Origin of the sequence: Streptomyces sp. NPDC002779 (assembly GCF_042888685.1) — a bacterium.
Lineage (GTDB): Bacteria > Actinomycetota > Actinomycetes > Streptomycetales > Streptomycetaceae > Streptomyces.
This window is the reverse complement of record NZ_JBIAQC010000002.1, coordinates 357,885-414,517: the sequence shown is the minus strand read 5'-3', so window position 1 is coordinate 414,517 and position 56,633 is coordinate 357,885. Positions and strand designations below refer to the sequence as shown.

The window sequence follows — 56,633 nt, the reverse complement described above, 5'->3', positions numbered from 1 at the left end:
CGGCGCGCGGGAGGTCGTACGGGTGATCCGGTCGGCTGTGACAGCCACAGAGGTCCTTTCGCTTCGGTGATCGCGGGGATCTACCGTCGCAGTGCCGGACCTGTCACGTCCATCGAATCTTTTCGAGCGTTCCTTTCACCAAAACTGAACGTTTGCACGGTACCGCCGCTGCTCCCTCCCGGCAGCAGCTGCCCGGCGACGGTCGCGCCCAGCGCCAGCGCCATGCCCGCCAGTTGCACCGGTGTCAGCGACTGCCCCAGCGCCGCCCAGCCGACGACCGCCGCCGTGAGCGGGGAGAGCGGGACCAGGAAGGTGACCTGGGTCGCGGTGAGGCGGCCGATGCCACGGAACCAGAGCCAGTACGCGACCGCCGTACCGGCCAGGGCGAGGTAGAGGTAGCCGCCGGCCGCGCGGGCGTCCAGGGCGGGCGGCGCGCCCTCGACCAGGAACGCGACCGGGGCGATCAGGACTCCTCCGACGGTCAGCTGCCAGCCGGCCAGGGCGGTCGGGCCCGCGCCCTCGGGGCGGCCCCACTTCTTCGCCAGCACGGTCCCGGTGGACATCGACGCGGTGGAGGCGAGGGCGGCGAGCACACCGAGGGCGTCCAGCGCACCGACCGCCTTCAGGACGACCAGTCCGACGCCGAACGCCGCGACCGCCCCCGTCACCAGCGCGCGTGCCGTCGGCCGCTGACTCAGCAGCAGCGTCGACAGGCCCACCACGAACAGCGGCCCGACCGAACCGACCACCGCCGCGAGGCCCCCGGGCAGGCGGTACGCCGCCAGGAACAGCAGCGGGAAGAAGGCGCCGATGTTGAGCGCGCCGAGCACCGCCGCCCGCCCCCACCAGGCGCCGCGCGGCAGCACCCGGGCCAGCGCCAGGAGCAGCAGACCGGCGGGCAGGGCCCGCATCAGGCCGGTGAACAGGGGGCGGTCCGGCGGAAGGAACTCGGTGGTGACGTAGTACGTGGTGCCCCAGGAGACCGGTGCCAGGGCGGTGACGGCGGTGATCGCGAGGCGGCTGGTGGCCATGGGACGCACCCTTCGGAGGATTAGGTCGGTAGAAAGTAGCTTACTCCTAAGCTACTTTCCGTCAAGCCACTTTCTTGCGGCCGACCCTGCGGGGCCGGGATACTCCCCGCATGAACGCACGCCCGGAGCAGCGCAAGGACGCCGTCGACGCGATCATCGACCAGTGGGCGGCCGTGCGGCCCGACCTCGACACCGCCGCGATGGAGGTCTTCGGGCGCATCTCGCGCCTCGCCCGCACGATGGGCGACCGCATGGAGAAGGCGTACGCCCGCTTCGGGATCTCCCGGGGCGAGTTCGACGTCCTGGCGACCCTGCGGCGCTCCGGCGAGCCGTACACCCTCTCGCCGCGCCAGCTCTCGGCGACGCTGATGCTGACCACCGGGGGCATGACCGGCCGGCTGGACAAGCTGGAACGGGCGGGACTGCTCCGGCGCTCCCCCGACCCGCACGACCGCCGGGGTCTCCAGGTGACGCTGACCGAGGAAGGGCTGAGCATGGTCGACCGGGCGGTCGGCGCGGGGCTCGCCCTGCAGACGGAGGCGCTCTCCACCCTGAACGCCGAACAGGCCGGCCAACTGGCCGACCTGTTGAGGGAGTTGCTGGAGGGGACGCGGGAGTCCGACCGCTAGGTCCGGTCCCTGGGTCCGGTCCCTGGGTCCGGTCTCCGGGTCCGGCCCTCAGCGCGCGAGGGCGATGCGCTCCCCCACGTGTTCCACCACCGCCGCCTCGATGTCCGCCGGGTCCGCGGCGTCCGCCGCCCAGGCCACGTATCCGTCGGGCCGCACCAGCACCGTCGTACGGCTCTCGCTGCCGCGGCCCGTGCGGCGCTCCACCGTGAGCCAGTCCTCCAGGCCCGTCTTGTCCTCGCACTTCTGCGGGGTGATCAGGACGAACCGGCCGCCGCGCAGGGCCTCGTAGAGCCGGCCGCTCTCCAGGGCGAGGTCCGGGACGCGGGCCCCGGTGAGGCGGTGGGCGCCGTCGGGGGCGTCGTACTTGACGCCGATGCCGGTGATCTGGAGGGCCAGCTTGCGGCGGGCCGGGGTGAGGGCGTTGAGGGTGGAGGCGACCACCGCGCGCAGGCCCAGCGTCCAGGCGTGCTTGGCCATCGCGAGGCGGACGATCGCGCCGCTGCTGCGCATGGCCTCGGTGCCGACGGGGTGGCGCTCGGCCTGGTAGGTGTCGAGCAGCGCCTCGTCCGCGCGGCCCTGGAGCACGGCCGCGAGCTTCCAGCTGAGGTTGGCCGCGTCCTGCATGCCGATGTTCATGCCCTGGCCGCCGGCCGGGGTGTGCACATGCGCGGCGTCGCCGGCGAGGAAGGCCCGGTCCACCCGGTAGGCGGGCGCCTGGCGTTCGTCGCTGTGGAAGCGGGACAGCCACCGGGCGTCGTGCATCCCGAAGTCACGGCCCGCGGCGAGCCGGACGGTCTCCCGGACCTCCTCCAGGTGCAGCGGCTCGCTCTCGGGGGTGTCCCGGCGGCGGTTCCAGGCGACGACCCGGTAGTACCCGTCACCGAAGGACGCGAAGAACACGAAGGCGTCCCCGTTGGAGTGCACGGAGAGCAGGTCCTTCGGCTCCTCGGCGAGCCGGACGTCGGCGAGCAGGACGGAGCGGATCACGGAGCGGCCCGGGAAGGGCAGGCCGATCGCGCTGCGCACGGTGCTGCGCATTCCGTCGGTGCCGACGACGTACGCCGCCCGCAGCTCCTCGCTCGTCCCGTCGGGGCCGCACGCCTCGACGGTGACCCCCTCCTCGTCCTGGCGGACCCCGGTCACCTCGGTCTCGAACCGGAACCGGACCCCGGCCTCGAACGCGCGCCGCTCCAGGATCCGCTCCATCTCGTACTGCGGGAGGAGAAGGATGTGGTTGAAGCGGGACGGGAGGGTGTCGAACTCGACGGTGAGCCGGGTGAAGAGGTTCATCCGGTCCAGGCGGCGGCCCAGGGACTCCACCTCGTCGGAGAGGTCGCGAGCGTCGAGGAGTTCGAGGGTGCGGGCGTGCACGACGATCGCGCGCGAGAGGTTGCTGATCTTGTGCGGGCGCTTCTCGACGAGGGTCACGGGGACACCGGCCGCGGCGAGGTCGCCGGCCATCAGGAGACCGGTGGGGCCGCAGCCGACGACGATCACGGAGTGGGGGGTGTCGTTCATGGTGGCCTCCTGTTGCCAACGCCTACCAGACTGCCAACGCTTGTTTGCCAACGCTCGTTGACGACGATACGACCGTCTTCGTCGAGAGTCAACACTTGTTGGCCCACGCGTGTTGGCCTACGCTTGTTGGCATGACCGGAAATGAACGCAGTACCGTGACCGATTCCGGGAACGGCACTCGCCGCCGCTCGGAAACCACCCGTATAGCGATCCTCGCCGCGGCACGCGAACGATTCGCAGCTGACGGCTATGAGCGAGCCACGATCCGCGCCATCGCCAAGGACGCGAACATCGATCCGTCGATGGTGATGCGCTACTACGGCAACAAGGAGGGGCTGTTCGCGGCGGCCGTTTCGGTCGACCTGAAACTGCCGGATCTGAGCAGGCTGCCGCGCTCGGAGGTCGGCGAGGCGATGGTGCTCCACTTCCTGCACCTGTGGGAGGAGAACGAAGTGCTCACGGCCCTGCTCCGGGTCGGCGTCACCAACCAGGCCGGGGCCGAGCGGATGCAGCACATCTTCGGCGAGCAGCTGCTGCCGCTGGCCCGGCAGGTGTGCCCGGACCCCGAACAGTCCCCGACCCGGGCCGCGCTCGCCGCGACACAGCTGCTCGGTCTCGCGCTCACCCGTTATGTGCTGCGGCTGCCACCGGCCGTGGCGCTGCGTCCCGAGGAGGTGGTGGCATGGCTGGCACCGACGGTACAGCGATACCTGACGGCCCCGAACCCATGAACGAGCGAGAGAAGGCGGAGACGCCTGCGGCGGACGTGGGCGGGGAGGAATTGGAGCCGGAAATGGAGCCCGAGCCGGAACCGGCAGCAGACTCTGAAGACGACCCGGGGACGCGGAAGGCGCCGCCCTCGGCGTACGGCGGGTTGCGCGTACACGCCGTGCGGGCGGCGCCCTTCAGGAGATCGGGGGAGGTCAGGCCTTCGCCGGGGCCTTCACCTTCGGCTTGGTCCTGACGCGGTGGGCCTCCGCCGAGCGGTCCAGGACCATGACGAGACCCGTGATCACCGCGAACAGGACGATCGGGGCCACGACGAACAGACCCAGCGTCTCCATGACGCTGAGGCCAGAGCCGGGGTCGTCGCCGTCGTCGCGGGTCAGCGCGAGCGCGGGGGACGACATGAGCAGCATCATCAGCGTCGTACCGGCAGCCAGGGCGCCGGCGCGCAGGGCGTTCTTCTTGTCCACGGTGCCAAAAGTACCGAACCGCGGATGGGGCCGCTCGCCCGGGGGGGGCATAAGAGGCCCCCCCGGCGCTGAGTCCCCCTGCCCTCGACCTCACCCCGACCTCATCACCTCCACCAGCGCGTGCAGCCTGGGTGACGCCGCCAGTTCCTCCAGGGTCACCGGCCTGCCCTCCGCGTCCGCGATCGGCAGGCGCCAGTTCGGGTACTGGTCCCACGTGCCGGGCAGGTTCTGGGGCCGGCGGTCGCCGACGGCGTCGGGGAGCCAGAGGCCGACCATGCGGGCCGGGGTGCGCAGCAGGAAGCGGTGGACGGCCTGGATCTCCGCCTCTTCCTGCGACGTACCGTGCCCCCCGCCCGTGCCGCGCAGCAGGCCGAGCCGGGCCAGCAGGCCCAGCCACTCGCCGGTGTCCGCCGCCGCCTCCGCGCGTTCCTCCTCCAGCGAGCGGGTCAGCAGGCCCAGCCGGTAGCGGAGTTCGACGTGGTCGCCGGTCAGGCGGGCGGCCGTGGAGGGCAGATCGTGGGTGGTGGCCGTGGCCAGGCAGTCGGAGCGCCACTGTTCGGGCGGCAGCGGACGGCCGTCGCCCGCCCAGTCCCGCTCGAACCAGAGCACCGACGTGCCGAGCACCCCGCGCGCCCGCAGCGCCTCGCGCACCCCGGGCTCCACCGTGCCCAGGTCCTCCCCGATCACCAGTGCCCCGGCGCGGGATGCCTCCAGCACCAGGACGGCGAGCATGGCCTCGGCGTCGTAGCGGACATAGGTGCCGTCCGTGGGCGGGTGCCCCTGCGGGACCCACCAGAGCCGGAACAGGCCCATGACGTGGTCGATGCGCAGGGCACCGGCGTACCGGAAGAGGGCCCGCAGCAGACGGCGGTACGGCGTGTAGCCGGACTCGGCGAGACGGTCGGGGCGCCAGGGCGGCAGGCCCCAGTCCTGGCCGCGGGCGTTGAAGGCGTCCGGGGGCGCGCCGACCGACATCCCGGCGGCGAAGTACTCCTGCTGCGCCCAGGAGTCGGCGCCGTCGGGATGCACGCCGACCGCGAGGTCGTGCACGATGCCGACCGGCATCCCGGCCTCCCGGGCGGTGCGCTGGGCGGCGGTGAGCTGGGCGTCGGTCAGCCAGGCGAGCAGCGAGTGGAAGTCGACGCGGTCCGCCAGCTCGCCGCGGGCACGGGCGGTTTCGGCGGACCGGGGATCGCGCAGTCCGGCCGGCCAGCGCCGCCAGTCCGAGCCGTGCACCTCGGCGAGCGCGCACCAGGTGGCGTGGTCCTCCAGCGCCTGCCCCTCCTCGGCGAGGAAGTCGGCGTAGGCGGCGCGCCGGCCGGGCCCGAGCGGCACCTCGCGGACCAGCTCCAGCGCCTCCCGCTTGAGCTCCCACACCGCGTCCCGGTCGATCAGGGCGCCCTTCTCCAGCACCGACTCGCGCAGCCGGTCCGCCCGTTCCAGCAGCGCCCGCACCCGCTCGCGGTCCTCGACCCGGCCGTACTCCGGGATGTCCTCGACGCGCAGGTGCACCGGGTCGGGGAAGCGGCGTGAGGAGGGGCGGTAGGGGGAGGGGTCGGTGGGCGCGCCGGGCACGGCCGCGTGCAGCGGGTTGACCTGGACGAAGCCGCTGCCGAGCGTGCGCCCGGCCCAGCCGGCGAGTTCGGCGAGGTCACCGAGGTCGCCCATGCCCCAGGAGCGCCGGGAGAGCAGGGAGTAGAGCTGGACGAGGAGTCCGTGGGTGCGTCCGGCACCGGCGGACAGCCGGGCGGGGGCGACGACCAGGTGGGCGGTGGCGGTGCGGCCGTCGGGGGCCGTGGCGGTCAGCCGGTGGACGCCGGGCGGGAGCCGGTCGGTGGCGGCGCGGGTCTCGCCCTGCTCGGTCTGCACGCGCAGCCGGGTGCCGGGCGGGAGTGCGGTGAGGGCGGCGGGCGGGTCGGCGTCGGCCCACCGCACGACCGTCGGGGGCAGCAGCCGTTCCCGCAGGGCGCGTTCGCGTGCGGTGAGGGCGTGCCGTACGGCCGTGGGGGTGCTCACGTCGATGTCGAGCGCGGTCAGCGCGAGCGTGAGGGCGGTGGCCGAGGCCCGGACCGTGCGGTCCGGGGAGGGCTGGTAGGAGGTGGCGACGCCGAGCAGTCCGGCGAGCCGGGAGAGGTCCTCCGAAGGGACGTCCTCCGCAGGGACTAACTCCGAAGGAACTCCCTCGGAGGGGGCGTCCTCGGCGGGGGTTTCGGCCGACCGCTGCTCTGCCATTCAGGGCCTCGTGGTGTCCGTGCCGACGGGGAACGCCTCACTCGTCAGCGGCGCAAAGTCGGCGAGGGGCGGCTCACTGGTCAGCGGCGGCGCCTCGTACAGCGGCGGCTCACTGGTCAGCGGCTCGGTGTCGGGCAGGGGAGGTTCGCTGGTCAGCGGGCGTTCGGCGCAGGCGCTCTCCGCGCTGAAGACGCACACGTGCGGTTCGGGCCCGGTGAGCGCCTCGGGTTTGGACAGGGCGGTGAGCAGAAGGTGTGCCGATGCGGCCACGGGGGCCTCCTTGTCGAGTACGGCGACCTACGGCCCGGCCGGCGGATCACGCCGGGCAGGCCCTTGCGGGTTACCGCAGCCCTACCCAGCGGGCGCGACGGCAGACGTGTCCGGGGAAACAACGTGCCGGTCGTCACATTCTGCCCACCGCGCCTCCCCAAGGCTGGCGGAAGTCCGCCGCCCGGGCCACTCCCCGTCGAGTCGCACGCCAGCACGGCTGGACACCGGTTCGACCGCCCGTGAACCGGATGAGCCCGGCTGGTCGGTAGACGGGGTGTGAGCCTGTTCCGCCCCATGGGGGCCACCGGGAGAAGGACGAGGCGGGCGCGGACGCGGCCCTGCTGCGGGCCGTCGCGGCCGGGGAGTCGGCGGCGATGGCCGCGCTGTACGACCGGCACGCGGGCTGGCTGCACGCCCGGCTGACCCGGCGCTGCCCCGACCCGGAGGTCGTCCGCGAAGTGCTCCAGGACACCGACGTCTGCGACCCGAAGGCGGTACCGGCCCTGTGACCACGACCGGCCTCTCCCTGTACGCCCGCTCCCGCGCCCTGCCCCATGCCCTCGCCTCCCTCGCCGCCACGACGCTGCTCGCGCCCGCCTGAGCTGGCTGCCGGCGTTCGCCTACGTGAGCGCGATGTACCTGGGAATCTCCGGCATCCCTGGCGGCACACTCCCGACCTGGGCATGGCTGCTGGAGCCGGGAGCAGACGGGGGCGCATGGACGACGGCAGCACTCGTGTTCGTATGGGGCAGCTCCCTGTACATCACACTAGGGGCAAGGCCGACTCCTTAAGGGGCGCGGGGAGCTGCGCGACAAGCCCCACCGGCCCGCAGCCGAAACACCACGCGCCCCCATAAGACGCACAAGGGCCCGGATCCTCAGGCAGAAATGCCGTCGATCCGGGCCAAAGCATCATCCGCGCCGTACGGCTGCAAGTACGGCAACCAGCGCGGATCCCGATGCCCGGTGCCGATGATGCGCCAGGCCAGACCACTGGGCGGAGCCGGTTTGTGCCGCAGCCGCCAGCCGATCTCGAACAGATGACGGTCGGCCTTCACGTGGTTGCAGCGGCGGCAGGACGCCACCACGTTGTCCCAGACGTGCTTGCCCCCGCGGCTGCGCGGGATGACGTGGTCGACGCTGGTTGCGACGCCACCGCAGTACATGCACCGGCCCCCGTCGCGGGCGAACAGCGCCCTGCGGGTCAGAGGAACGGGCCCCCGATAGGGAACCCGCACGAACCGCTTGAGCCGGACCACGCTTGGTGCGGGGACCGTGACGGTCGCGCTGTGCATGAAGGCGCCGGACTCCTCAAGGCAGACGGCCTTGTTTTCGAGCACGAGGACGAGCGCGCGGCGGAGCGGTACGACGCCGAGTGGCTCGTACGACGCGTTGAGGACCAGGACATGCGGCACGGATGCCTCCTTGGGCGTCGGCGGCGCGTGGCTCGCGCCGGGACGATCTGTAGTCAGTTTCCCCTCAGCCCTGGTGAATGCGCCACCATGTCCAGGTAACGGGCTGAGAGTGTTTTCGACCACACCTTTCTTCATCCCCAGGTGAGCACGGTCTCTCCCCAGGGCATCACGACGATCCACACACGATGCACCGTTAGTGTGGTGGGTCTGCCCCCTCGGTGACCTTTTCGTGACCTTGATGATCCGACGCCCTGTGACCGCCGTACGGGAGGCAGAAGCCGCACCTGGAGGTACCCGCAGTGTCCTTGTCCGCCGTCCTACTGGCCGCCGGTCCCACCCCGTCCCCCTCTCCTTCGGGGTCCACGCCGGCGGTTCCGTCGCTCCAGGACGCCCAGGAGAGTGCGACCAACGCCGCCGGCTGGGTCGAGGAGAACTGGTCCACCTGGCTCGCGATCGGCCTTCGGGTCCTGTTGATCCTGGTGATCGCGGCGGTGCTGAGAGTGGCGGTGCGACGGGCGATCACCAAGCTCATAGACCGGATGAACCGCACGGTCTCGGCGGTGGACGGCACGGCCCTCAGCGGCCTGCTGGTCAACACGGAGCGCCGCCGCCAGCGCTCGCAGGCGATCGGCTCGGTGCTCCGCTCGGTGGCCAGCTTCCTGATCATGGGCACGGCCGCGCTGATGGTCCTGGGCACCTTCGAGATCAACCTCGCCCCGCTGCTGGCGTCCGCCGGTGTCGCGGGTGTGGCCATCGGTTTCGGCGCCCGCAACCTCGTCACGGACTTCCTCTCCGGCGTCTTCATGATCCTGGAGGACCAGTACGGCGTCGGCGACTCCATCGACGCGGGCGTCGCCTCCGGCGAGGTGATCGAGGTCGGCCTGCGCGTGACGAAGCTGCGCGGCGACAACGGCGAGATCTGGTACGTCCGCAACGGCGAGGTCAAGCGGATCGGCAACCTCTCCCAGGGCTGGTCGACGGCCGGTGTCGACGTCACCGTCCGCCCCTCCGAGGACCTGGAACGGGTGAAGGCCGTGCTCGCCGACGTGGGTGAGCGGATGAGCAAGGAGGAGCCCTGGAACGAGCTCCTGTGGGGACCGATCGAGACCCTCGGCCTGGACAGCGTCCTGCTGGACTCCATGGTCGTCCGGGTCACCGCGAAGACCATGCCGGGCAAGGCGCTGACCGTGGAGCGCGAGCTGCGCTGGCGGATCAAGCGGGCCTTCGACGCGGCGGACATCCAGATCGTCGGCGGCCCGCCGCTGCCCACCGGGGAGACGGCCCCCGCCGACCCGACCGCGGGCATGGCCGCCCCCTCGGCCTACGCCAACACCGCCTCACCGCAGGCCCAGGCGGCCACCCCGCTGCCCCCGCCGAACGTGACGAAGTAGGCCCCCTCTCGCGCCCCCGTCGGCAACGACTCCGTTGCCGACGGGGGCTCTTGACGACTGTCGCGCCCCGTTGCCGCGGGGGCTCTTGACGACTGTCGCGCCCCGTTGCCGCGGGGGCTCTTGACGGCTGTCGCGCCGACATCTACCTTCCCCTCAGCCGATAGGAAACCTTCCTAACAGTCGCTGGGTGAGAAGCCGGTCGCCCGAGAGGCAGGTGCAGATCCCATGGCAGGAACCGCCGGTACGCCGGGCACCCCGAGCCTCCTGCGCGCCATGAACGACCGCGCCGCCCTGGATCTGCTGCTCGCGCACGGCCCCCTGTCCCGCACCCGGATCGGCAAGCTCACCGGCCTGTCCAAGCCGACCGCCTCCCAGCTGCTGACCCGGCTGGAGACCGCGGGCCTGGTCGTCGCCACCGGCACCACCGAGGGCCGCCCCGGCCCGAGCGCCCAGCTCTACGGGGTCAACCCCGCCGCTGGATACGCCGCGGGACTCGACGTCACCCCCGAACGCGTCCTCGCCGCCGTCGCCGACATCACCGGCCGCACCATCGGCCGCCACGAAGTCCCCACCCCGGGACGCCGGGCAGCACGCCCCGTCGTCGAGCAGGTCACCGCCGCCCTCGACGGCGCCGTGAAGGCGGCCGGGCTGACCCGCGACGACATCCGCCGGCTCGTCATCGGCACCCCCGGCGCCTTCGACCCGGGCACCGGCCGGCTGCGCTACGCCGCCCACCTCGCCGGCTGGCACTCGCCCGCCCTCCTCGACACCCTCGCCGCCGCCCTGCCGATGCCGGTGGAGTACGAGAACGACGTCAATCTCGTCGCCCTCGCCGAACAGCGCCTCGGCGCGGCCCGCGGCCACGACGACTTCGTGCTGCTGTGGAACGAGGCCGGACTCGGCGCCGCCCTGGTGCTCGGCGGCCGGCTGCACCGCGGCTTCACCGGCGGCGCGGGCGAGGTCGGCTTCCTCCCGGTGCCGGGCGCCCCCCTGGTCCGTCAGGTGACCCGGGCCAACAGCGGCGGCTACCAGGAGCTGGCCGGCGCCCAGGTCATCCCCCGGCTCGCCCGGGAACTGGGGATCGACGACATCCCCGACGGCCCCTGCACCGAGGTCGCCGCCGAACTGCTGGCCCGGGCCGCGGACAGCGGCGCGGATCCGCAGCGCCGGCTCCTCGCCACCTACGCGACCGGGGTGGCCACCGGTCTCGCCTCGCTCGTCTCCGTGCTCGACCCCGAACTCGTCGTCCTCAGTGGCAGCGCCCTCACCTCCGGCGGTGAGCGGCTGCTGGCCCTCGTCCAGGCCGAACTGGCGGACCTCGCCGCCTCCCGGCCGCGCCTGGTGCTGGGTGACGTGACCGAACAGCCCGTCCTGCGCGGCGCGTTGGAGAGCGCGCTCGCCACGACCCGCGACGAGGTCTTCGACACCTCGCGCTGACCCGAGTGAAGGGTTGACCCGCGCAATGAAACTGACCGTGGTCGGCGGAGGCTCGACCTACACCCCCGAACTCGTCGACGGCTTCGCCCGGTTGCGGGACACGCTGCCGGTGACGGAGCTGGTCCTGGTGGACCCGGCGGCCGAGCGGCTCGAACTGGTCGGCGGCCTGGCTCGCCGTATCCTCGCCCGCCAGGGCCACCCGGCCCGGGTGGTCACGACGGACGACCTGGACCGGGGCGTGGAGGGCGCCGACGCCGTGCTGCTGCAGCTCCGGGTGGGCGGCCAGGCGGCCCGTGAGGAGGACGAGACGTGGCCGCTGGAGTGCGGCTGCGTCGGCCAGGAGACGACCGGCGCGGGCGGGCTGGCGAAGGCGCTGCGGACGGTGCCGGTGGTGCTGGACATCGCCGAACGCGTCCGGCGGACCAACCCGCGCGCGTGGATCATCGACTTCACCAACCCGGTCGGGATCGTGACCCGCGCCCTGCTGAGGGAGGGCCACCGGGCGGTCGGCCTGTGCAATGTGGCGATCGGCTTCCAGCGCCGGTTCGCGGGCCTGCTGGGCGTCGCCCCGGCCGACCTCCACCTGGACCACGTGGGCCTGAACCACCTCACCTGGGAGACGGCGGTACGCCTCGGCGGCCCGGAGGGCGAGAACGTCCTGCCCAGGCTGCTGGCCGAGCACGGCGAGGACATCGCCGGCGCCCTGCACCTGCCCCGCGCGGTCCTGGACCGCCTCGGCGTGGTCCCCTCCTACTACCTGCGCTACTACTACGCCCACGACGAGGTCGTGCGCGAACTGCGCACCAAGCCCTCCCGCGCCGCCGAAGTCGCGGAGATGGAAAGGCAGTTGCTGAAGCTGTACGCGGACCCCGCGCTCGACGAGAAGCCGGAGCTGCTGGCCCGGCGGGGCGGTGCCTACTACTCGGAGGCCGCCGTGGACCTGGCGGCGGCGCTGCTCGGCGGTGCCGGAAGCCCTTACCAGGTGGTGAACACGTACAATCACGGCACACTGCCCTTCCTCCCGGACGACGCCGTGGTGGAGGTGCAGGCCGCGGTGAGCCCACAGGGGGCGGCGCCGCTGCCGGTCGCGGACGTGGATCCGCTGTACGCGGGACTGATGGCGAACGTGACGGCCTACGAGGACCTGGCCCTGGAGGCGGCGCTGCGGGGCGGCCGCGAGCGGGTGTTCCGGGCGCTGCTCGCCCACCCGCTGATCGGCCAGTTCGCGTACGCCGAGGCCCTCACCGACCGGCTGATCGCGCACAACCGGGACCACCTGGCGTGGGCGTGACGGGCACGGTACTGGCCGTCGACGCGGGCAACAGCAAGACCGACGTGGCGGTGGTCACGGCCGGCGGGGAGGTCATCGGGACGGCACGCGGAGGCGGGTTCCGGCCGCCGGCGGTCGGGGTGACGGCGGCGGTCGACAAGGTCGCGGACGCGGTACGGCGGGCGTTCGCCGAGGCGGGCGTCGACTCGGTGTCGCACGTCTCGGCGTGCCTGGCCAACGCGGACCTGCCGGTGGAGGAGGAACAGCTGGCGGCCGCGCTGCACGCGCGCGCGTGGGGCGCGACGGTCGACGTCCGCAACGACACGTTCGCGATCCTGCGGGCGGGCGTGGCCGAACCGCGCGGCGTGGCCGTGGTGTGCGGCGCCGGCATCAACTGCGTGGGCATGCGACCGGACGGCCGCACCGCCCGCTTCCCGGCGCTGGGCCGTATCTCCGGTGACTGGGGCGGCGGTTGGGGCCTGGCGGAGGAGGCGCTGTGGCACGCGGCGCGGGCGGAGGACGGACGCGGCGCCCCGACAACGCTGGCCGTGTCCCTCCCGGCCCACTTCGGCCTGCCGTCGATGCAGGCCCTGATCGAAGCGCTCCACCTGGACCACATCCCCCTGTCCCGCCGCCACGAACTGGCCCCGGTCCTCTTCACGACGGCGACGGCGGGCGACCCGGTGGCCCGCTCCCTGGTCGACCGCCTGGCGGAGGAGGTGGTGACGATGGCGACGGTGGCGCTGCGGCGGCTGGACCTCCTGACGGAGGAAACTCCGGTGGTCCTCGGCGGCAGCGTCCTGGCCGCCCGTCATCCCCTCCTGGACATGGGCATACGGGACTTGCTGGCCACGCACGCCCCCAAGGCGGTGCCGCGGGTGGTGACGGCCCCGCCGGTACTGGGGGCGGTGCTGCTGGGCTTGGACGGGGTGGGCGCGGGGCCGGAGGCGGAGGAGCGAGCACGGGCACATTACGAGCGGTGACGGGTGGGCGCGGGCGCATGCCGAGGGCGGACGGGCGAGGGCCGCGGAGCCGCAACCGGCCATCTCCCGCCCCGCCGCTCCCCGATCCGCCCCCCGCCGCGACCCAACCCACCCCGCTCGCACCCCGATCCGCCCCCCGCCGCGACCCAACCCACCCCGCTCGCACCCCGATCCGCCCCCCGCCGCTCCCCAACCCACCCTGCCGGAACCGAACCGACGGCCGAGGCGTATTCATGGGCAGGGGGTGATCCGGGATCCCGCCTGGCCGTCGGCAGGCTTCGGCAGTGATACTTGCGGGCGACGGATGACCATGGGGGAGGTCGAAGTGACACAACCGGCGACGAGCAGCACGGCACCACCACCGGGATCCGGCATGCCCGCCATGCCGCCGATCCCGCCGCAGCAGCACCGTCCCGCTCCCCCCGCCGAGCCGACCGCCCCCGCGCCGCCGGCGACCCGCCGCACCGCCTTCGCCGAGGGCGTGGACCGGCTCCGCGCCGGCGCCACCACGGAACCCGGCCGGCTGCGGATCATCGGCGCCGTACTCGCCCTGCTGGTCGTCACCTTCGGGGCCGTCACCGCCTGGCAGGTCACCGACCGCGCGGCCGCCGCCGACGACGTGCTGCACAGCAGCCAGCCGCTCAGCTCCGACGCCGCCGACATCTACCGCTCCCTCGCCGACGCCAACACCGCCGCCTCCAGCGGCTTCCTGGCCGGCCGCTCGGAGACCGGCGTCAACCGCGTCCGCTACGAGAAGGGCATCCGCACGGCCGCGGAGAAGCTCGTCAACGCCGCGGCCAACTCCGACCCCGAGTCCCCCTCCGCGGCGACCATCGCCAAGCTCAACCGGCTGCTGCCGGAGTACAAGGGCCTGGTCGAGCAGGCCCGGACGTACAACCGCCAGGGCTTCCCGGTCGGCGGCGCCTATCTGCGGTACGCCAACGAGAAGATGCAGCAGGAGATGCTCCCGGCCGCGGAGGATCTCTACACCAAGGAGAACCAGCGGCTGCGCGACGACTACGACGGCGCCACCCCGTACCCCTGGGCCGCGATCGCCCTCGGCGTCCTCGCGCTCGCCGCCCTCGCCTGGGCCCAGCACCGCAACTACCGCCGCACCCACCGCGTCCTGAACCACGGCCTGGTCGCCGCCACCGCCGCCGCCACCGTGGTGCTGCTGTGGCTGGTCATCGGCCACAGCGTGGCCCGCGCGAGCCTGAACGACTCCTACGACCACGGCGTCCGCTCGCTGAACGTCCTGCACGACGCCCGGATCGCCTCCCTGAAGGCCCGCGGCAACGAGAACCTGACGCTGGTCTCCCGGGGCGCCGAGACGAAGAAGGTCGGCGAGGAGACGTACGACGCGTACGACTACGACTTCACGCAGGACATGAACACCCTCGGCAAGGGCCTCGCCCTCGCCGCGGACCTCGCCGACGACCGGGCGGGCGAGCGGCCGGTCACCTCGGCGGTGGCGAACATGACGGAGTGGAAGAAGCGCCACGCCGACGCCCGCGCGGAGGACGAGAACGGCGAGTACCAGCAGGCGCTGGACAAGGTGATCGGCGCCAAGGGCACCACCGGCGAGTGCTTCGACAGCGTCGACACCAACCTCGCCACCGCGCTGAAGCACGAGACGGCCGAGTTCAGGTCGGCGGCCGGCGACGGCCTGGACGCGATGGCGGGGCTGTCCATCGGCGCGGCGGTCCTCGCCGTGCTGGGCGCGGCCGGCGCCGTCCTGGGCATCGGCCGCAGGCTGTCGGAGTACCGGTGAGAGGGGGCAGGACGATGCGCGCGAGGCGTCTGCGGGCCAGTCTGAAAGGCTGGGGCGGAGTAGGAGCGATGGCGGCCGTGTGCGCCCTGGCGGTGGTGCTCGCGCTGCTGCTGCCGCTCGCCCGGGCCGCCGGCGACGGCAGCACCGGCACCGGTGGCCCGGGGATCGCGCAGGGCGGCCACGCCCGCGCGGAGGAGGAGTGCACGGACCCGGAGAAGCAGACGCTCTCCCCGTCCGGCGCCGACGGCCCCACCATCGACGCGATCAAGAACCGGCAGGGCGAGAAGCGCAAGCTGATCGTCGGCGTCGACCAGAACAGCTACCGCTGGGGCTACCGCAACCCCAACAGCACCGGCGCCGCCGAGCTGGAGGGCTTCGACATCGACCTGGCGCGCCGTATCGCCGAGGACATCCTGGGCGACCCGGACGCGGTGCAGTTCAAGGCGATACCCACCAACCAGCGCATCCCGGCGATCCAGGAGGGCCGCGTCGACATGGTGGTGCGCACCATGACGATCAACTGCGACCGGCTCACCGACGTCGCCTTCTCCGCCCCGTACTTCAAGACCGGCCAGCAGGTCCTCGCCCCCAAGTCCTCGGACGTGACGGGCTACGACGACACCCTCGCCGACCGGAAGATCTGCACCGCCGAGAGCTCGACGGCGTACTCCACCCTGGAGCAGGGCCGCGAGGACGGCGAGCTGCCGGCCTCCGCCGACATCTCCCACACCGTCCCCAACCAGCTCGACTGCCTGGTCCGTCTCCAACTCGGCGAGGCGGACGCGGTGGTGACCGACGGCGCCCTCGCCGCGAGCCAGGCCGCGCAGGACCCGACGGTCGAGCTGAAGGGCGCCGCGTTCACCACCGAGTACTACGGCGTGGCGATGAAGAAGGACGCCGACGATCTGGTACGCCGGGTCAACAAGATCCTGGTGGACTACCGCAAGGACACCTCCGGCGGCTGGCAGGCGTCGTACGACACCTGGCTTTCGGCGACACTGGGGGCGAAGTCGGCGGATTCGGAACCGCCCGCACCGCAGTACCTCCGCAAGAGCTGAACCCGGCACGAGAACAACCCCCCAACCGCACAACACAGCAGCGAGAGGTGATCGATGGGCGTCACGGGACCCCCCGGGCCGGTGATGGACCGGGACGAGGTGGACCGTGCGCTGGCGCGGCTCGGCGCGGAGCACGAGGCGATCGAGACCTCGCTGCTCGCCCTCCAGGACCACGCGGGCCGCAGACTCCTCGAAGGCGCCGAGCTGACCGGCGTCACCCAAGAGCGCTGGACGGCCGCGGAGGCGTCCATCACGCTGCTGTGGACCTACTTCGACGCCTATACGGCGGCCCTGCGCGGCGCCCGCGAGATCCGTTCCCGGCGCCGCTGGTCCAGCCGTGAGGACCTGGCGGAGCTGACCGAGCTGCTGCGCGGCGAGTCCGTCACGGTCGCCGGTTCCGCCACCGCGACCGCCAACGCGCCGACCCTGCACGGCGGTTCGGGCAAGCTCAGCGAGCGGTTCACACTCGTGACGCTGGTCGACCGGATGAACGAGCTGTACGCGACCTCGCTGGACATGGTCGTCGCCGCCGACGCCGTGTGGTCGGCGCTGCCCGCCCGGATCGATTTACTGGCCGCCGAGCTCCAGCGCACCCGCAAGCTCGCGCACTCCGTCGGCGTGCGCCCGGGCGAACACCCGGCCGGCGACGACCTGGAGCGCATCACCCGCACCTTGACGGACCTGCGCGCCCAGGTGGTGTCCGACCCGCTGGCCTTCTGGCGTCCCGCGCAGGGCAGTTCGGCGCCCGGCGGCGGCAAACCGGACACCACGGTCTACGACCGTGAGGCGCGCGCCCTGGAGGACGTGCGCCGGGAGATCGACGCCGTGCTCACCGTCCGGCAGGACGCCGAGGCGCGCCTGGTGAAGCTGCGGGACGTGCTCTCCCGCGCGGACCGCACCCTCGCCGAGGCACGCACCGCGCGCGGCGAGGTCCTGGCGAAGATCGCCGCCACCGAGGTGCCGGTGGTCAGCGGCCCGCCGACCGCGCTGCAGGAGCAGTTGGCGACGGCCGCCGAGTACCGCAGGCACGGCCAGTGGCACCGGCTGTCCCCGCTGCTGGAGTCCCTGGAGCAGAAGGCGGAGGACGAACTGCTGCGCGCCCGCGAGTCGTTGACGGCGGTCACCCAGCCGTTGGCGGTCCGCGCCGAGCTGCGCGGCCGGCTGGACGCGTACCGGGCGAAGGTGGCCCGGCACGGCCTGGCCGAGGACCCGTTCCTCATCGAGCGGTACGACGCGGCCCGGCGCATGCTGTGGAGCGCGCCCTGCGACCTGCGCGTCGCGGAACAGGCCGTCCTGCGCTACCAGCGGGCGGCCGTCGAACTGCTGGGCACCCCACGGGTGCCGGAGCAGGACGGCCCGGAGGATCGTCGGGGGGAGACGAGGTCATGAGTCAGCCACAGCAGTCCTGCCAGCGGCCCGGCTGCGGCGGAGCGTACGAGGACGTGGGCGGCGGCGAGCTGTACTGCGACACCTGCGGTCTGGCCCCGGTCGTCTCCACGTCCGGCACGGTCGGCTCGGCGCCCACCGGCGTGACCGGCGGCGGCAAGGGCGGTTCCGGCAGCACCAGTTCCCGCTCCAGCAGCCGCGCCAGCTCCCGCACGTCCTCGCAGTCGTCGAAGTCGCGCCGCTCGGTGTCCGGGCGGCTCTCCCGCTCCCTGTCGGGCGGTTCCTCCGGCCGCTCGGTGTCGGTGCGCGGCTCCGGCTCCGCCGCCGGCGCCTCCGGGCGGAGCCGGCTCGGCGTCGGCCTGGTGGACGTGCCGGACGTGCCGCGGCCCGACCCGCGCGCGATGGTGCTGGACAATCCCGAGGTGCCCGAGCGCAAGCGGTTCTGCTCGCGCTCGGACTGCGGGGCGCCGGTGGGCCGGGCGCGCGGCGAGCGGCCGGGCCGTACGGAGGGCTTCTGCACCAAGTGCGGCCACCCGTACTCCTTCGTCCCGAAGCTGAAGTCCGGCGATGTGGTGCACGGGCAGTACGAGGTCGTGGGCTGCCTGGCGCACGGCGGGCTCGGCTGGGTCTACCTCGCCGTGGACCGCGCGGTCTCCGACCGGTGGGTGGTCCTCAAGGGCCTGCTGGACACCGGCGACCAGGACGCGATGGCCGCCGCGATCTCCGAGCGGCGCTTCCTCGCGGAGATCGAGCACGCCAACATCGTGCGGATCTACAACTTCGTCGAGCACCTGGACCAGCGCACGGGCTCCCTGGACGGCTACATCGTCATGGAGTACGTCGGCGGCAAGTCCCTGAAGGAGATCGCCAACGGCCGCCGCACCACGGCGGGCAAGCGCGATCCACTGCCGGTGGAGCAGGCCTGCGCCTACGGCATCGAGGCCCTGGAGGCCCTCGGCCATCTGCACAGCCGCAATCTGCTGTACTGCGACTTCAAGGTCGACAACGCCATCCAGACCGAGAGCCAGCTCAAGCTCATCGACATGGGCGCGGTGCGCCGGATGGACGACGAGGAGTCGGCCATCTACGGCACGGTCGGCTACCAGGCGCCGGAGGTCGCGGAGGTCGGCCCGTCGGTGGCGAGCGACCTCTACACCGTCGGCCGCACCCTGGCGGTGCTCACCTTCGACTTCCAGGGCTACACGAACGTCTTCGTGGACTCCCTGCCCGACCCGGACAACATCGAGGTCTTCCGCCAGTACGAGTCCTTCTACCGGCTGCTGGTCCGGGCGACGGACCCGGACCCGGCCCGCCGGTTCGCCTCCGCGCAGGAGATGGCGGAGCAGCTGACGGGCGTGCTGCGGGAGGTCGTGTCGCTGCAGACGGGACGCGCGCGGCCCGCGCTGTCGACGCTGTTCGGGCCCGAAGTGAAGGTCACCGACACGGAGTTGTTCCCGAAGCTGGACGGCGAGGTCTCCCGGCTGGGGGCCCGCGACCGGCCCGCCGCGGCCACCCCCGCTCCGGCCGCCGGCCTGGTCAAGCCCGTCCCCACCGCCGCGGCGGCCCTCGCCCTGCCCGTACCGCACGTGGACCCCTCCGACCCCAACGCCGGTTTCCTGGCGGGCCTGATGACCTCCGCGCCCGGCGAACTCGTCAGCGCGCTCGCCGCCGCCCCGGCGCCCTCCACCGAGACCCGGCTGCGGCAGGTGCGGGCCTGGCTGGAGAACGGCGACGCGGGCACCGCCCACGAGACCCTGCTGCGCCTGGAGGCGGAGCGGCCCGACGACTGGCGGGTGGTCTGGTACCGGGGCGTGGCCGCGCTGGTGACCGGCGATCACGAGGGCGCCGCGCTCGCCTTCGACGCGATCTACGACGCCTTCCCCGGCGAGCCCGCGCCGAAGCTGGCCCTCGGCCTGTGCGCGGAGGTGCTCGGCCAGCTCGACAACGCCGCCGAGTACTACCGCCTGGTCTGGACGACCGACCCGAGCTATGTGAGCGCCGCGTTCGGCCTGGCCCGTGTCCAGCTCGCCACCGGCGACCGGCGCGGCGCCGTGACGACGCTGGAGTCGGTGCCGGAGAGCTCCATCCACTACACGGCCGCGCGGGTCGCGGCGGTGCGGGCACGGCTGCGGCAGCGCACCGCGGTCGCCGGTGACGTACCGTTCCTGGACGACCTGACCGCCGCGGCGGGCCAGGTGGAGGCGCTTCAGGCGTACGGTCTGGACCCGGCGCGCCGCGAGCAGTTGGCGGCGGAGGTGCTCGGCTGTGCGCTGGACTGGATACTCTCCGGTGGCCAAGGTTCCGTCCCCCCCGCCGCCGGGGGGCGGTCGCTGCTCGGCAGCGGCCTGGACGAGCGGGGACTGCGGTTCGGCCTGGAGCGCTCGTACCGCACGCTGGCCCGGCTCGCGCAGGGCGGCGAGGAGAGGATCGACCTGGTGGAACGTGCCAATCGTTACCGCCCCCGGACGTGGGTGTAGTTGATGTCGCAGATGCCCCAGCAGGCCGCTCTGTCGAAGTGCCCGAGCTGCGCCGAACCGCTGCTCTCGGGTGACCGTTTCTGCGAGAAGTGCGGATACGACCTGTCCGCCCTCGCCGGCACACCGGCCGCCGTCAACGGCTCGGCCCCGCCCCCGCCGCCCGGCGCCGGCGCGGCCTGGCCGCACGCCTCCGCGCCGGACAGCTCGGACACCCCGGCGGCGGTGCATCTGCCCGCCGATCTCCACGGGGCCGAGTCGGACGGCAGCGGTCACTCGGGCGTACGGCTCGACCGCGGGCCGGAGCCCGAGGAGTACCCGCTCCAGGCGCCCGATCCGCGCGTCGCCGCCGAGGAGCCCGCTCCCGCCGGGGCCGCCAAGGTGTGCGTGGCCTGCCGGGCCGGCCGGGTCGACCACGACGGCTACTGCGAGAACTGCGGTCACGCCCAGCCCCGCGAGCGCGACCACATGGAACAGTCGTGCGGCCCGATCGCCGCCGTCAGCGACCGCGGGCTGCGCCACCACCGCAACGAGGACTCCTTCGCCGTGGGCTGCACCGCCCTCGCCGACGGTTCCCCCGCGGTCCTGGCGATCGTCTGCGACGGCGTCTCCTCGGCGACCCGCCCCGACGAGGCCTCGCAGGCCGCGTCCCGGGCGGCGAGCGACTCGCTGCTGGCGGCCCTGCCGCAGGGCACGCATCCGCAGCAGGCCATGCACGAGGCGATCATCGCCGCGTCCCGCGCGGTCAACGCGCTGGCCGGCGAGCCCGCCACCGCCCGCGAGCACGCCCCGCACCAGAACGCCCCCGCGTGCACCCTCGTCGGCGCCGTGATCACCTCCGGGCTGCTGGTCGTCGGCTGGGTCGGCGACAGCCGCGTCTACTGGGTGCCGGTGGACCGCAGCGCGCCCGCGGCCCGGCTGACCGAGGACGACTCCTGGGCCGCGCAGATGGTCGCGGCGGGCCTGATGAACGAGGCCGAGGCCTACGCCGACGAGCGCGCCCACGCGATCACCGGCTGGCTCGGCGCGGACGCCTACGAACTGGAGCCGCACACCGCGTCCTTCAAGCCGGACCGGCCGGGTGTGGTGGTGGTGTGCACCGACGGACTGTGGAACTACGCCGAGGCGGCCCACGAGATGGCGGACGTGGTGCCCCTCGACGCGGCCGTACGCCCGCTGCACAGCGCCCAGGTGCTGGTGGGCCACGCGCTCGACGGCGGGGGCCACGACAACGTAACAGTGGCCGTGCTGCCGTTCCCGGCCCCGCCGATGGGGGCAGGATCGGCCTGAGGCCACGCAGCGGGGAAGCCTCGACGGACCGGAGGGGACCGGTCCGCCATCAGCCATTGCCCCACCCCGGTGGGGTGACCTAGGGGGATCACAGAAGGCATGGCCATTTTCTCGAAGTCGAACGTGCCGCAGTTCTCGATGGACGTGTACCAGAACGAGTACCTCCCCGAGGGCGGCCGTGAGGTCAACGCGATCGTCACGGTCTCCGCGACCGGCGGCGGCACGATCGGAAGCGCGGTCGCGGCGCCGCTGTACACGCCGGGCCAGGGCCCGTCCGCCGCGGTGGCGATCATGGTCGACTGCTCGGGTTCGATGGACTACCCGCCGACCAAGATGCGCAACGCCCGGGACGCGACGGCCGCGGCCATCGACACCCTGCGTGACGGGGTGCACTTCGCGGTGATCGGCGGCACGCACGTCGCCCGGGAGGTCTACCCGGGCACCGGCCGGCTCGCGGTCGCCGACGCCACCACCCGCGACCAGGCCAAGCAGGCGCTGCGCAGGCTCAGCGCGGGCGGCGGTACGGCCATCGGCACCTGGCTGCGGCTCGCGGACCGGCTGCTGTCCTCCGCGGACGTCGCCATCCGCCACGGCATCCTGCTCACCGACGGCCGCAATGAACACGAGTCACCGGAGGATCTGCGCGCCGCGCTGGACTCCTGCGCCGGCCGTTTCACCTGTGACGCACGCGGTGTGGGCACCGACTGGGAAGTGAAAGAAGTCACAGGGATCGCCTCCGCCCTGCTCGGCACCGCCGACATCGTCGCCGACCCGGCGGGCCTGGCCGCCGACTTCACGCAGATGATGGAGACGGCGATGGGCAAGGAGGTCGCGGACGTCGCCCTCAGGGTGTGGACGCCGGTCGGCACGACCATCAAGTTTGTCAAGCAAGTCGCGCCGACCGTAGAGGAGTTGACGGACCGCCGTACCGAATCGGGCCCGCGCTCCGGGGACTACCCCACCGGCTCCTGGGGAGACGAGTCCCGTGACTACCACGTCTGCGTCGAGGTACCGGTCGCCGACCTGGGCCAGGAGATGCTGGCCGCCCGGGTCTCGCTGGTCGTCCCGCAGCCGGACGGCAGCGTCCAGAACCTGGGCGCCCAGGGCCTGGTACGGGCCGTATGGACCGACGACATGGCCGCCTCGACCTCGATCAACCCCCAAGTCGCCCATTACACCGGGCAGGCGGAACTGGCCCAGGCCATCCAGCAGGGGCTCGATCTTCGCAAAGCGGGCGATATGGATGGAGCAACGGCCAAACTGGGCCGCGCCGTTCAGCTCGCCAGCGCCTCCGGAAACGCCGATACGGCGAAACTCCTTGCGAAGGTGGTGGACGTGGTCGACGCCGCGGCAGGTACTGTGCGACTGAAGGCGAAGGTCGCGGAGGCCGACGAGATGACTCTCGAGACCCGGTCGACAAAGACTGTTCGTGTAAAGAAGTGACATGAGAAGTGCCCGGGGGAAGCTATCGGGCACTGACGCGAGCCTGACCCCTCGGGGTTGGAGAAATCCGGCCACCGGGCCGGAAAGGAGAGGGGGAAGCGCCGACATGCCGACCTGCCCGAACGGACACCAGTCGGGTTCCGACGACTGGTGCGAGGTCTGCGGTCACCGCATGGCCGGTGCCGTACCTCCGCCCCCTCCCCCGCCGCCCCCGCCCGGCGGTGGCTACGGCTTCCCGCCGCCGCCCGGCGCCCCCGGCGCGCAGCCCGGTGGTGCGCGTCCGCACCTGGGTGGCGTACCGGACCGCGAACCGGAGCTCTGCCCGCAGTGCCGCACGCCCCGTGAGGGCGGTGCGCCGTTCTGCGAGGAGTGCCGGTGGAACTTCCTGACCAACACGGCGACCTCGTACACCCCGGCCGCCCCGCGCCAGCCCGCGCCCGGCTCCGGCCCCAGCCCGGCGGCCCGCTTCCAGCAGCAGCCGCCCGGGCCGTCCTACGGCGGGGGTGACGCGTACGACTACCAGAGCTCGCGGCCTTCGCAGATGAACCGGCCGGCCGAGCCGATCCCGCCGTTCGGCGCGGACCCCTCGTCCGGACCGGGCGGCCCTCGCCGCCCCGGACCTGGTGGGCCCGGCGGTCCCGGCGGTCCCGGTCCTTTCGGCGGTCCTGGTGGCTCCGGTCCTGGTGGCTCCGGTCCTGGTGGCCCCGGTCGTGGTGGTCCCGGTCCCTTCGGTGGCCCGTCGGGTCCTGGCGGGCCCGGGGGCCCCGGTGGGGGTCCTGGCGGTCAGGGTGGTCCGTCCGGCTTCGGTGGTGACCCCTCGCGGCCGGCCCCGCCGCCGCCCGGTCCCACGCCGCCCGGCGGCCCGGGTGGCCCCGGCGCCCCGCAGGGTTACCGCTCCGGTCCGCCCGCCCCGCCCGCCTACCCGCAGGAGACGAACCGCCCCCAGCCCGGCGGCCCGTCCTTCGGCGGCGAGGACGACTGGGTGATCCCGCCCCCGTCCGCCACCGGTCCCGGCGGCCCCGGCCCCCAGGGCGGCGGCTACGGCTACCCCCAGCCCGGCTCTCACCAGGCCCCGCCCGGCCCGGCGTACCAGCAGCAGCCGGCCACCTGGATGGCCACGATCGGCCCGGACCGCGACTACTTCATGGCGATGATGCAGCGCTCGGGTCCGGAGGCCGCGGGCCTGAACCTGCCCGCGTACTCGCCGGAGCAGCAGCGCACCCTCACCGGCAACCAGGTCACCATCGGCCGCCGCCGCCACTCCACCGGCGACACCCCCGACATCGACCTGTCGGTGCCGCCGGAGGACCCGGGCGTCTCGCACCAGCACGCGGTGCTGGTCCAGCAGCCGGACGGCTCCTGGGCGGTCGTCGACCAGAACTCGACGAACGGCACGACGGTGAACGGCTCCGAGGAACCGATCCAGCCGTTCGTCCCGGTACCGCTGCAGGACGGCGACCGCGTCCACGTCGGCGCGTGGACGACGATCACGATCCGCAGGGGCTGATTCCGCTCTGCGTTCCTTACCGGAGGGGCCAGGCGTACGGCCCCTCCGGATCGTCCAGCCAGGCCCACTGGCTCCCGCCGCTGACGGTGATGCCGTAGCGCTGACGCTGCGGTGCGTCCTCGCGGTCCCACAGCGCGTACACCTCCTGCGGGTCCAGGCTGTCGTGGCTCAGCGCCAGCAGGAAGCGGAACAGGTCGTGGTCCCTGGCCGGGCGCGGCACTCCGCCGAGGGGCGGCGGCTCGGGCCGGGCGACTCCGCGCAACGGGACGAAGTAGGCGGGCGTGTGCAGGAACCGCCCTTCGGCATGCTCGGCGTCCCGCACCGTCAGGGCGACCAGGCCGGTGGCCATCGGGGCGAGGATCCGGGCGCCCTCCCGGCACTGGGCGAGCCAGGCGGCCGGGATCGACGGCAGGGTGCAGGTCGCGATGATCCGGTCGAACGGCGCGCGTTCCGGAGCGCCCCGGGTGCCGTCGCCGGTGAGCACGGCGGGGTGGTACCCGGCGGCGGCCAGGTGCTGCCGCGCGGACTCGGTGATCTCCGGCTCCAGATCCACGGTGGTGACGAGATCGTCGTCGCCGAGCCGCCGGGCGAGCAGGGCGGCGTTGTATCCGGTCCCCGCGCCGATCTCCAGCACCCGGTCCCCGTCCCGCACTCCCAGGGCGACCAGCATCATCGCCATCAGCGAGGGCTGGCTGCTGGAGGAGAGCAGCTCCCCGTCGCGCAGCCGGGTGGCCAGGGGTACGTCGTCGTAGGCGCCGCGCAGCCAGCTCCGCCGTGCGCCGGGGTCGGGGCTCTCGCCCCAGCGCCGTTCGTGGCCGCCGACGGTGCCGACGTAGTAGTAGGGCACGAAGAGATGGCGCGGCACGGCCGTGAACACGTCCCGCCAGACCGGGTCCTCGGCCCACGCCCCGCTGCGGTCGATCTGGCGCACGAGTTCCGCCCGCGCGGTGGCGGCGAGGTCGTCCAGGTCCTTGTCGGGAGCGTCGGCGCTCATGACTCCACTGTCCTGCGGTAAGCGGCGGCGGGCGAGGGCAAGGCCGGGCAGGAGGGGAAGGGTCCTAAGTCTCCGGACCTGGGTCGCGGCGTCTGAGACCATAGGGGATGTGAATGAGATTCGGCGCGGCACGCTGCAGGAGCAGACCTTCTACGAGCAGGTCGGCGGGGAGGAGACCTTCCGCCGCCTCGTCCACCGCTTCTACGAGGGTGTGGCCGGGGACCCGCTGCTGCGGCCCATGTACCCCGAGGAGGACCTGGGCCCCGCCGAGGAGCGCCTCACGCTCTTCCTGATCCAGTACTGGGGCGGCCCGACGACCTACAGCGAGAACCGCGGCCACCCCCGCCTCCGCATGCGCCACGCCCCGTTCCCCGTCGACCGCGCGGCCCACGACGCCTGGCTGAAGCACATGCGAGCCGCCGTGGACGACCTCAACCTCTCCGAGGAACACGACCGCACCCTGTGGAACTACATGACGTACGCGGCAGCATCGATGGTGAACACAGAGGGCTGAACACCCAGAGCAGCACCATGCAGCGGCCCGACTGAGGCGGCGTCGCAACTCGCACAGCAGCGGACAGTCGTACCCCCGAGGCGACGCCCACCCAAGCAGGGGCACCCTATAACCCGCGCAGCTGCGGGCAGTCGTGCCGCTGGGGCGGCACGGGTGCGCGCAGCTGCACCCCGCAAGGCGGGCGAGCGCAAACCCACCCCCGGTCGCCCCCCGCCGCTAGCGGGACACGCTCACGTCCAGCGCCCCAAGTCCCGCCCGCCGCACGGCGATCGACCCGTACGGCGTCCGCAGCCGCAGCCACGCCCCCGACGAGAACAGCCCCACCGACGCCTCACCGGCGCCCCGCAGAAACCCCAGCGCCTGCGCCGCATGCACCGCCCGCACCGGCAACCGCGTACTCCCCACGGCCCGGGACCAGATGTCCCGCCCGATCCGGTCGAGCTCGGCCCGGGTCCGCCCCTCCGGCCCCAACTCCTCGGTCCGCGCCCGGAATTCAGCCACCGCCGCACCGACCATGCCGCGCAGCTCCTCGGGCCCCGGCAGCCCCGCCTCGGGACGCCACCCGCTCCGAGGCGGCAGCATCCCCGCCCACGGCGGCCCGGTGACCGCACCGGGAACGACAGCCGTGGCCGCCGACTCGTCCACCGCTTCCAGCAGTTCCCCGGCGGAGACGGTCACGTCCAGCGCGACATCGAGCCCGTCCTCGTACGGCTTGGCCAGCCGCGCCGTACGGATCGCCAGTACCTCGAAGGACGGCGGGCGCCCGAACACGGCCAGCGCGGTACCGGCCGCCTGAAGACGCACCGCCGCTGCCCGGTCGTAGTGGATCAGACGGGAGAGGAAGGCGGCGAGATCCGCCGCCTCCCCCTCGTCGGCGAGGTGGAGCACCGTCATGCGGCGACGGCCTCCTCCTCGTCGTCGTCCGTGTACTCCTCGAGGAACTCCCGTTCCTCCTCGGTGATCCGGCGGGGCCGCTGCGCCTCGAAGTCGAACGGCACGATCACCGTCGACGCCCGGACGTAGACGATGTCGTCGTCCTTGACCTCGTAGGAGAGGGTGAAGGACGCGGCCCTTATCTGCGTGACCCACAGCTCGATGTCCACCGGACGGTGCCGGTGGACGAGCTGCCGCTTGTAGTCGATCTCATGGCGCGCCACCACGGACCCCTGCTGGAAATCCTTGTCCGGACGGAACAGGAAGTCGATACGGGCTTCCTCCAGGTAGCGGAGGAAGACCACGTTGTTGACGTGGCCGTAGGCGTCCATGTCCGCCCAGCGCAGTGGGCAGCGGTAGATGTGCCGCAAGATCGATCAGCCCCGGGTCAGCTTCTTGTAGGTGGCGCGGTGCGGACGCGCGGCGTCCGGGCCGAGGCGCTCGATCTTGTTCTTCTCGTACGACTCGAAGTTGCCCTCGAACCAGAACCACTTGGACTCGCCCTCGTAGGCGAGGATGTGCGTGGCGACCCGGTCCAGGAACCACCGGTCGTGGCTGACGACCACGGCGCAGCCGGGGAACTCCAGCAGCGCGTTCTCCAGGCTGGAGAGGGTCTCGACGTCGAGGTCGTTGGTCGGCTCGTCGAGGAGCAGCAGGTTGCCGCCCTGCTTGAGGGTGAGCGCGAGGTTGAGCCGGTTGCGCTCACCACCGGAGAGGACACCGGCCGGCTTCTGCTGGTCGGGGCCCTTGAACCCGAAGGCCGAGACATACGCGCGGCTCGGCATCTCGACCTGACCCACATTGATGTAGTCGAGCTCGTCGGAGACGACCGCCCACAGGGTCTTCTTCGGGTCGATGTTCTCGCGGCTCTGGTCGACGTAGGAGATCTTGACGGTGTCGCCGACCTTGATGGTCCCGGAGTCCGGCTCCTCGAAACCCTGGATCATCTTGAACAGGGTGGTCTTGCCGGCACCGTTGGGGCCGATGACGCCGACGATGCCGTTACGCGGCAGCGTGAACGAAAGATCGTCGATCAGGACCTTCTCACCGAAGGCCTTGCTGAGGTTGTTGACCTCGACGACGATGCTGCCGAGCCGGGGGCCCGGCGGGATCTGGATCTCCTCGAAGTCCAGCTTCCGCATCTTCTCGGCCTCGGCGGCCATCTCCTCGTAGCGAGCGAGACGGGCCTTGGACTTGGCCTGACGCCCCTTGGCGTTCGACCGCACCCACTCCAGCTCTTCCTTGAGCCGCTTGGCGCGCTTGGCGTCCTTCTGGCCCTCGACCTTGAGACGGGTCTGCTTGGTCTCCAGGTACGTGGAGTAGTTGCCCTCGTAGGGGTAGGCGCGTCCGCGGTCCAGTTCGAGGATCCACTCGGCGACGTTGTCGAGGAAGTACCGGTCGTGGGTGATGGCCACGACGGTGCCCGCGTACTTGGCGAGGTGCTGCTCCAGCCAGTTCACGGACTCGGCGTCGAGGTGGTTGGTGGGCTCGTCGAGGAGCAGCAGGTCGGGCGCCTCGAGCAGCAGCTTGCAGAGCGCGACGCGGCGCTTCTCACCACCGGAGAGCTTGGTGACGGCCCAGTCGCCGGGCGGGCACCCGAGGGCGTCCATGGCTTGCTCGAGCTGGGCGTCGAGGTCCCAGGCGTTGGCGTGGTCGAGCTCCTCCTGGAGCTTGCCCATCTCGTCGAGCAGCGCGTCGGAGTAGTCGGTCGCCATCAGCTCGGCGATCTCGTTGAACCGGTCGAGCTTGCCCTTGATCTCGGCGACGCCCTCCTGGACGTTCTCCAGGACCGTCTTCTCCTCGTTCAGCTTCGGCTCCTGCATGAGGATGCCGACGCTGTACCCGGGCGAGAGGAAGGCGTCACCGTTGGAGGGCTGCTCGAGCCCCGCCATGATCTTCAGCACGGTCGACTTACCGGCACCGTTCGGGCCGACGACGCCGATCTTCGCCCCAGGGAGGAAGTTCAGGGTGACGTCATCGAGGATCACCTTGTCGCCGTGCGCCTTGCGCGCCTTGCGCATGGTGTAAATGAACTCAGCCAAGAGAAACCGTCCGGCAGCTTGAAATCAGGCAGTGGGCAGATACACCCCATCTTGCCGCACCGCCACCCCTGGGAGGAAACGCGTTCCCCCCGGACCCCCTGACCTGGCCTTTCCGGCTGCCGCCTGCGCCTCCCCTGCCACTGTCGGTCGCCACCGACCGGCCCCGGCCACCCTCGCACGGCCCAGGGACGGCCCAGCCCGAGCGTCCCGCTCCCCCGCTGCGCGGGACTACGGTGCTGCCGTGACCAGCGCAGCGGAGCGCCCTCTCCTCTTCCTCGACGTCGACGGCCCACTGATCCCGTTCGGGTCGCCGACCGGTCAGCCGGAGACCTCTGCCGCCTCCTCGACGACTGTCGATCGGGGGAACCCGCTGCTGGCCCGACTCGACCCCGGGATCGGGGCACGCCTTGTCACTCTGGGCTGCCGGCTCGTTTGGGCAACGACCTGGATGGAAGAGGCGAACGAAGTCGTCGCCCCGCGCATCGGCCTGCCACGGCTGCCGGTAGTGGAGTGGCCGGACACCAGCGCGGAGGGAAGCCCGCGGGGCCTGCACTGGAAGACTCGCCCCCTCGTCGAATGGGCCGATGGCCGGCCCTTCATCTGGGTCGACGACGAGATCAGCGACATGGACCGCCTCTGGGTCGCTGCCACCCACCCCGGGTCGTCACTGCTCCACCAGGTCGAGCCGACCAAGGGCCTTACGGACGCCGACTTCCGCGCGCTCACCGGATGGCTCGCTGCCGTCACGCCGAGCTGAGCACCACCTCGAGGCTCGACTGGGCTTTCCGAAGGCCGAAGACGCGCCGCCCGCGTGCCGCACGGGTCAGTCCTGTTCCGAGGTCTTCCGTCGTCGGACTATCAGCAGGGCCGCCCCGCCGATCAGCACCAGCCCGATCGCCACCCCCGCGATCATGGGCGTGGCGTTGGAGCTGCCCGTCGCGGCGAGGTTGGTGTCGAGGGACGTGCCGCCCACCGTGGCGGGGCTCGGCTCCGTCAGGGTCTGGGTGGAGGTGTTGTCGGCCTGCGCGGCCTCCGCCGCCTGCGTCATGCAGTCCAGGACGCCGGTGAAGCGCTGGGCGAAGCCGCCGGGACCCTCGATGGTGAAGTCGTAGGCCTGGTCCTCCTGGAGCGGGATGGTCACCGTCCGGGACTCGCCCGCGCCAATGGTGTACTCGGTGCCCATCAGCTCGAAGGAGAAGCTCGCGTCGCCCTCGTTGGCGGCCGTGATGTCCACGCCGCCCTTCGCGCAGTTCTTCGTCGCGGACAGTGCCGGTACGGCGCCCCGCTCGGCCCACGTCGCCGTCGCCGTCGCCGACACCGTCGACTCGCTGGAGCCCGCCAGGATCTGCGTCTGGCTGCGGCTCTCGGAGGTGAAGGCACGGCCCACGGGGACGGTCGTGGAGGCCTGCACCGTCAGCTCCGCGGTGCCGGCCGCCGCGTCCTCGGGCACGTCGACGTAGATCTGGCCGCCGTCGGCGGTCGAGGTGACGGGCTTGCCGGTCTTGTCGACGATCCGCACGCCGCTCATGGCCGCGTCCGAGGGCGGGGTCACCGTCACCGTTCTCGCCCCGGTCCGCACGGTCACCGGTCCGAGCCGCTCACCGGGGCGCCCGGACAGCGCGGGCGGGTCGAGCGTCAGCGACGCCGCCGGCTCGGCCACGTCACGGGCGCTCTTCTCCAGATGGTCGGCGAGCTTCTCCGCCTGCGGGTCCACGGCCTCGACGTCCGCGCCGTCCGAGTAGCGCCACACCGCCACCTGCGTGCCCGCCGCGGCGTCCTGCTCGCTGAGACCGCCCTGGACGCCCGCCTTCTTGGCCAGCGCCGCCAGATCGTTCACCTGCGGGTAGGAGTTCTGCAGGATCCAACGGATCTTGCCCGCGTTCTCGTTGGCCCCGAGCGAGGTCCCGCTCCACGGCGTCTCGTGGTACTTGGCGTCCTTCTGCGTGGGGTTGTGCAGGTCCACGCAGTACGTCTGGAGGGTCCCGCCGCCGTCGACGGACATCTCGAACAGGCCCGCGGAGATCTCCTGTTCGCCGGCCTCGCCGTGTATCACCGCCGTGCCGTACGTCTTCAGGCCGCCTATGGTCGCGGTCGCCCCGCCCTGGCCCCGCGTCGTGCCGTCGGCGGCCGCCTGGCCGGCACCGGCCACCAGCGCACCGGTGGCGACCAGGCCGGACACCAGCGTCGCGGCGGCGAGTCGGGCCGCCCCTCGACCACGCCCGGACGGCGCGACGAAAGAAGAAAGCACAGAATTCCCCTTCTAGCAGGACCCGTTGGAGTGGGGGGTACGGTCCCACCAGCAGAACTACAAGCCCCGAGAGCCTTGTTCGGCATCCTAAGGACCAGGCGCACCACGCTTCCCGGGGATCTCACGGGACAAGCGATCCGACTCGGAATCGTTATCGCGAGGACCCCCTGCGAACAGGGCTTATCGACAAATCCACCGGAGTCTTCGGCACGCAATCACCGATAAGCCGCAGTTCGGTCAACGATCACTCAGAGATGACGTCACGACTGGGGTCACGTCACCGCCGCCGGTTCCGCCGCGGGTTGACTCGACTCCTCCGGCGTCTCCCAGTCCGGCTCCGGACGCGGGGGCGGAGGCGGGCTGCTCACCGCCGGTTCCGGTCGGCCTGGACGGCGGAAGGCGGAAGTGCCCCGCGCGAGATCGTGGCCGATCGCCACCGCCTCGATGTCGGCCGAGGTCCAGGTCTGCTGCTCGCGCACCTCCGAGCGGACCTTGAGCCTGCCCTGCACCAGGACGGGGTCGCCCACGGTCAGCGACGCCGCGGCGTTCGTGGCGAGCTGCCGATTGGCCCACACCGTGAAGAAGTTGGTGTGCCCGTCCGTCCATTCGTTCTTCTCGCGGTCCAGGTACCGCGCGGTCACCGCCAGCCGGAACCGCGCGGAGGGCCCCGTCGCGACCTCCCGGTACACCGGCTGCGTGGCCACGTTCCCCACCACGGACACGATCGTCTCGTTCATCGTGCACCCCTCCTGATACGCCGACGGGCCCGTCCCGTACGGCTGCGTCTGTCGCGCCGGCGATCGCTTCCTCGCGAATCGCCGCGCAGCCAGACTGCCTCCGTCGGGCCGGGCCCGCCGAGCGCTGTGGATCAGCCCCGGCCCTGTGGACAACCCCGCCACTCGAACGGGGCGCTCCGCATCACGCCGTGCGGCCCTCGAACCGCGGCACCCCGGGCCCCAAGCCGTACGTCACTCACCCCCAGCACCCGCATCACCCGCATCACCCGCATCACCCGCATCACCCGCATCACCCGCGGAGCCGCACCCAACTCACCCCACCCCAACCCCCATAACCCGCCCGTACTGCTCCCGAACCTCCCGATACCGCAGCAACTCCGCCGCCACCGGATCCAGCACCCGGGCCCGCCCACACCCCGCGGCAGCCTCCCGAAGCCGCCGTTCCGCCTCCATGCCGTACCGCCGCGCCGGCCCCCGCGCCGCCATCCGGCAGCTCCACTCCACCAGCGGCCCACCGATGATCCCGGCCACCATCAACAGCACCGGCACCCCCAGGTTCGGCGCCATGACACCCACGATCTGCCCCGCCAGCCACAGACCGCCCACCACCTGCAACAGCGTCATCGACGCCTGCACCAGCACCGCCGCCGGCCACCACCCCGGCCGCGGCGGCCGCCCCGGCGGCAGTCCCGCGCGCGCGGCCAGTTCGTCCAGCGCCTCGGGCAGCCCCTGGGAGCCGCGTACGGCCGCCTCCCGTACCGCCTGCGCCCACGGCGTCGGCAGCCCGGCGGACGCCCGCTCGGCGACCGTGCGCACCGCCTGCTCGACGCGCTGGCGCGCGGTGGCCTCCTCGTCCGCCTGGGCCCGCAGCGAGTGCCGTCCCGTCGGGGGCTCGCTGCGGTCCTGGTACCACCGCCACAGCCGCAGCCAGGGCGTCCCGCACGCGCGATTGGCGTTGCGCAGCCACGCGCGCTCGGCGGCCTCGCCCGCCGCGGTGGCGCCGACCGCGTCCGCGAGGCGGGCGGCGAACTCGTCCCTGGCCTGCTCGCTCAGCCCGGTCCGCCGGGAGGTGGCGTAGACGGGCCGCAGCCCCCACCCGGCGGCGTCGACGTCGGCCGAGATCCGGCGCGCGGCGGCCCCGCGCTCCGCCACGAACTGGCCGAGCGCCTCGCGCAGCTCGCCGATGCCGTCTCCGGTGAGCGCGGACAGCGCGAGCACGGTCGCGCCCGGTTCGCCGTACTCGCCGAGCGCGATGCCGTCCTCGTCCAGCAGCCGCCGCAGATCGTCCAGGACCTGCTCGGCCGCCTCCCCGGGGAGCCGGTCGATCTGGTTCAGGACGACGAACATGACCTCGGCGTGGCCCGCCATCGGCCGCAGATAGCGCTCGTGGAGCATGGCGTCCGCGTACTTCTCGGGGTCCACGACCCACACGACGGCGTCCACGAGGGCCAGCACCCGGTCCACCTGCTCGCGGTGCTGCACGGCGGCCGAGTCGTGGTCGGGCAGGTCGACCAGGACGAGCCCGCGCAGCTGTCCCTCGGCGTCCGCGTGCTGGCCGGCGGGGCGGCGGCGCAGCCGGGGCGGGATGCCGAGCCGGTCGATGAGGGCGGCGGCACCGTCGCTCCAACTGCACGCGATGGGCGCGGCGGTGGTGGGCCGGCGTACGCCCGTCTCCGAGATGGTCACCCCGGCCAGCGCGTTGAACAGCTGCGACTTCCCGCTGCCGGTGGCGCCCGCGATGGCGATCACGGTGTGCTGCCCGGACAGCCTGCGCCGCGCGGCCGCCTCGTCGAGCACCCGCCCGGCCTCGGCGAGGGTCCGGCTGTCGAGCCGGGTCCGGGACAGCCCCACTAGCTCGCGCAGCGCGTCGAGCCGCGACCGCAGGACGCCGTCGTACGCCAGGGTGGTCGCCGTCTGCGGCACGGAGGCCCGGCGCTCCACCACGGGCGGGGCCTGCTCCCCGGCGTTCTCGTTCACCCGCCGCGCGATCAGCCCGTCGTCCCACGCGATCCCGGACTCGCCCCCGGCCGTGTCATCCTCCACGCGCCCGTGCTCCCCGCCCTCGGCGTCTACGTCCTTCTCCGGCGCTACGTCCTTCTGCGGCGCTACGTCCGTCTCGGCGCCCTTCTCCTCGTCCGCACCACCCCCGGTCGCCTCTGCCTGCTCTGCCTGCTCAGCTTCCTTGGTCTCCTCGGGAACGCTCTCGGCGGCACCGTCCTCGGCGGGTTCCGTGTGTCCCCGGTCGTGGTCCTGGTCAGTGACGGCGGTCACCGGTCACCTCTCCTTCTGCAGTACGGACAGCGCGGCGATGAGTTCGGCCTGTGGTTCCGGGTGGACGTCGAGGGCGTCGAGGGGGGCGAGCCGGCGCTCGCGCTCGGTGTGCATGACGCGGTCCAGGTGGTCGGCGAGGAGCCGTCCGCCCCGGTCGCGCAGCCGCAGCGCGCCGTGGGCTCCAATGCGCTCGGCGAGCCCCTCGCCCGCGGGACGGGCCCTGCGGCCCCCCAGGAGCGCCGTGGCGACGAGGGCGGCGACCACCTCGGGGTCGGGCGCCGGGCTCCGGTCGAGGTCGCGTACCTCGTCCTCGGCGTACTCCTCCAGCTCGCGCCGCCAGCGCCGTACGGCCAGTCCGATGCGGTGTTCGGCGGGCTCCAGGGTGGGATCGCGGTCCCGGAGGCCGGGGGCGCCCGCCGCCGGTTCGCGGCGCCAGGCGTCGTCGACGCGCTCGTCGGCGGCCGTGACGGAGCACACCAGGAGGGCCACGAGGCTCTCCACCAGGGAGTCCAGGAGCTCACCGGCCGAGCAGTCGAGGGGGAAGGCGCGCCAGCGTTTGAGGGCGTCGCCGGCGAGGACGGCGCCGGACTGGAGACGGCCGCGTACGCGCGCGTACTCGCTGTCGTACGCGGAGTCGACGGCGGCGGTGAGCCGGAGCGCGGCGGCGTACTGGGCGGCGGCGGCGCCGGCCAGCTCGGGCATCCGGGCCTTGAGGGAGTCGAGGACGCCATAGGCCGTGCGGGCCATCACGTGCTGGCGGGCGGCCGGGTCCTGGGCCTGGTGGACGAGCCAGGTGCGCAGCGGCGCCACTGCGGTGGCCGGGAGGAGGCCGCCGCCCCAGGCCGACTCGGGCAGCTCGGGGACGGTGAAGCGGGGCACGTGGCCGAGGCCGGCCTTGGTGAGCAGGGCTCCGTACTGCCGGGAGACCTCGGAGACGACCTGGTGGGGTACCCGGTCGAGGACGGTGACGAGGGTGACGTCGTACTCCTTGGCGGTGCGCAGCAGGTGCCAGGGGACGGCGTCGGCGTAGCGGGCGGCGGTGGTGACCATGATCCAGATGTCGGCGGCGCAGATGAGCTCGGCGGCGAGGATGCGGTTGTCGGCGACCAGGGAGTCGACGTCGGGGGCGTCGAGGAGGGCGAGGCCGCGCGGGAGCGTTTCGGCGGTCTCGACGCGCAGCACGCGCGCGGGGTCCTCGCCGGGCATCAGGAGGTCGTCGCCGGCCTCCTGATGGGGAACCCAGACGCGGGTGAGGTCGGGCAGTACGCGCATGCCGCTGAACCAGTGATGATCCTCCGGATGGCAGACCAGCACCGGAGTGCGGGTGGTGGGCCGGAGCACCCCGGCCTCACTGACCCGCTGGCCCACCAGGGAGTTGACCAGCGTCGACTTGCCGGCCCCCGTCGAACCTCCCACGACGGCCAGCAAAGGCGCTTCGGGTTCTCTCAACCGGGGCACCAAGTAGTCGTCGAGCTGCGCGAGCAGTTCGTCGCGGTTGGCACGCGCGCGTGGCGCCCCCGGCAGGGGAAGCGGAAAGCGTGCGGCTGCGACACGGTCGCGCAGAGCGGAGAGTGCGTCGATCAGCTGAGGCCGTACGTCCAAGGTCACCACATGTGAAGAATGCCCAATTTTAGGGGAATTCTGAAGCATATGAGCATGTCTGCGCGCCGACGGAACACAAGGGATGGAAGGGATGACTGGGACACCGGCATAGTCCAGGCATAACGAGTGCACAACACCCGGTGCGCGGGACGCCAAAAGCGGTGCACGATTCGTACCTGCCTGCGATTATCAGGACCGCTTCACCGAACCTCCACATCGAGCCACGGAGGCGAAGCAGCAGGGACAAGGACGCGGGAGCCCTATCCTTGACCCCGGCAACGTCACGGATCAGCCCACACCCGGGCACCACGACAGAGGCCACACACCGGCCCCCGTAGCTCAGTGGATAGAGCAGGCGCCTTCTAAGCGCTTGGCCGCAGGTTCGAGTCCTGCCGGGGGCGCCTATCCTCGCCCTTCCTCCGGGAGGGCGTTTTTGCTGGTCAGACCATGTAACGCTCGACACGCAGAAGCCCCGGGCACTCCCCTGATGATCAAGGGAGGACTCCGGGGCTGTCCGGCTGTCACCGGGTTTTCGCGGGTGGCTGTGTCGAATACGTGTCGAAGTTCTCGGCCGGGAGGGTCAACCGGCGGCAGGCCCTTCGGGAAGATCTCCAGCGGCTTCGAGCCGCTTCTTCAGGTCGGGAAGCTGTCCCTCGACGCATCGGGCGTACGTGGCCAGCAGCACGGGGACGCTGTTCCCTGCCCACTCCGCAACCTGGGCGGGCGGGATGCCGTCGTTGAGCCACTTCGTCAAGCGCGTGTGCCGGTTGTCGTACACCCGCTTGCCCGTGGGCGACTCGAAGACGTGCGAGGGCATGACGGCCTTGCGCGCACTGCGCCAGGCCCGGCGGATGACCGAACCCGCGAGGATGCCGCCCGTCTCCCCCTGGAACAGCAGATCCCCCGGCTTGAGCTGTTCCTCCTCGATGTGCTGTCGCAGGATGCGCGTCAGGGCGGGATGCCCCGGCGCTGTGCGCGTTTCGCCCTCGGCGCGGCCCTTCAGGTCACGTTCCTCGTGGACCTCTCCGGTGTCGGTCCACTGCTTGCCGACCTCCGGAGTCGCCGTGTGGATCAGCAGCTCGCACCACTGGTCACCGGCGTCGGGGCCGGGAAGCGTCACGTCTTCCACCCGCATGGCTACGGCTTCCTCCGGTCGCAGACCGCAGTAGTACAGCGTGGCGAAGAACGCGTGCAGCCTCTCTCCTCCACGCGGCCGGCGCCGAATCCAGTCGAGGAGTGCCGCCGCCTGGTCCGCGTTCATCAAGGACCGCTTGTCCACGGCGTTGCTGGTCTTGGTGACAGTCGTCGACTCCTTCCCCTTGGGGAGGGGGTTGGTCCGCAGGACGCGCCGCCGAATCGCGTGCTTCATGACGACGTTGAGGATCCGGCGGTGGCGCTTCCTGGACCAGGCCGCCGCCTGCTTGCCGTCGAGGCGCGTGTCGACGGCTCGCAGGACCTCATCAACTTTCTCCGGCTCCTCCCAGGCCGAGACCAGCAGGGAGTTACGCTCCACCCACCGGAGGATGGCCACCACCTCTCGCGGGGCGTCCGCACGGCGGGTCGCGTTGAACGCCCATTCGCGCAGCGCGGTCCGCACGGCCACCGGGGAGAACTGGGTCGGTTGCACCCGAAGCAGCGCGATGGTGACCGTCGTCAGGGTCTTGGCCGTGTTCTTACGGCTGTTGCCGCCAAGCTCCGCCCAACGGGCGTCCACGTACCCGACTGCGAACGCGTACCAGCTCATCGACGCCGACTTGGAGCGGTGGGACACCGGCAGCCCGGTAGCGATGACGAAGGCCTCGCCCTTACCGGTAGCCCGGATCAGTTCGGAGCGGAAGCCCTCAGCGAGTGCGACGGTGCCGAAGGGCTCGCGCCAGCGCTTGCCCGCTACCTCCCAACGCACGGTGTACGTGGTCTTCCGGGCCCCCTTGTACGTGAGGATCTTGTAGACCTTCACGTCGTACGTGGTCTCCATCAGGCGGCGTCCTCACGGTCGTCGAGCCAGTGATCGAGATCGCTCCGCCGGATCCTCAGGTCGCCGTTCGGGAGCTTGATGCAACGCGGCGCACGCCGCTTCGCCCGCCAGTCGTAGAAGGTCGAGCGTGAGACGCCCAGTTCCTCGCAGACCTCCGCGAGGGTCAGCATCGTGCGCGACCGCACGGCCGTGGTCATTCTGTGTTCCCTTCGCTCCTGAGGACTTCGCGGGCGGTCTCGCGGTTGGTGTGCAGGTCGCGCGCGATGGTCGCGGCGAGGGCGGCTTCACCTGGGGTGTGGCCGTGGCCGGCGTGCAGCGGTCGGCGGTGCAGACGGCGGCGTGCACAGTCCGGCCGTGGCGGTCGCGGTGGGTGCCGATCTGCACGGGGCCGATCCGCATCACGGAGTGGAAGTTGTCGCGGGCGGGCATCGAGGTGTTTCCTTCCTGATCAGGCGAGGTGGGCAGCGATGGCGTCGGCGAGGTGGGGCGGGACGCCGAGGCGGGAACGCAGGGTGTCGGTGTCGATCGGAGCGCCGGTGCGGGCGCGGTACTCGTCAGCGACTTTGCGGGCGTGGTCGACGAGGACGGCGGGGACCGGCGGCGCGGGTGTCGAGGCGGGAGTCGAGAGCGGGGCTGGGGCTGGGTCCGAGACCGGGGCCGGGTCCTGGACCGCGTCAGGCTCGGGAACGGCTGCTTCTGGTAGCCGGGGATCGGCGTCCGGGGTCTCCGCGACGGGTGCCGGCGGAACCGGCTTCGGCTCCGACTCCGGCTTCGCAGCCGACGAGTGAGCGAGGAGCGTTCCACCAAGGAAGGCGACCGCGGGCCACCCGGCGATGCCGAGACGGAGCAGGGCGGGCGGGTCGGCCAGGTCGAGGAATCCGGCGGTGGCGACATTGGCGCCGAGCGAGGTGAACAGGGCGATGAGGAACCAGCACCAGGCCAGCCGGGACGGACCTTCGCTGCGCAGGCGCCGCCAGGCGGCGACCAGGAGCAGGTCGACGCTGATCGGGTAGGCCCAGGCCTTCCAGCCGTCCTGTCCGGCAGCGGCGGCCAGGTCGTGCAGGTGGGCGAAGGACAGGGCACCGGCGATCACGGCCTGAATCAGCACCGCGTCGACACGGAGACCGTGAAGGGCGCCCATTAGGAGTCCTCATCCGGGTGGATCGGACCGTCCTCCGAGTCGTAACCGGACGGGAACGTCCCGGGCGGCGGCTCGGGCAACGAGACGGCGAGGGACGTGCTGACCGCCTCCACGAAATCGAGGTCGGCGCCGCCCATGTCGGCGTACAAGGCGAGTTGGCCGAGGAGGAGCACGGTCCGGGCGAAGTCCTCGCAGTTCGGGCACATACCGAGTTCTCCCTTCATCAGGCATGGCGGAGGTAGGGACTTGGCGCGAAGACGGTCACGCCGACCGATGGGACGAGCGAGAGATCAGGCGGTGGCCGGAGAAAGCTTGGCCGACGGCACGAGTGCAGCGGCGGATCCGGGGAGGGCCGGCCGGAACGGCGCCAGCTCGGGCAGGTCCGGGGTCCGGTCGGCGTGCCGGTTGCAGAGGTTCACGGCCTGGCGGAGTGAGGTGTGCGGGGCGCGGATGCGGTGCCAGCCTCCGGAGGAGTCGCCCGCGATGGCGATCCCCCGCATCTCGGCCGGGATCTGGATGGCGGCGAGGACGGCGTCCGGGGAGATGTCGCCGAAGGCCATGTTGGCGGAGGTCTCGTCGTTGACACGGTGGGCGGTACGTCCGGTGAGCTGGGCGCGGAGCATGGTGATGCCTTTGCCGAGTTCCGAGCCGAAGCGCTGCCCGCAGATCTCCAGGTAGATGCCGGCCGCGCGGCCGAGCTGGGCGAGGCGGACCAGCGCGGTGATGATCCGGTCCCGCCGCTTCTCCTCCTCCTTGCTGGCGTACAGGGCGAGTTCGGCAACCTCGTCGACCAGGACGACGACCGGAGTCGGACGCAATCCGTCGGGCAGATCCCAGATGTCGGCGGCGATCTCCGCGTCCGGTACGTCGACGGTGATCCGTTGCTGGGCACGGATGAGCTGATAGACGTCCGCCATCCGGCCCACGAGCGCATCGAGCAGTTCGGCGGCGGTGTCGGGGTTGTCGGCCAGCGCGGAGAACCTGCGGCCCAGCGGGAACAGTTCGACCCCTTGCTTGCAGTCGATGCCGACGAGAGCGACATCCATCGGGGCGAGTCCGGCGACCAGGTTGCGCTGGTAGACAGACTTGCCGGATTCCGTGGCGCCGAGGGTGAGGGCGTGGGGTATCGCCCGGTAGTCGCGGTAGTGCACCGAGCCGTCCTGTCGCAGGGCGACGGGTACCCGCATGGGCCGGGTCTCGGTCGCGGCGGGCATCTGCACCCGCTTCAGCACGTCGTAGCCGGTCATCCGCACTTCTATGACGCCGGACCGCAGCTCACGCGAGGTGACGCCATACATCGAGAACGAGTGCCGGAGCCTGTCCGAGGCTGCGGCGATATCGAAGGCGTCCTGGCCGGGGCGCAGCTTGAGCCGCAGGACGAGGCCGGTGCGAGTCGGCCGCAGCCGCAGGATGCGCGGCGGACGGGACTCCGGCATCGGGCGGTTGGTGGCCCGTGCCAGGGCGAGCCGCCATCGCGCGGGCGGCACGGTCAGCCCGCACGCGTCCATGACGGAGCCGTACCGGACCAGGACCCTCACCGTGGCCAGGGTGACCCCGAAGACCAGCCAGTACCAGGCGGGGCGCCGCCACCGCAGGAGACCTGCGGCGGCGACGACCAGCACCAGAGCGACCGTGAAGCCGGTCATGATCAGGCCGCCTTCGGCCCTGCGGCGGCGTTGGCGAGCGAGGTGACCGCGACCGCGCGGAACGCGATTCCGTGCCGCTTCTGGCCGTTGAAGTCGTTCTCCCACGGCCGGGCGATCAGGCCGGTGAGCGCGACCGGCGTGCCCATGGCCAGCTCACCGCTGATCCCGGGCTCCGGGACGGTGATGGACAGGATCTCCACCTCTTCGTTGGCCGCGAACATCACGTCGACCGTCATCAGCTTCGAACCGGACTCGATGTCCATGGCGATCTCGCCGGTACGGCGGTCCTTCACCTTGGGCTGCGGGGTCTTGGCGACCATCACGATCGCGGCGGAAGTGTCGACAGGGATCTGACGCATAGCAGAGCACTCCTCTATAGATGCTGGACTCCGCCACTCATGTACATGAGTGACAGGAAGAAGAGTGCACCACTCCTGTACATGAGTCAACCCGCCGCGAAGAGGAACTCGCGACGGACTGCGGAGAGTTGAGCGGGCGTCAGTCGTCGGCAGGGATGCGGTACTCGAAAACGAACTGGTCAGCGGCCATGAGCGTGTCGCACACCTCGACCACGAGGCCCGCGGTCGTACGCGCTTCCCGGATCAGGTGAACCACGGCAGCACCCGGGCTCAGTGCCAGCTCCGAGGCTTCCGACTTCGAGGCCGGCCGCGCCTGCAGCGTCTCGACGAACTCAGCGAACTCATGTCCATGGTCTTCGAGTCGGGCGTAGATACCGCCGCCGCCGGGGTTCTCGGCGAACAGCTCCGGGATCTCCTTCACGACGTCCCACGGCAGGTAGGACGTGGTGGTCTCGACCGGAACCCCGTTGCGGAAGTAGAGGCGCCGACGGGCCAGCACCTGCGCGCCGGCAGGAACACCCAGCCGTTGGGCGGCATCCTCAGGAGCCTCCATGGGCCCGATGTAGAGGACGCTCACCTTTGCCGTGGCACCGGACTGCGCCGACTCCGCAAGGTAGGCGGCCTGCCCTCCCTGCCGAAGCGAGCGCCGGAAGCGATCGGAGGAACGGTGCCGCACAGGAGGCCGGTTCTTCACGATCGAGCCCTTGCCGTGCCGGGTCTCGACGAGTCCACTCGCCCGCACCTCGGCCATGGCCTTACGGATCGTCCCGCCAGACACGCCGTAGCGATCCACCAGCTCAGATTCACTCGGCACCATGTCACCGGGCTTCAGAACCCCCGCCCGGATCTGCTGCACGATCTCTTCCGCGATCTGCACGTACCGAGGACCGGCCGTGCCCCCTCCAGCAGCAGTTCCCATAGTCCTTCTCTGCCTCCTAAGCTCCTCTACATGAGTCAACCACAGGAAGCGACACCGCCTCCCCTGCACTCCGTGTCCGTAGCCGGAGTGGTGGTGCGCGAGGACGGCCGCCTCCTGGCGATCCGCCGAGCCGACAACGGCACCTGGGAACTCCCCGGCGGCATCCTCGAACTCGACGAGACCCCCGAAGCCGGTGTCGCTCGCGAGGTCCTGGAGGAGACAGGCATCCACATCGAGGTGGACGAACTCACGGGCGTCTACAAGAACATGACCCGCGGCGTCATCGCCCTGGTCTTCCGCTGCAAGCCCTCAGGCGGCACCGAACGCACCTCCAGCGAGTCCACGGCGGTCTCATGGCTCACACCCAACGAGGTCAGCGAGCGCATGTCCGAGGCCTTCGCCATCAGACTTCTGGACGCCTTGGACGGCAACGGCCCCCACGTGCGAAGCCACGACGGCAAGCAGCTGCTCAACCGATGACAGAAGCGGACAACGTACGTCGGCAACCGAGGCACCTCACGGAGCTGTCCACCGTCAATGAGTTCCTCGATGAGATACGCCTTCGCCCCGGTATGTGGCTGCGCAGCGGCTCCATCCAGCACTTGGACTCCATGCTCATCGGCTACCGAGCCGCGATGGCCGTGCATGGCGTCGAGGAAGACTTCGCCTTCTGGAGCCCTGGGGCTCAAGGCCCCTTCGCCGAGTGGCTGTGGCAGCGGCTCGGCCGTCACAGCTCTCTTGGTTGGGCGGTCGAGATCGAACGTGAGGCTCAAGAGGCCAACGTGGCCCCGGTTGAGCTGTTCTTCAGCCTGTTCGATGAGTACCAACGAGAGCGCCACCCGACCGAGGGATAAGACTTTCCCTACTTCATCAAGGCTCGCTGCGCTCGCTCGTCCGGCGGTCAACGGCGCTCATCGATCATCGCCAACCCGCCCGCCGCACACTCCGCCCAAGCGCATCAACGGCCCGCATGCCACCGCCACCACGATCCGGCCTCAGGAGGGGAAAACACAACTGCGGCCGGACCTCAACGCCCCGCTTCCTGGGCCACGCCGCGTCCCTTCCACCCGGTTGCCTACATAAGTAGGTCGGATCAACCGAGGGCCGCACCAAGCGCGGCGGCGACGGCCGGTCGCCGCCGCGCCGCCTCAATGTCTCCGCCACCGGCCGCACGTCGCCGCCCACCCGTCGCCGCACACAGCGGCCACATTCCAACACGGGCACGGGGACGAACCGTGATCTCCAACGGTGCAGGTCAAAGACGCTGTGTGTTCCCGAAAGAGGCCGGATCGTGGTAGCGGTGGCATGCGGGCCGACGCTGCCAGATGCGCGGGCGTTCGTACGGCCCGCTGATCCCGCACCAGGCCGCCGGCCAGACGGCAACTGCGACCATGAGGGGGAGAACCCCGCTGGGGCGGTCGGCTCCGCGACTTTAGCCAGCCACTTTGGCGCGAGCCTCGAAGATCATGGCCCCAACGTCGTGCTTTACCGGGCAGGTCCACAGACTGCCCGACTCGCCGGAAGCTTACGGGGCCATGATCACTCGCGCCAACGCAGCTCCCGGCCAAAGTCGCTACGCCAACCTTCACACCTCTGCTGACACTCCTGGCCACCACCCGCTGGCTAGGTTCGATCACGCTACGAAGATCTGAGACTCTAGTACCGCTGGCGAGTCACTTGATGATCATTTCAAGGAGACCCAATAGCGGGTCCTGCACCGCCGACTCGTCCCCAATCTCTCTCTTCGCACACTCCACTGTGTCAATAGCGGACATGACAAGATCGCGGATACTGCTCTCGTCCTGGCGGTGATTCAGGAGCCATTCGAATCCTGCGTGCGCGTAGCGGTCGAGTAGGGCCAGCTGTTCGACCAGGTTCTCGCTGGCTAGGAGATCTAGTTGGGATCTCAGGGAGTCCTCGATGGCTTGGTCAGGAGCAGCACTGGTTAGGGCCACCGCAGCAGTGATCTCGTGAGCGCCATCAGCACCGAGAAAGACCCGATCCTGAATGGGGAGCACCTCCTTCTTCGAGGTAGGCATCTTCTCCATCGGTGTGGGCTGATTCAGAGCCATCGCCAGCGAAGCAGCAAATACGTACGCGTCACGCATCTCCGTAAACGGACCGGTCTTGGTGCTCGCCGCAACTGATTTCGCTTTGCCTGACGTGACAAGCGAATCAAGGATATCCTTATGAACCGGATAGATATTGACGTTCGCCATATGCCGTCCTTCAGCCGATACTGGTCATGCGGGTTCTAGCATGGGCCACACCATCATCTTGAGCACTGTAGATGTGGTCTTTTCCATTCCATCGAACTTTTCTGTTACTAGAGCTGCGCGAGGTCAGCTCCATAATATTGGCGCTCCCAACGCTGTCGGCGATCCCCTCCCACACAGCCACGGATTTCGCGGAAACGATCACTACGACTTGTGGCAGCAACTTAGGGAGCGCGTTCACCACATCGGCCTCGTACTCATCGTCCAGTGGACTCGTCGGCGAGTCGAGGACGACAGGGAAGCCCTGACTCCGGGATGTCGCGACGCCGCCTGTGCGCTTTAGTTGTTGCTGATTTCGGGCGATCTCCTCGTAAAGCGGAGCGAGCCTGGCGATGGCTCCGAGGAAAGCAATCAAGACCAGCACCTTCTCTGACTGGGAAAGCGGAATTTCCTCCTCTCTACCTGGAAATCGCACCGTAATGCCAAAGTCCTCGCCGACATGGATTTGATACGGCTTGGCAATCAGGTCCGAGTAGGTGACATTGATTGCCTGTTCGAAGTCTTCTCGACCAAATCTATTCAGACCTTTCCGAGCCGCGTCGAAGAAGTCTTTAACCTCGCGGAGAATCTTGATAGCGGCTGTCTTGCGCTTGTGCCCCTCAGATTTCGAGGACTTCCTGGTGTAGTCTGCCAGCGATTCCCGGGCTTTGGCGGACAGCTCCTCGATATCAGCTTCGATCCCTTTAACTTCGGCAATGAGCATGTCCACGGTCTTCTGCCTCACCATGGCGATCTCAACAGGGCTTTGCCCTACTGGGATCCGTTCGATGTTGTGGGCATCAGTGAAGTCTTTGAGTTCACGCATTGCCTTAGTAAGCAGCCGGTCGGCCACGTCGACACATGTCCGCAACACTGCCTGGAGCATTCTCATGTCCGCGTCCTGTTGCGGGCCAGCGGCTCCGAGGTCTGCCGCGAGTGAGGCGACGTCCTTGCGTAGACCCGCGACCTCAGTGTCTCTCTGAGTGACGTGCCGCACGAGCAGGGAGCGAGTCTCCATTCCCCGAACAGCGACCCGTGCGTCGGCGACGTGCGCCCGCAATGTCTTGATGCGGTCGTTCGCCTCCTTGGAGAGAGGCTCACCGCAGAGAGTGCAGCGGCATTCCTTCAACGTCTTGTCGAGCACAGACTCATGGATACGTGGAGGCATCAAGCCGGCCTTCTCAGCCAGGTCGAGCTGAGAGATCGCGGAGTGGACTGCACTCTGAGCAAAATGGAGATGAGCCTTGCGGGCAAGGGTGACATAAAGCTCATGCGCTCGTTGGGTTGCGTCTTCTGCCTGCCGCACACATCCCGTCAGCCGTCCGTACTCCAGCTCCCATCTTCTGATCTCCTCCGGGTTGTACCTCTCAGCTTCCTTTTTGGCTTTACTGGCTTTGTCCCTGGCATCCGCTAGCAGCCCTGGGAGGTCGTCACGACGACTCTCCGCAGAGTTCAGCTCCTCCTGAGCCTGTTCATACTTCCGGCGGGCGTCCTCGACGGTGTTGTCGCTGTAGTTCTTAGGCGGCTTTAGAGCCTCGCTCTCTATTGCCTTGCGAAGGTCTTCGGTAGCCCGGTCGTAAATATCCCCAGCCAACAAGGACCTGATCGCCTGGCCGATATTTAGAGAGGATCCTTCGCCTGGCCTATTCCCCTCCAAAACGTTCGCGGTACTGAAAGTCTCAGCCGGAAAGAAGAACAAGTCTTTGAGTGCTTTTGGGAGAATTTTGTAGATGTCATCCTCGACTGCACGCTCACCATTCTTGGTAACTGTTAGATCATATTCGCGAGCGGACTGCCTACGCGCATCGGTAACCCGCCGGACGCGAAACTCATCTTTCTCGTGAACCAGCGTAAGCTCTACCCAGGTCTCAGCAGACGGGTCCATCTCCACGGCGTCGACGTTGACTAGCTGGCCTGGCTGCGCGAACCCGTCGGTGAATTCTCCGTATAGAGCCCACGTGAACGCATTGAGCAGCGCCGTCTTGCCGGCACCATTGGGACCCAAAATTAGAGTCACAGGCTTGCGAGGATCGACTGAAAACTCGACTCGATGGTCACCGTGGAAAGACCGCCAGTTGCGCATGGTCAAAGTCATGAACTTCATTTACGACCCTCCTTAGCCATTACCATTTGGAGAGCACTGGTAGCGAATTCGTCGGGTAGGTCACTGCGGTCATCAGAAAACCGCCGCCCATGTTCCGCCTTAAGTACATGACTGACCACCGCCTTCGCCTCTGGGCTCAACTTGTCGGCAAATGCCTGCATTTGTTCTTCAAACGGGTTCATCAGACCCATTCCTCCATGTCGTCGCCCTCAGCCATGTTCATCCAGGGTTGATCAGCGGGGCGTAGGCCGTATTCGTATGCCCACTCGATGATGGTCAGCAGTGCCTCGCGATTTCTTGCTGCTTCGGCAAGTTCGACGGCACGGGACAACTCGGCCCCGATAAGCCTCTTTTCCGAGTCAGAGGGCTCTCCGGCAGGTCGCGGCGGCATGACGATGAAGTCATGGATCACAGCATGCGACTTCGGGTTGCGCGGGTCGCGCCGCAACAGTCGCCCACGACGCTGTACGAACTGCCGGGGGTTCTGGGTCGACGCAGTGATGACGCCAATGCGTGCAGACGGGATGTCAACTCCCTCGTCGAGGCATTTCATAGCCAGTAGTGCGTGGATATCCCCACTGGCCAGGCGATCCTGAAGGACCTCACGACGGATCCTGTCAGTCTCACCGTAATAGCGCTCGACCCGCATACCGAACTCCTCGCGAAGCATCTTCTCGGTCCTCTCGAGCGCGGGGAAGTCAGTCTCCGGGTCTTTGCCTTCAGCGACGTAGATAATTTGGTGCGTCTGGTCCTTCAGGCCGCTCGCCATCAGCTGATGCAGCCGATTGTGCTTGCCAGCAGCGTGCTGGGTTAGCCTGGTACGCGCCCGGATTTGAGCCTCTGCCGCCTGCTCATCTTTCCTGGCGAACGCCGCTGCGATCCGTTGGGAGATCTGCCGATACCGCTTGGCCTCGTCATCGGTCAGCTCGATCGGGTGAGGCAAGTAGTCATATGGCACAAGTGCGTTGTGCTGATAGATCGCTTGCTTGATGCTGATCGACACCACAGGGTCGCCGAAGTAGCCTAGGAGAGCTTGGGTACCCTCGTCGTCACCGTGCCGCTTGGGGGTCGCGGACAACCCCAGGGTGAACGTGGGCTTCGAAGGCAGTGCGTCCAGGCGTGGCTGCGTGCCCAGCGAGTGCATTTCATCCCCGATGACCATCATCCGGCCACGATGACGGGCCAACTGTCGCTGTACGAAATGCTCGGAATCAGCGATGGCTTCCCCCCGTGGGGTGAGGCTGCCGGCTGTGGTGATTACCATCTCAGCGCGCCGCCCTTGGCTTGATCGGGCTGCCGAGAAAACGGCTTTCAGATGCTCCCTCTGTTTGGTGCTGAGGGTGCCGTGACAGACCGCGGGGCGAAAGCCGAACCTCTCGGCCTCCCTGCGCCATTGCTCTACGAGGTCGACCAATGGCACGATCACCAGCACGAGCAATGGCTGGTTGGCATGGGCGGAGTGCACGGAAGCTTGCGTAGCAGCGGTCAGTGCGGTGATGGTCTTCCCAGTGCCTGTCGCCATAGCGAAAACGCCACGGCCGTCAGCCCGGAGCCAGTTGTTCACCGCATCTTGCTGGTACTCGTGTAGTTTGAGGTCGTCAGGAAGCGCCGGGACAAGTGACGCCTCATCCAAAACCGGCGCGATCGGCGAGCTCGGTTGGTCAATTTCGGCTAATGTCCCCGTTGCGGACGGCTCGCGAATGCCAAAACTGGACCGCATCGGATTTTCGATCCAGTCATTCACCCGCCACAAAGCTATGCCGTCAACGCGCTCGCCCCATAGTTGTTCGAACCGATCCCGCTCTTCATGGGCATACTCACGCTGCTCCTCGTTCACCCAGCTGCGGTGCAGCGGAAACGACTCCGAATGAAGCCTGGCCCCACCAATAGTTTCGTTCGGACTGCCGGTGAACGTCATCCAGTTGCCATCGTGGTCAGAGAAGACCCCGATCTTCTCATGGAACAGTGCGTAACTGTGGGTGTGCTCCCGCAGTGCGATACGGACATCCAGCCGGCCAGTAGCGACCATCCACGTCAGCAGCTTCAGCCGGTCCGCCAGCACAGGGCTGGGGATCGGCTGCATGATGGCGCGGCGAAGGCCCTCCTTGATATGGCTCTTGAGGTCCTCGCCCTTGCCCATCGCTTCCAGCTCTTCGTCACCAAGGTGAGCAGGGGACGTGATGAGACGCATCATGCCGCCGTTGAGAACAAACCTGTCGAGTGAGGGCGCAACTGCCGCCAGGAGGCCCGCCGAGAAGAACCCGACGGCGCGGTCGTAGTTACGCGACCGGGCGAAGGCCGGTACATAAAAGTCTCTGATCAGGTCGTCCGGCGGCGAGTTGTACCGGCGCTTCCATCTAGGTTCCCAGGACGGCAAGTCGTCGGTCATCACATCCCCTTTAGAAGGTCGAGCAGGGGATCCTTCACAGTCTCGTGGTCTGTGCTGTCGTCATGAGACTTCTCAGGCTCGGGTGGATCCAGAAGGGCGTCCATCCCCGGCAACGGGACATCGGACCTGTTCGGTTGCATACCTGAATCGCCAACCAATGTCAGCAGCAACGCGGCCAGAATGTCTACGGCGCTCTCCCTCCCGCACTGCCGTAGGTTCCGCAAATCAGTGATCGTGATCCCCAACAGCCGATCGAGCCGCCCTAGATGGTTTTTTCGTAGCAAGTTACGCGCTCGCTGGGTACGGCAGCAGGCGTCGACGTCACCATCTGTGGCCACCGAGCGCCCCAACAGTGTGCCGAGGTCATTAGGGGAATCAACGGCTACGAGGATCCGAGCCCATGCCTGTGCCGTCGCCAGGCGCACGGTCCCGGCAGGAGCCGCGTCCACGTCGACGACAGCCTGCTCATACTCCACGTCCTCGCCTCGCTCCCAGCGATAACTGAACTGCCATGGTTCTCAGCCTGCCGCCGTGACAAACGCCTTGCAGAGCCGCACCTCCCCCGGACACGACAGCGCCCCCGACAGGTGCTCCTTCAGCCGTTTGTGAAAAATTAGCGTAGACGATCACCCTGACACACGGGTCTCCCGGAAGGTTGCCCTTAGATACCGGTCTGCGGTCCAGCTTGACACCCCCGGACCACGGACAACGCCCATCGCCACATGGACAGCGCCAGCGACCCTCCAACTCAGTCGACGCATGCCACCTGCAGGAACGGCAGCCACCCATCGGCACAAATCTAGGGGCGCCTATCCGCCTGAGGCTTAGTTAGTTCGCCTGTCGCATCACCATGCAGCTCGCACACCTGTCGCCCGCCCCGGGCACTTCACCCCGCCCGTCCTCAGAAGTGCCTGCTGGATGCAGCTTTCGCGGAATGATCACATGAGTCCACGTGGGAGCAGCGCGCCGGCAACGGCATGGTCCGCGGGCTGCGCGGGAGAAATCAATGTAACTGGACGATTCGCCAAGGCTATCGGGCGCAAGGTGGGAGCGCTTGCCCATCGTCTGACACTCCAGGCGACGCCCGCCGCCCGGGGCTGGCCTGCCCCTAGAGATGTAAGGCTGCCGCCACAGTCATAGCCCCCTGCCATCCCCAGATACACCGAACCCCCAGGACGGTCTGCCTGGGGGATCAGTCGCGGGTACTTCAAGCGGGTACGACGGCGGCAACTAGCCCTTCGATTGTGGCCATCTGCTTGTCGGCGCCGAGGTAGCCGATGCCGCGGTGCACGTGGACGGTCAGCACTCGCTGGATGTTCTCGTCATTGGGCTCATCACCGATAGCGACGCAGCGCTGCTTGAGCAGGGCTAGGTAGAGGTCGCCGTACTGGCCAGCGAAAGTCCTCCAGCTCATCTCGACGTTGGAGTCGGTGACAATGTCCTTCACCAGCGGGGTGGAGGGATCCTTCAGCGACAGCAGCAAGGCCCAGCGGCACAGCACGTTCCACTGAGTGATGCCGGTGGTGCGCTTGAGATAGCTCAGCCGGTCCTTGGCTGGCTGGGACAGGCGGACATGGTCAACCGACATGCTGGGCTCCTGCACTCCACCAGTAGCCTTCGACGACGGCGGTGGTGAACTCGGTGTCGTCGTGGACGAGTGTGTAGGTGTGGGCGATGGACTTCTTCAGGCGGCCCAGCAGGTACTCGTCAATCTCTTCATCCGTGGACAGCAGCAGGACCTGGTCGCTGGCGTTGGGGAAATATCGGTCCACGAGGTGTTCGCGGTGGCGGCTATCAAGTCGGCCCAGAGGCGTGTCGATGACGCTGGGCAGTCGGTTGCCGGCGACCCTCATCAGCCCCCACAGCAGCGAGACAGCCAGGAGTTGGCGCTCACCTGCACTCAAGCGTGCCGGGTCCAAGGGCTCGCCGTCGGCATCGGTGAGAGTGAGGGTGAACTCATCGGTATCGATGCGCAGGTCGTGCACGAGAGTCTGTTTGCGCATGAGGGCTTTGAAGCTCTGCAGGACAGCCACCTCGAGCCGGCTGATGTGCCGCTTGAGGAGCGCGGAACCAAAGCGCTCGAGCGTGTCGCGGGCCTTTTCGGAGTACTTGATGATCCGCTCGACTTCCTCCGCCTTGACCTTGGTGCTGACGAACTCTTTGTGAGCACGCTCCAGCAGCGTGGTGACGTGCTCACGGCGCCGCTTGAGATCCTCCACCTTGGTCATGGCTCGGTCGCGGACAGCCTCGCGTCGGGTGGCCTCCACGATCTGCTCGTCCCGGGCCACCTGGAGGGCTTCCACCTTGTCCTGGGCGGGAACGCCGGCAAGCTGCCGGTCCACCTGGTCCAGTTCCTCGGCCAGTTCAGCTGCTCGCTCAAGCAGTTGTGCGGAGCGTTCGGTGTCCCGCTTGAGCAGTTCATCAAGGACGGAAAGCTGGGCGAGTGCGTCGTGCGGCAGGCGTAGATCCACGGGCAGCTGCGTGCGGGCGGCGCGCTCGGCACGGTCGCCCTCCAGTCGCTGGAGGACCTCGCCACGGGCCGCGTCGGGGAGCAGGTCCAGCAGCCACCGGTCGCGTTCTTCCAGGACCTCAAGGACTTGGGCGGACTGCTGGGCTTCCTGCTCGTTGTTGGCCTGACGACGTACGTCGTCCAGGAGCGGCTTGACCATCAGCAGTGGCAGGGGTCCGCTGGCGAGGTGTGTGAGCTCCGTACGGACTTGAGCCAGCTGGGCGGTGGTCTGCTTTTTGTCGTTCTCCAGCTCCAAGCGCCGGGTGAACAGGTCGCCGCCTTCGTCGGCGAACGCCTTCTCCAGACTTTCCAGCTTGCGCTGTGCCTTGCCGACCTCGGTTCGAGATTGGGCGAGTTCCTGATGTGCGATGTCGTACTGAGCCAGCACGGCGTCGCGTTCGGCTTCCTGGGCACGGATGTTGTCCAGGAGGTGCTGTTCCTCGTCGGAGAGCTTTTGGCGCCGCTGCAGCGCCAGAAGGTCGGTGCGCAGCTGCTGGACGGTGCTGACACCCAGCAGGGAGTTCACAGCCGACTTAATGACCGACGCTGCTCGTTCAGGGTTGGCCAACGATTCGATCTTCTCGCCGTCGAAGAAGGCGAGTGAGGCGATCTCCAGGGGCAGCAGGGACTCAACGTGGTCGGCCCAGCCTTCGCTGAGTAGCCGGTTGAACTTGCTCTCCGGTACGACGTTGCGTTGTGTCTTCACCCTCTCGCCGTACGTCTCGTCGACGTAGACGTTGAGAAACTCTTTGAGGGTCTTACCGCCGATGTGCCAGCTGCGGACGACACGGTAGTAATGCTCGTTCCCGCCAGCCATGACGGTGAACTCGAGGGTGATGGCGGAACCGCGGCTGGGGTCCGCCTTGCGGTTGATGCTCTCTCGCAGGTACGTCTCGTACGCCTTGGTACCTCGGCCGCTGCAGCGGGCGCGGTTGCCGTAGAGCGCCAGCTGGATGGCATCGAGCAGAGTCGTCTTACCGCACCCGTTCAGGCCGCCGATCAAAATGATCGGCTTGTTCTTCTTGGGGGTGAGGTCGAGAGACTGCTTTCCGCGGTAGGCCCCGAATTCTTCGAGGGTGATCTTACGCAGGAGCATCGAGTTCGTTTTCGTCGTCGAAGGTCAGGTTCTCGGCGATTTCGTCGCGCCACTTCTTCTTACGCGTGGCGAATTCCACGGCGTCTTCGTGGTTTTCGTAGTAGCCCTTTTGCACAGCCTGCTCGAGCGCCTGGAACAGCCCGGAGCGGCGGGCCATGGTGCGGTATTTCCGTTCGACGGCGAGGAGTTCACGGACCATGTCGTAGTGGAGGTCGTCTCCCTCGCACACCTGCTTGAGGACGTCCATCTCGTCGGAGCCCATGACGAGCTGCTCATCGAGCGGGCCACCGGGGAAGGGCTCGCCAGTGGTTTCTTGGTAGATCCGCGGCAGGCTGTCTTCGACCTCGTGCTTGTCGAACACCCAGATCCGGCGGATTTCGTGCAGTTCATCGAGCGTGATCAGTTCGATATTTTGCACATGTTCGGGGGCGTGGGCACGGATCCAGGTTTGGGCCTTGAGTAGTTCCTCCAGCCACTCCTGCCGGTAGGACTGCAGGTAGGGGCCATGGATGGCGCCGTCGTTGAACAGCATGACCTTGCCGTTCATCCGGCGAAAGTCGCGGGCCGGCTTGTCCGGGCGTGGGAAGGGTGCCTTGCGGCCAGGCGGGAGGTCGGGGTCGCCTTCCTCGTAGTGGCCGAAGGGCGCGTCGAGCTTGTTACGCAGCTCCAGCAGGGGGAGCATCCACTCCTTTTCCTCGTCGTTCTGGATCATCGCGGACATGGACTTGTCCTCTTCGACCAGGGTGCATGTCCAGCAGCCGAAGCGGCTGGAGCCGCAGGAGGGAGTGCTGGAGTCGACCACCAGCGGGCATTCGCCGTCACCGGAGGCGCCCTGGTACATGGTGAGCAGGTCCTGATTGTTGTAGCCCCAGGGATTGGGCTTTTGCATCAGGAACTCCCACACGTCGTCGTTGGTCCAGGCCTCAACGGGGCTGTAGACGAGGGAGTTGGGCAGGTTGGCGTTGGGTGAGAGACGATCGCGGACACGTCGCTTCTCGTGCTTTTCCATCGCGCGGGCACGGGCTTGACTCTCCGCCTTACGGATGCCCAAGACCATGATTGCCTCACCGTGGGCGGCGACCACGCTTCGGATGAAGGTGTTCGACGGCTTGATCTTCAAGCGCTCGGTGCACCAGCGGAACTTCGGGCGCGGGGCAGGGTAGCCTCGGCCGATCAGATTCACCCAGAAGGTGTCCTTTATCTCCGGCGTGAGGCGGTGCGGCTCGATCGGGAGGTCTTGTGCCTGTGCCGCATCCTGCATGGTGCCCAGGGAGGCGGATACCCACGCGGCAACAACCGGGTTTTCTACCAGCGTGTCGGTGGAGATGACGTGCACGGTCTTGGTGCGCTGCTCGGCGGGCAGGTCCTTCAGGGCCATCCACACCAACTGCAGGACGGCGGTGGAATCCTTGCCGCCGCTGTAGCCGATGACCCAGGGCACCTGATCGGCAGTGTAGAGCTCCCGGATCTCCTCGGTCAGTTCAGTGACGACCTCCTCCAAGGAGCGTCCGTCGAACGGCTTGCGACGTACGGGGGTGAGCCCGAGGTTGAGGGGGATGGTGGTCATGCCTCGCCTCGCAGGTATGCGTCTTCCACGCGCTGTTCCTCTGGGCTCAGCTCCAAGCCCAGATGCTTACGCAGATAATTAACGGTAAGTGTCACGTTCTGATGGCTTTTGGAAACGCGGCCGCCGACGATAGCGCGTCCCTCCCAATCGGCGTTGGCCCGGCTCCAGTCCACTTGTTTCAGCGGAACCACCCTCTTCTTCCATGAGGACGCCTTGCTGGAATCTCGCAGGAGCGAGTTGCCGATGCGGCCGAGTGCATGCAGGGCGATCCCATGGCTGTGAATGAAGTCTCTGCGCATCTCCTGAGCGGACAGGTGCTTGTCACGCACCATCGCCCACTCGGGCAGTGCTGTGTCCATAGCTCCCCAGAACTCCTGCGTCAGCCCAGCCGCCTCTTCCTGCTTCAGATCGAGGCCCTGGAGGAGGGACTGGTTACCGAAGTACAAGGCACTCAAGGTGAAGAGTTTGCGGGACCGGGCGGAAAGGGTGCTTTTTTCCATCTCCACGAAGCCCTTGAAGATAGCCGAACGTTCGGCGAGAGACCGGGTGATCTGTGCGTTGACGTCCCGGTGGTCGTACAGGACACCGATGGAGCGCGCGGGGCGGACGGCATGCCGATTGAGGTCGGCGAACATCTGCTGGGACCGGGCGAGTCCGGTGTCGTGGAAGAAGACCACGGCGATGGTCTCATCCCCCAGGTCAGGGCTTTCCTTCAAAGCCATCTCGATGGCGGCGCGACGGTGCTGCCCGTCGTTGATGAGGAAGCGTGCGTCCATCGGGATACGCAGTTGCCCGGTACGGTGGGCGGCGCCTTCTGCGCCCTCACACTCGAAGACCATGTCCCCGTCCACAGAAGCAGTCAGGGCGCTGAAGACATAGTCCTCGGGGTTGTCCAGGATGTAGCGGGCGAGCGCCGGCAGGCGCCCCTTGTTCAGGACGCGCTGGGCTCTCAGTTCGGCAGATAGATCATCTTCGTCGAAGAGGAAGATCTTCGGGATGAGTCGCAGCGGACACATCGACGCGTAGAACTCCCGCCCCGCCTGCACCCCGCGGATCGCCGGGAAGGTGTATTCAAAGCCATTAGACGTTCGCGAGACAGCCCGCCCCGCAGCCTTGCTCGCCGCTTCAGTCTGCACTGGTGCACTCTAGCGTGTACGTACGTCTCCTGAGAAACGTACGCAGCCATCGACTCAACGTACCCAGGTGCGCGAAGTGACGTACCCCCGCTCACCCAGCCATGCACCCGCTACCCGAGAAGCATGCGGGAACAAGCACTGCCGTTGCACTGTTGGATGCTGCGGCGGTTGCAGCATGTACGTTAATTAGTTGACGTACGAGCTGTTGCGGAAGCGGGCAAAGAGGCGGGTGAGCGCCGTGGTGGCGTATCTGGATGTTGCGGCAACGACACGGGTGGATCCTCGGGTCGCCGAGGTCGTCTTGCACTGGATGACCGAGGACTTCGGCAACGCCGGCAGCCGCACACATGAATACGGCGCCCGTGCCAAGAAGGCTGTCCAGCAAGCCCGCTCCTATCTCGCGGGCACTGTGGGTGCGAAGACCGAAGAAGTGATCTTCACCAGCGGGGCAACGGAGTCCAACAACATCGCCCTGCTCGGCCTCGCCCCACACGGTGAGCAGACCGGCAGGAAGCACATCATCACCTCCGCCATCGAGCACAAGGCCGTCCTCGAGCCCCTGTTGCACCTCGCAGAGACCCGCGGCTTCAATGTGGACGTTCTCGAGCCGGGCGCGTCCGGTCGTATCAGCGTCGAGCAGGTCATGGAGTGCCTGCGCCCCGACACGCTCGCGGTGTCCCTGATGCACGTCAATAACGAGACTGGTGTCATCCAGCCGGTCGCCGAGCTGGCCGAGCGCCTGCGGGCCACCTCGACTTACTTGCACGTGGACGCCGCCCAGGGATACGGCAAGATCGCTGGCGATCTGTCCGCGCCGATCGACCTGATCAGCATCAGCGGCCACAAGATCGGCGCCCCGATGGGTGTCGGCGCACTCATCACACGACGCCGCGGCTGGGACAAGGCGCCGCTGGAACCGATCATGTTCGGCGGTGGTCAGGAGAGGAAGCTCCGCCCCGGCACCCTGCCCGTCCCGCTGATCATGGGCCTCCACGAGGCTGCGAAGATCTTCCACGAGAGCCGGGACAACTGGGAGCGCGACGCGCGAGCGATGCGAGAGCAGATCTTGAAAGCGCTCGGCAAGACACGCTTCAGGATCAACGGCGACCAGACGCATACCGTGCCGCACATCCTCAACGTCTCTTTCGACCAGCTCAACGCTGAAGCGCTAATCGTCCGGCTCAAGGACCAGATCGCCATTGCAACAGGATCGGCGTGCACCAGCGCCTCCTATACCCCTAGCCACGTACTCCAGGCGATGGGCCTTCCCGACGACGTGGCCGCAAACGGGTTGCGGTTTTCCTGGTTCCCTCCGCAAACGAGAGATTTTGATCCGCTGCCCATTGCCGAAACCATCGCCCACATGCAGCCCCAGGAAAGCTAATCAGCCCTAAGCCTCGGCCCGACGCACCAGCCGGTGCCCGCGCAGCTGCCGGCCACATCTGACGAGCTCAGCCTCCCAGCCGTTCTCGGTCCCGATCAGGTGCGGCCGTTCGTACAACCCGGCCCGCATCTCAGACTCGGTCAACCGGCGATATCGCGGCACGTCCGGATCATCCGGCGCCAGAAACTCGTGCTTGCGGTGAAGCAGAGGGCGGTTGGCCGAGCCCTCGTAGGAGAGATGGGACGCCTGGAGCGTTTGCAGATCCACTACGTAGGAAGACCGGATCCGCGGATGCGGGTCTTTGTCAAAGTCTGGGTAGTCCAGCCATGACACCGCCCGCCCCTGATGCTTGAGCTTTGCCACCGTCCACTGCTCCGGGCGGCCAGCAGCGATCGATGCGCAGTGCTCGTACAAACGCAAGACCGTCGGGATCCGCTCCAGCGTACGTCGATGCACATATAGCGCTGTCGGTGTCATCTTGCCTGCAATAGAGGCGTTCATGGCATTGCGT

The 56,633-nt window shown here is 69.4% G+C and carries 49 protein-coding genes, 1 tRNA gene and 2 pseudogenes (2 of these 52 cut by a window edge); 20 read left to right on the top strand and 32 right to left on the bottom strand.

The genetic code is table 11. The annotated features are described in order from the left end of the window. Both ACFYW5_RS07535 and ACFYW5_RS07530 read right to left on the bottom strand, forming a co-directional pair. Positions 1 to 48 carry the 5' portion of a DMT family transporter gene (locus ACFYW5_RS07535; RefSeq protein ID WP_389416006.1) on the bottom strand. 873 nt of this gene lie to the left of the window's left edge, so only the first 48 of its 921 coding nucleotides appear in the window; the start codon lies at positions 46 to 48; the stop codon falls past the left edge of the window. Between the two features lie 32 nt (positions 49 to 80). Further along, on the bottom strand, positions 81 to 1,031 hold the full coding sequence (locus ACFYW5_RS07530) for an EamA family transporter (protein ID WP_389416005.1): 951 nt from the start codon (positions 1,029 to 1,031) through the stop codon (positions 81 to 83). Between the two features lie 110 nt (positions 1,032 to 1,141). Here ACFYW5_RS07530 and ACFYW5_RS07525 point away from each other — a divergent pair, with 110 nt between their 5' ends. Beyond that, positions 1,142 to 1,660: a MarR family winged helix-turn-helix transcriptional regulator gene (locus ACFYW5_RS07525; protein WP_389416004.1), complete on the top strand. Its 519-nt coding sequence runs from the start codon at positions 1,142 to 1,144 to the stop codon at positions 1,658 to 1,660. Positions 1,661 to 1,708: 48 nt separating this feature from the next. Here the strand turns inward: ACFYW5_RS07525 and ACFYW5_RS07520 are convergent, their stop codons facing one another. Next, complete coding sequence (locus tag ACFYW5_RS07520) at positions 1,709 to 3,178, bottom strand: FAD-dependent monooxygenase (protein WP_389416003.1); 1,470 nt, start codon at positions 3,176 to 3,178, stop codon at positions 1,709 to 1,711. Positions 3,179 to 3,309: 131 nt separating this feature from the next. Here ACFYW5_RS07520 and ACFYW5_RS07515 point away from each other — a divergent pair, with 131 nt between their 5' ends. Then, positions 3,310 to 3,909 (top strand): TetR family transcriptional regulator, encoded by a 600-nt coding sequence (locus tag ACFYW5_RS07515; RefSeq protein WP_389416002.1) that lies wholly within the window; start codon positions 3,310 to 3,312, stop codon positions 3,907 to 3,909. A gap of 192 nt (positions 3,910 to 4,101) precedes the next feature. On the opposite strand, the gene ACFYW5_RS07510 is transcribed toward ACFYW5_RS07515, so the two are convergent. The 3 genes from ACFYW5_RS07510 to ACFYW5_RS07500 all read right to left on the bottom strand — a co-directional run bounded on the left by ACFYW5_RS07510 (position 4,102) and on the right by ACFYW5_RS07500 (position 6,876). Continuing rightward, positions 4,102 to 4,374: a hypothetical protein gene (locus ACFYW5_RS07510; RefSeq protein WP_389416001.1), complete on the bottom strand. Its 273-nt coding sequence runs from the start codon at positions 4,372 to 4,374 to the stop codon at positions 4,102 to 4,104. A gap of 90 nt (positions 4,375 to 4,464) precedes the next feature. Then, positions 4,465 to 6,606 (bottom strand): 4-alpha-glucanotransferase, encoded by a 2,142-nt coding sequence (malQ, locus tag ACFYW5_RS07505; protein ID WP_389416000.1) that lies wholly within the window; start codon positions 6,604 to 6,606, stop codon positions 4,465 to 4,467. Beyond that, positions 6,607 to 6,876, bottom strand: a complete 270-nt coding sequence (locus tag ACFYW5_RS07500; protein WP_389415999.1) for a hypothetical protein — start codon at positions 6,874 to 6,876, stop codon at positions 6,607 to 6,609. 338 nt (positions 6,877 to 7,214) lie between these two features. Here ACFYW5_RS07500 and ACFYW5_RS07495 point away from each other — a divergent pair. After that, positions 7,215 to 7,355 (top strand): annotated as a pseudogene (locus ACFYW5_RS07495) (RNA polymerase subunit sigma-24); the annotation flags it as partial. A 399-nt stretch (positions 7,356 to 7,754) separates the two neighbouring features. Here ACFYW5_RS07495 and ACFYW5_RS07490 read toward each other — a convergent pair. After that, a complete protein-coding gene (locus ACFYW5_RS07490) occupies positions 7,755 to 8,291 on the bottom strand; it encodes an HNH endonuclease (RefSeq protein WP_015660341.1) in 537 nt (178 codons plus the stop codon). Between the two features lie 299 nt (positions 8,292 to 8,590). On the opposite strand from ACFYW5_RS07490, the gene ACFYW5_RS07485 reads away from it, so the two are divergent. The 11 genes from ACFYW5_RS07485 to ACFYW5_RS07435 all read left to right on the top strand — a co-directional run bounded on the left by ACFYW5_RS07485 (position 8,591) and on the right by ACFYW5_RS07435 (position 24,301). Beyond that, complete coding sequence (locus tag ACFYW5_RS07485; RefSeq protein ID WP_389415998.1) at positions 8,591 to 9,682, top strand: mechanosensitive ion channel family protein; 1,092 nt, start codon at positions 8,591 to 8,593, stop codon at positions 9,680 to 9,682. Between the two features lie 225 nt (positions 9,683 to 9,907). Then, the gene (locus ACFYW5_RS07480) at positions 9,908 to 11,119 is read left to right on the top strand and encodes an ROK family protein (protein WP_389415997.1); all 1,212 of its coding nucleotides are present in this window, start codon (positions 9,908 to 9,910) and stop codon (positions 11,117 to 11,119) included. Positions 11,120 to 11,144: 25 nt separating this feature from the next. Continuing rightward, positions 11,145 to 12,410 (top strand): 6-phospho-beta-glucosidase, encoded by a 1,266-nt coding sequence (locus ACFYW5_RS07475; protein WP_389415996.1) that lies wholly within the window; start codon positions 11,145 to 11,147, stop codon positions 12,408 to 12,410. Further along, on the top strand, positions 12,401 to 13,372 hold the full coding sequence (locus tag ACFYW5_RS07470; protein ID WP_389415995.1) for an N-acetylglucosamine kinase: 972 nt from the start codon (positions 12,401 to 12,403) through the stop codon (positions 13,370 to 13,372). The genes ACFYW5_RS07475 and ACFYW5_RS07470 overlap by 10 nt, the downstream gene beginning before the upstream one ends. A gap of 373 nt (positions 13,373 to 13,745) precedes the next feature. Next, complete coding sequence (locus ACFYW5_RS07465; RefSeq protein WP_389415994.1) at positions 13,746 to 15,143, top strand: hypothetical protein; 1,398 nt, start codon at positions 13,746 to 13,748, stop codon at positions 15,141 to 15,143. Positions 15,144 to 15,157: 14 nt separating this feature from the next. Next, complete coding sequence (locus tag ACFYW5_RS07460; protein WP_389415993.1) at positions 15,158 to 16,201, top strand: glutamate ABC transporter substrate-binding protein; 1,044 nt, start codon at positions 15,158 to 15,160, stop codon at positions 16,199 to 16,201. Between the two features lie 54 nt (positions 16,202 to 16,255). Further along, on the top strand, positions 16,256 to 17,590 hold the full coding sequence (locus tag ACFYW5_RS07455) for a hypothetical protein (protein ID WP_389415992.1): 1,335 nt from the start codon (positions 16,256 to 16,258) through the stop codon (positions 17,588 to 17,590). Continuing rightward, positions 17,587 to 20,064 (top strand): tetratricopeptide repeat protein, encoded by a 2,478-nt coding sequence (locus tag ACFYW5_RS07450; RefSeq protein ID WP_389415991.1) that lies wholly within the window; start codon positions 17,587 to 17,589, stop codon positions 20,062 to 20,064. Before ACFYW5_RS07455 ends, ACFYW5_RS07450 begins: the two co-directional genes overlap by 4 nt. Before the next feature lie 3 nt (positions 20,065 to 20,067). Next, complete coding sequence (locus ACFYW5_RS07445; RefSeq protein ID WP_389415990.1) at positions 20,068 to 21,351, top strand: protein phosphatase 2C domain-containing protein; 1,284 nt, start codon at positions 20,068 to 20,070, stop codon at positions 21,349 to 21,351. 99 nt (positions 21,352 to 21,450) lie between these two features. Next, positions 21,451 to 22,794 (top strand): VWA domain-containing protein, encoded by a 1,344-nt coding sequence (locus tag ACFYW5_RS07440; protein ID WP_389415989.1) that lies wholly within the window; start codon positions 21,451 to 21,453, stop codon positions 22,792 to 22,794. 106 nt (positions 22,795 to 22,900) lie between these two features. Then, a complete protein-coding gene (locus ACFYW5_RS07435) occupies positions 22,901 to 24,301 on the top strand; it encodes an FHA domain-containing protein (protein WP_389415988.1) in 1,401 nt (466 codons plus the stop codon). A gap of 16 nt (positions 24,302 to 24,317) precedes the next feature. On the opposite strand, the gene ACFYW5_RS07430 is transcribed toward ACFYW5_RS07435, so the two are convergent. Then, a complete protein-coding gene (locus ACFYW5_RS07430) occupies positions 24,318 to 25,295 on the bottom strand; it encodes a methyltransferase domain-containing protein (protein WP_389415987.1) in 978 nt (325 codons plus the stop codon). A 100-nt stretch (positions 25,296 to 25,395) separates the two neighbouring features. On the opposite strand from ACFYW5_RS07430, the gene ACFYW5_RS07425 reads away from it, so the two are divergent. Continuing rightward, positions 25,396 to 25,809, top strand: coding sequence for a globin (locus ACFYW5_RS07425; RefSeq protein ID WP_389416429.1), 414 nt, complete (start codon positions 25,396 to 25,398; stop codon positions 25,807 to 25,809). Between the two features lie 216 nt (positions 25,810 to 26,025). Here the strand turns inward: ACFYW5_RS07425 and ACFYW5_RS07420 are convergent, their stop codons facing one another. The 3 genes from ACFYW5_RS07420 to ettA are packed head-to-tail and all read right to left on the bottom strand — an operon-like array spanning position 26,026 to position 28,784. Further along, entirely contained in the window at positions 26,026 to 26,703 is a 678-nt protein-coding gene (locus ACFYW5_RS07420; protein WP_389415986.1) for a hypothetical protein, read from the bottom strand. Then, the gene (locus ACFYW5_RS07415) at positions 26,700 to 27,113 is read right to left on the bottom strand and encodes an acyl-CoA thioesterase (RefSeq protein WP_389415985.1); all 414 of its coding nucleotides are present in this window, start codon (positions 27,111 to 27,113) and stop codon (positions 26,700 to 26,702) included. The genes ACFYW5_RS07420 and ACFYW5_RS07415 overlap by 4 nt, the downstream gene beginning before the upstream one ends. 6 nt (positions 27,114 to 27,119) lie before the next feature. Beyond that, positions 27,120 to 28,784 carry an energy-dependent translational throttle protein EttA gene (gene ettA, locus ACFYW5_RS07410; RefSeq protein WP_389415984.1) on the bottom strand — a complete coding sequence of 555 codons (1,665 nt, stop codon included), beginning with the start codon at positions 28,782 to 28,784 and terminating at the stop codon, positions 27,120 to 27,122. Between the two features lie 241 nt (positions 28,785 to 29,025). On the opposite strand from ettA, the gene ACFYW5_RS07405 reads away from it, so the two are divergent. Then, positions 29,026 to 29,541, top strand: coding sequence for an HAD domain-containing protein (locus ACFYW5_RS07405; protein WP_389415983.1), 516 nt, complete (start codon positions 29,026 to 29,028; stop codon positions 29,539 to 29,541). Positions 29,542 to 29,607: 66 nt separating this feature from the next. Here the strand turns inward: ACFYW5_RS07405 and ACFYW5_RS07400 are convergent, their stop codons facing one another. The 4 genes from ACFYW5_RS07400 to ACFYW5_RS07385 all read right to left on the bottom strand — a co-directional run bounded on the left by ACFYW5_RS07400 (position 29,608) and on the right by ACFYW5_RS07385 (position 35,651). Next, positions 29,608 to 31,032, bottom strand: coding sequence for a Cys-Gln thioester bond-forming surface protein (locus tag ACFYW5_RS07400; protein WP_389415982.1), 1,425 nt, complete (start codon positions 31,030 to 31,032; stop codon positions 29,608 to 29,610). 272 nt (positions 31,033 to 31,304) lie between these two features. Further along, positions 31,305 to 31,769, bottom strand: coding sequence for a single-stranded DNA-binding protein (locus ACFYW5_RS07395; protein ID WP_389415981.1), 465 nt, complete (start codon positions 31,767 to 31,769; stop codon positions 31,305 to 31,307). Positions 31,770 to 32,081: 312 nt separating this feature from the next. After that, positions 32,082 to 34,040 carry a GTP-binding protein gene (locus tag ACFYW5_RS07390; protein ID WP_389415980.1) on the bottom strand — a complete coding sequence of 653 codons (1,959 nt, stop codon included), beginning with the start codon at positions 34,038 to 34,040 and terminating at the stop codon, positions 32,082 to 32,084. A gap of 3 nt (positions 34,041 to 34,043) precedes the next feature. Further along, positions 34,044 to 35,651, bottom strand: a complete 1,608-nt coding sequence (locus ACFYW5_RS07385) for a dynamin family protein (RefSeq protein ID WP_389415979.1) — start codon at positions 35,649 to 35,651, stop codon at positions 34,044 to 34,046. 319 nt (positions 35,652 to 35,970) lie between these two features. Here ACFYW5_RS07385 and ACFYW5_RS07380 point away from each other — a divergent pair. Next, positions 35,971 to 36,043: transfer RNA gene (locus ACFYW5_RS07380), tRNA-Arg, on the top strand. A gap of 179 nt (positions 36,044 to 36,222) precedes the next feature. On the opposite strand, the gene ACFYW5_RS07375 is transcribed toward ACFYW5_RS07380, so the two are convergent. The 8 genes and pseudogenes from ACFYW5_RS07375 to ACFYW5_RS07340 form a co-directional block, all read right to left on the bottom strand. Next, on the bottom strand, positions 36,223 to 37,617 hold the full coding sequence (locus ACFYW5_RS07375) for a tyrosine-type recombinase/integrase (protein ID WP_389415978.1): 1,395 nt from the start codon (positions 37,615 to 37,617) through the stop codon (positions 36,223 to 36,225). Beyond that, positions 37,617 to 37,814: an AlpA family transcriptional regulator gene (locus ACFYW5_RS07370; protein ID WP_257564444.1), complete on the bottom strand. Its 198-nt coding sequence runs from the start codon at positions 37,812 to 37,814 to the stop codon at positions 37,617 to 37,619. Before ACFYW5_RS07370 ends, ACFYW5_RS07375 begins: the two co-directional genes overlap by 1 nt. 115 nt (positions 37,815 to 37,929) lie before the next feature. Further along, positions 37,930 to 38,046, bottom strand: a pseudogene (locus ACFYW5_RS07365) (mobile element transfer protein); the annotation flags it as partial. A gap of 19 nt (positions 38,047 to 38,065) precedes the next feature. After that, entirely contained in the window at positions 38,066 to 38,758 is a 693-nt protein-coding gene (locus tag ACFYW5_RS07360; protein ID WP_389415977.1) for a DUF2637 domain-containing protein, read from the bottom strand. Next, on the bottom strand, positions 38,758 to 38,964 hold the full coding sequence (locus tag ACFYW5_RS07355; RefSeq protein WP_389415976.1) for a hypothetical protein: 207 nt from the start codon (positions 38,962 to 38,964) through the stop codon (positions 38,758 to 38,760). The genes ACFYW5_RS07360 and ACFYW5_RS07355 overlap by 1 nt, the downstream gene beginning before the upstream one ends. 84 nt (positions 38,965 to 39,048) lie before the next feature. Continuing rightward, positions 39,049 to 40,404, bottom strand: coding sequence for an FtsK/SpoIIIE domain-containing protein (locus ACFYW5_RS07350; protein WP_389415975.1), 1,356 nt, complete (start codon positions 40,402 to 40,404; stop codon positions 39,049 to 39,051). A 2-nt stretch (positions 40,405 to 40,406) separates the two neighbouring features. Then, positions 40,407 to 40,763 carry a hypothetical protein gene (locus ACFYW5_RS07345; protein ID WP_237310263.1) on the bottom strand — a complete coding sequence of 119 codons (357 nt, stop codon included), beginning with the start codon at positions 40,761 to 40,763 and terminating at the stop codon, positions 40,407 to 40,409. A 139-nt stretch (positions 40,764 to 40,902) separates the two neighbouring features. Next, complete coding sequence (locus tag ACFYW5_RS07340) at positions 40,903 to 41,682, bottom strand: GntR family transcriptional regulator (protein ID WP_389415974.1); 780 nt, start codon at positions 41,680 to 41,682, stop codon at positions 40,903 to 40,905. Between the two features lie 30 nt (positions 41,683 to 41,712). On the opposite strand from ACFYW5_RS07340, the gene ACFYW5_RS07335 reads away from it, so the two are divergent. Both ACFYW5_RS07335 and ACFYW5_RS07330 read left to right on the top strand, forming a co-directional pair. Continuing rightward, positions 41,713 to 42,162: an NUDIX hydrolase gene (locus ACFYW5_RS07335; protein WP_389415973.1), complete on the top strand. Its 450-nt coding sequence runs from the start codon at positions 41,713 to 41,715 to the stop codon at positions 42,160 to 42,162. Beyond that, on the top strand, positions 42,159 to 42,536 hold the full coding sequence (locus tag ACFYW5_RS07330; RefSeq protein ID WP_389415972.1) for a hypothetical protein: 378 nt from the start codon (positions 42,159 to 42,161) through the stop codon (positions 42,534 to 42,536). Before ACFYW5_RS07335 ends, ACFYW5_RS07330 begins: the two co-directional genes overlap by 4 nt. A gap of 819 nt (positions 42,537 to 43,355) precedes the next feature. Here the strand turns inward: ACFYW5_RS07330 and ACFYW5_RS07325 are convergent. The 8 genes from ACFYW5_RS07325 to dndB all read right to left on the bottom strand — a co-directional run bounded on the left by ACFYW5_RS07325 (position 43,356) and on the right by dndB (position 54,738). Continuing rightward, positions 43,356 to 43,901 (bottom strand): hypothetical protein, encoded by a 546-nt coding sequence (locus ACFYW5_RS07325; protein WP_389415971.1) that lies wholly within the window; start codon positions 43,899 to 43,901, stop codon positions 43,356 to 43,358. Positions 43,902 to 43,911: 10 nt separating this feature from the next. After that, complete coding sequence (locus ACFYW5_RS07320; RefSeq protein ID WP_389415970.1) at positions 43,912 to 46,041, bottom strand: AAA family ATPase; 2,130 nt, start codon at positions 46,039 to 46,041, stop codon at positions 43,912 to 43,914. Continuing rightward, positions 46,038 to 46,223, bottom strand: coding sequence for a hypothetical protein (locus ACFYW5_RS07315; protein ID WP_389415969.1), 186 nt, complete (start codon positions 46,221 to 46,223; stop codon positions 46,038 to 46,040). Before ACFYW5_RS07315 ends, ACFYW5_RS07320 begins: the two co-directional genes overlap by 4 nt. Next, positions 46,223 to 48,430, bottom strand: coding sequence for a DEAD/DEAH box helicase family protein (locus ACFYW5_RS07310; protein WP_389415968.1), 2,208 nt, complete (start codon positions 48,428 to 48,430; stop codon positions 46,223 to 46,225). The genes ACFYW5_RS07315 and ACFYW5_RS07310 overlap by 1 nt, the downstream gene beginning before the upstream one ends. Before the next feature lie 1,207 nt (positions 48,431 to 49,637). Next, the gene (gene dndE, locus ACFYW5_RS07305) at positions 49,638 to 50,018 is read right to left on the bottom strand and encodes a DNA sulfur modification protein DndE (RefSeq protein ID WP_389415967.1); all 381 of its coding nucleotides are present in this window, start codon (positions 50,016 to 50,018) and stop codon (positions 49,638 to 49,640) included. Next, positions 50,008 to 52,035, bottom strand: coding sequence for a DNA sulfur modification protein DndD (dndD, locus tag ACFYW5_RS07300; protein WP_389415966.1), 2,028 nt, complete (start codon positions 52,033 to 52,035; stop codon positions 50,008 to 50,010). The genes dndE and dndD overlap by 11 nt, the downstream gene beginning before the upstream one ends. Beyond that, the gene (gene dndC, locus ACFYW5_RS07295; RefSeq protein ID WP_389415965.1) at positions 52,022 to 53,602 is read right to left on the bottom strand and encodes a DNA phosphorothioation system sulfurtransferase DndC; all 1,581 of its coding nucleotides are present in this window, start codon (positions 53,600 to 53,602) and stop codon (positions 52,022 to 52,024) included. Before dndC ends, dndD begins: the two co-directional genes overlap by 14 nt. Beyond that, positions 53,599 to 54,738 carry a DNA sulfur modification protein DndB gene (gene dndB, locus ACFYW5_RS07290; RefSeq protein WP_389415964.1) on the bottom strand — a complete coding sequence of 380 codons (1,140 nt, stop codon included), beginning with the start codon at positions 54,736 to 54,738 and terminating at the stop codon, positions 53,599 to 53,601. Before dndB ends, dndC begins: the two co-directional genes overlap by 4 nt. A 229-nt stretch (positions 54,739 to 54,967) precedes the next feature. Here dndB and dndA point away from each other — a divergent pair, with 229 nt between their 5' ends. Then, positions 54,968 to 56,122, top strand: coding sequence for a cysteine desulfurase DndA (dndA, locus tag ACFYW5_RS07285; protein ID WP_389416428.1), 1,155 nt, complete (start codon positions 54,968 to 54,970; stop codon positions 56,120 to 56,122). A gap of 6 nt (positions 56,123 to 56,128) precedes the next feature. Here the strand turns inward: dndA and ACFYW5_RS07280 are convergent, their stop codons facing one another. Beyond that, on the bottom strand, positions 56,129 to 56,633 hold the 3' end of the coding sequence (locus ACFYW5_RS07280; protein ID WP_389415963.1) for a DNA phosphorothioation-associated putative methyltransferase. Its footprint extends 932 nt past the window's final position; 505 of the gene's 1,437 nt are visible here — the last part of the coding sequence; the start codon falls outside the window, past its right edge; the stop codon is at positions 56,129 to 56,131.

What these genes read in the sequence shown, in the direction of transcription:
- ACFYW5_RS07530 (WP_389416005.1), bottom strand. Translation starts at nt 1,031, where the DNA reads ATGGCCACCAGCCGCCTCGCGATCACCGCCGTCACCGCCCTGGCACCG.
- ACFYW5_RS07525 (WP_389416004.1), top strand. Translation starts at nt 1,142, where the DNA reads ATGAACGCACGCCCGGAGCAGCGCAAGGACGCCGTCGACGCGATCATC.
- ACFYW5_RS07520 (WP_389416003.1), bottom strand. Translation starts at nt 3,178, where the DNA reads ATGAACGACACCCCCCACTCCGTGATCGTCGTCGGCTGCGGCCCCACC.
- ACFYW5_RS07515 (WP_389416002.1), top strand. Translation starts at nt 3,310, where the DNA reads ATGACCGGAAATGAACGCAGTACCGTGACCGATTCCGGGAACGGCACT.
- malQ (WP_389416000.1), bottom strand. Translation starts at nt 6,606, where the DNA reads ATGGCAGAGCAGCGGTCGGCCGAAACCCCCGCCGAGGACGCCCCCTCC.
- ACFYW5_RS07480 (WP_389415997.1), top strand. Translation starts at nt 9,908, where the DNA reads ATGGCAGGAACCGCCGGTACGCCGGGCACCCCGAGCCTCCTGCGCGCC.
- ACFYW5_RS07475 (WP_389415996.1), top strand. Translation starts at nt 11,145, where the DNA reads ATGAAACTGACCGTGGTCGGCGGAGGCTCGACCTACACCCCCGAACTC.
- ACFYW5_RS07465 (WP_389415994.1), top strand. Translation starts at nt 13,746, where the DNA reads ATGCCCGCCATGCCGCCGATCCCGCCGCAGCAGCACCGTCCCGCTCCC.
- ACFYW5_RS07460 (WP_389415993.1), top strand. Translation starts at nt 15,158, where the DNA reads ATGCGCGCGAGGCGTCTGCGGGCCAGTCTGAAAGGCTGGGGCGGAGTA.
- ACFYW5_RS07455 (WP_389415992.1), top strand. Translation starts at nt 16,256, where the DNA reads ATGGGCGTCACGGGACCCCCCGGGCCGGTGATGGACCGGGACGAGGTG.
- ACFYW5_RS07450 (WP_389415991.1), top strand. Translation starts at nt 17,587, where the DNA reads ATGAGTCAGCCACAGCAGTCCTGCCAGCGGCCCGGCTGCGGCGGAGCG.
- ACFYW5_RS07445 (WP_389415990.1), top strand. Translation starts at nt 20,068, where the DNA reads ATGTCGCAGATGCCCCAGCAGGCCGCTCTGTCGAAGTGCCCGAGCTGC.
- ACFYW5_RS07440 (WP_389415989.1), top strand. Translation starts at nt 21,451, where the DNA reads ATGGCCATTTTCTCGAAGTCGAACGTGCCGCAGTTCTCGATGGACGTG.
- ACFYW5_RS07435 (WP_389415988.1), top strand. Translation starts at nt 22,901, where the DNA reads ATGCCGACCTGCCCGAACGGACACCAGTCGGGTTCCGACGACTGGTGC.
- ACFYW5_RS07430 (WP_389415987.1), bottom strand. Translation starts at nt 25,295, where the DNA reads ATGAGCGCCGACGCTCCCGACAAGGACCTGGACGACCTCGCCGCCACC.
- ACFYW5_RS07420 (WP_389415986.1), bottom strand. Translation starts at nt 26,703, where the DNA reads ATGACGGTGCTCCACCTCGCCGACGAGGGGGAGGCGGCGGATCTCGCC.
- ACFYW5_RS07395 (WP_389415981.1), bottom strand. Translation starts at nt 31,769, where the DNA reads ATGAACGAGACGATCGTGTCCGTGGTGGGGAACGTGGCCACGCAGCCG.
- ACFYW5_RS07375 (WP_389415978.1), bottom strand. Translation starts at nt 37,617, where the DNA reads ATGGAGACCACGTACGACGTGAAGGTCTACAAGATCCTCACGTACAAG.
- ACFYW5_RS07370 (WP_257564444.1), bottom strand. Translation starts at nt 37,814, where the DNA reads ATGACCACGGCCGTGCGGTCGCGCACGATGCTGACCCTCGCGGAGGTC.
- ACFYW5_RS07360 (WP_389415977.1), bottom strand. Translation starts at nt 38,758, where the DNA reads ATGGGCGCCCTTCACGGTCTCCGTGTCGACGCGGTGCTGATTCAGGCC.
- ACFYW5_RS07355 (WP_389415976.1), bottom strand. Translation starts at nt 38,964, where the DNA reads ATGTGCCCGAACTGCGAGGACTTCGCCCGGACCGTGCTCCTCCTCGGC.
- ACFYW5_RS07350 (WP_389415975.1), bottom strand. Translation starts at nt 40,404, where the DNA reads ATGACCGGCTTCACGGTCGCTCTGGTGCTGGTCGTCGCCGCCGCAGGT.
- ACFYW5_RS07345 (WP_237310263.1), bottom strand. Translation starts at nt 40,763, where the DNA reads ATGCGTCAGATCCCTGTCGACACTTCCGCCGCGATCGTGATGGTCGCC.
- ACFYW5_RS07340 (WP_389415974.1), bottom strand. Translation starts at nt 41,682, where the DNA reads ATGGGAACTGCTGCTGGAGGGGGCACGGCCGGTCCTCGGTACGTGCAG.
- ACFYW5_RS07335 (WP_389415973.1), top strand. Translation starts at nt 41,713, where the DNA reads ATGAGTCAACCACAGGAAGCGACACCGCCTCCCCTGCACTCCGTGTCC.
- ACFYW5_RS07330 (WP_389415972.1), top strand. Translation starts at nt 42,159, where the DNA reads ATGACAGAAGCGGACAACGTACGTCGGCAACCGAGGCACCTCACGGAG.
- ACFYW5_RS07325 (WP_389415971.1), bottom strand. Translation starts at nt 43,901, where the DNA reads ATGGCGAACGTCAATATCTATCCGGTTCATAAGGATATCCTTGATTCG.
- ACFYW5_RS07320 (WP_389415970.1), bottom strand. Translation starts at nt 46,041, where the DNA reads ATGAAGTTCATGACTTTGACCATGCGCAACTGGCGGTCTTTCCACGGT.
- ACFYW5_RS07315 (WP_389415969.1), bottom strand. Translation starts at nt 46,223, where the DNA reads ATGAACCCGTTTGAAGAACAAATGCAGGCATTTGCCGACAAGTTGAGC.
- ACFYW5_RS07310 (WP_389415968.1), bottom strand. Translation starts at nt 48,430, where the DNA reads ATGACCGACGACTTGCCGTCCTGGGAACCTAGATGGAAGCGCCGGTAC.
- dndE (WP_389415967.1), bottom strand. Translation starts at nt 50,018, where the DNA reads ATGTCGGTTGACCATGTCCGCCTGTCCCAGCCAGCCAAGGACCGGCTG.
- dndD (WP_389415966.1), bottom strand. Translation starts at nt 52,035, where the DNA reads ATGCTCCTGCGTAAGATCACCCTCGAAGAATTCGGGGCCTACCGCGGA.
- dndC (WP_389415965.1), bottom strand. Translation starts at nt 53,602, where the DNA reads ATGACCACCATCCCCCTCAACCTCGGGCTCACCCCCGTACGTCGCAAG.